Annotated in this window: 52 protein-coding genes and 2 pseudogenes (1 of these 54 cut by a window edge); 30 read left to right on the top strand and 24 right to left on the bottom strand. The window is 62.7% G+C overall.

The window, feature by feature from the left end; translation table 11 throughout:
- Positions 1 to 1538, top strand: the 3' portion of a protein-coding gene (gene glgX, locus ACW5W7_RS20175; protein WP_456502860.1) for a glycogen debranching protein GlgX. The gene continues 604 nt to the left of window position 1, outside the view; only the last 1538 of its 2142 coding nucleotides appear in the window; the start codon falls outside the window, past its left edge; the stop codon is at positions 1536 to 1538.
- Between the two features lie 56 nt (positions 1539 to 1594).
- Complete coding sequence (gene msrB / locus ACW5W7_RS20170) at positions 1595 to 1981, top strand: peptide-methionine (R)-S-oxide reductase MsrB (protein ID WP_456502859.1); 387 nt, start codon at positions 1595 to 1597, stop codon at positions 1979 to 1981.
- A gap of 78 nt (positions 1982 to 2059) precedes the next feature.
- Here msrB and chrA read toward each other — a convergent pair whose 3' ends face one another.
- The 3 genes from chrA to ACW5W7_RS20155 all read right to left on the bottom strand — a co-directional run bounded on the left by chrA (position 2060) and on the right by ACW5W7_RS20155 (position 5170).
- Positions 2060 to 3223: a chromate efflux transporter gene (chrA, locus tag ACW5W7_RS20165; protein WP_456502858.1), complete on the bottom strand. Its 1164-nt coding sequence runs from the start codon at positions 3221 to 3223 to the stop codon at positions 2060 to 2062.
- A 166-nt stretch (positions 3224 to 3389) separates the two neighbouring features.
- A complete protein-coding gene (locus ACW5W7_RS20160) occupies positions 3390 to 3830 on the bottom strand; it encodes a nucleotide triphosphate diphosphatase NUDT15 (RefSeq protein ID WP_456502857.1) in 441 nt (146 codons plus the stop codon).
- Positions 3831 to 4165: 335 nt separating this feature from the next.
- On the bottom strand, positions 4166 to 5170 hold the full coding sequence (locus ACW5W7_RS20155) for an NADP-dependent oxidoreductase (protein ID WP_456502856.1): 1005 nt from the start codon (positions 5168 to 5170) through the stop codon (positions 4166 to 4168).
- A gap of 219 nt (positions 5171 to 5389) precedes the next feature.
- Here ACW5W7_RS20155 and ACW5W7_RS20150 point away from each other — a divergent pair, with 219 nt between their 5' ends.
- From ACW5W7_RS20150 to ACW5W7_RS20140, 3 genes and pseudogenes are all read left to right on the top strand, one after another.
- A complete protein-coding gene (locus ACW5W7_RS20150; RefSeq protein ID WP_349919509.1) occupies positions 5390 to 5815 on the top strand; it encodes a MarR family winged helix-turn-helix transcriptional regulator in 426 nt (141 codons plus the stop codon).
- A 29-nt stretch (positions 5816 to 5844) separates the two neighbouring features.
- Positions 5845 to 6076 (top strand): annotated as a pseudogene (locus tag ACW5W7_RS20145) (hypothetical protein).
- Positions 6077 to 6221: 145 nt separating this feature from the next.
- The gene (locus tag ACW5W7_RS20140) at positions 6222 to 6539 is read left to right on the top strand and encodes a hypothetical protein (protein WP_349919506.1); all 318 of its coding nucleotides are present in this window, start codon (positions 6222 to 6224) and stop codon (positions 6537 to 6539) included.
- Between the two features lie 80 nt (positions 6540 to 6619).
- Here ACW5W7_RS20140 and ACW5W7_RS20135 read toward each other — a convergent pair whose 3' ends face one another.
- Positions 6620 to 7096, bottom strand: coding sequence for an Lrp/AsnC family transcriptional regulator (locus ACW5W7_RS20135; RefSeq protein WP_349919504.1), 477 nt, complete (start codon positions 7094 to 7096; stop codon positions 6620 to 6622).
- 307 nt (positions 7097 to 7403) lie between these two features.
- Positions 7404 to 8018, bottom strand: a complete 615-nt coding sequence (locus ACW5W7_RS20130; RefSeq protein WP_349919502.1) for a helix-turn-helix transcriptional regulator — start codon at positions 8016 to 8018, stop codon at positions 7404 to 7406.
- 158 nt (positions 8019 to 8176) lie between these two features.
- On the opposite strand from ACW5W7_RS20130, the gene ACW5W7_RS20125 reads away from it, so the two are divergent.
- Entirely contained in the window at positions 8177 to 9415 is a 1239-nt protein-coding gene (locus tag ACW5W7_RS20125) for an MFS transporter (RefSeq protein ID WP_456502855.1), read from the top strand.
- 161 nt (positions 9416 to 9576) lie between these two features.
- Positions 9577 to 10395 (top strand): Cof-type HAD-IIB family hydrolase, encoded by an 819-nt coding sequence (locus tag ACW5W7_RS20120; RefSeq protein ID WP_349919500.1) that lies wholly within the window; start codon positions 9577 to 9579, stop codon positions 10393 to 10395.
- A 58-nt stretch (positions 10396 to 10453) separates the two neighbouring features.
- Here the strand turns inward: ACW5W7_RS20120 and ACW5W7_RS20115 are convergent, their stop codons facing one another.
- The gene (locus ACW5W7_RS20115) at positions 10454 to 11017 is read right to left on the bottom strand and encodes a DUF2799 domain-containing protein (protein WP_349919498.1); all 564 of its coding nucleotides are present in this window, start codon (positions 11015 to 11017) and stop codon (positions 10454 to 10456) included.
- Positions 11018 to 11223: 206 nt separating this feature from the next.
- Between ACW5W7_RS20115 and ACW5W7_RS20110 the strand changes: the two genes are divergently transcribed.
- The 3 genes from ACW5W7_RS20110 (at position 11224) to ACW5W7_RS20100 (ending at position 15338) form a co-directional block, all read left to right on the top strand.
- On the top strand, positions 11224 to 12063 hold the full coding sequence (locus ACW5W7_RS20110) for an isopenicillin N synthase family dioxygenase (RefSeq protein ID WP_456502854.1): 840 nt from the start codon (positions 11224 to 11226) through the stop codon (positions 12061 to 12063).
- Positions 12064 to 12273: 210 nt separating this feature from the next.
- Complete coding sequence (locus ACW5W7_RS20105) at positions 12274 to 13587, top strand: sodium-dependent transporter (RefSeq protein ID WP_456502853.1); 1314 nt, start codon at positions 12274 to 12276, stop codon at positions 13585 to 13587.
- Between the two features lie 437 nt (positions 13588 to 14024).
- Positions 14025 to 15338, top strand: coding sequence for a sodium-dependent transporter (locus tag ACW5W7_RS20100; RefSeq protein ID WP_456502852.1), 1314 nt, complete (start codon positions 14025 to 14027; stop codon positions 15336 to 15338).
- Between the two features lie 66 nt (positions 15339 to 15404).
- Here the strand turns inward: ACW5W7_RS20100 and ACW5W7_RS20095 are convergent, their stop codons facing one another.
- Positions 15405 to 15869, bottom strand: coding sequence for a hypothetical protein (locus ACW5W7_RS20095; protein ID WP_456502851.1), 465 nt, complete (start codon positions 15867 to 15869; stop codon positions 15405 to 15407).
- A gap of 30 nt (positions 15870 to 15899) precedes the next feature.
- Positions 15900 to 17273 (bottom strand): aminotransferase-like domain-containing protein, encoded by a 1374-nt coding sequence (locus tag ACW5W7_RS20090; RefSeq protein WP_456502850.1) that lies wholly within the window; start codon positions 17271 to 17273, stop codon positions 15900 to 15902.
- Between the two features lie 115 nt (positions 17274 to 17388).
- Between ACW5W7_RS20090 and ACW5W7_RS20085 the strand changes: the two genes are divergently transcribed.
- From ACW5W7_RS20085 to ACW5W7_RS20075, 3 genes are all read left to right on the top strand, one after another.
- Positions 17389 to 17985 carry a LysE family translocator gene (locus ACW5W7_RS20085; protein WP_456502849.1) on the top strand — a complete coding sequence of 199 codons (597 nt, stop codon included), beginning with the start codon at positions 17389 to 17391 and terminating at the stop codon, positions 17983 to 17985.
- Between the two features lie 102 nt (positions 17986 to 18087).
- Positions 18088 to 18678, top strand: a complete 591-nt coding sequence (locus ACW5W7_RS20080) for a LysE family transporter (RefSeq protein WP_434664045.1) — start codon at positions 18088 to 18090, stop codon at positions 18676 to 18678.
- Positions 18679 to 18770: 92 nt separating this feature from the next.
- Complete coding sequence (locus ACW5W7_RS20075; protein ID WP_456502848.1) at positions 18771 to 19463, top strand: aspartate/glutamate racemase family protein; 693 nt, start codon at positions 18771 to 18773, stop codon at positions 19461 to 19463.
- Positions 19464 to 19579: 116 nt separating this feature from the next.
- Here ACW5W7_RS20075 and ACW5W7_RS20070 read toward each other — a convergent pair whose 3' ends face one another.
- Positions 19580 to 21370 carry an AMP-dependent synthetase/ligase gene (locus ACW5W7_RS20070; RefSeq protein WP_456502847.1) on the bottom strand — a complete coding sequence of 597 codons (1791 nt, stop codon included), beginning with the start codon at positions 21368 to 21370 and terminating at the stop codon, positions 19580 to 19582.
- 182 nt (positions 21371 to 21552) lie between these two features.
- Between ACW5W7_RS20070 and ACW5W7_RS20065 the strand changes: the two genes are divergently transcribed.
- Entirely contained in the window at positions 21553 to 22095 is a 543-nt protein-coding gene (locus ACW5W7_RS20065; RefSeq protein ID WP_456502846.1) for a hypothetical protein, read from the top strand.
- Between the two features lie 68 nt (positions 22096 to 22163).
- On the opposite strand, the gene rimI is transcribed toward ACW5W7_RS20065, so the two are convergent.
- Both rimI and ACW5W7_RS20055 read right to left on the bottom strand, forming a co-directional pair.
- On the bottom strand, positions 22164 to 22625 hold the full coding sequence (gene rimI, locus ACW5W7_RS20060) for a ribosomal protein S18-alanine N-acetyltransferase (protein ID WP_456502845.1): 462 nt from the start codon (positions 22623 to 22625) through the stop codon (positions 22164 to 22166).
- 81 nt (positions 22626 to 22706) lie between these two features.
- The gene (locus tag ACW5W7_RS20055; protein ID WP_456502844.1) at positions 22707 to 23126 is read right to left on the bottom strand and encodes a DNA polymerase III subunit psi; all 420 of its coding nucleotides are present in this window, start codon (positions 23124 to 23126) and stop codon (positions 22707 to 22709) included.
- 236 nt (positions 23127 to 23362) lie between these two features.
- Here ACW5W7_RS20055 and ACW5W7_RS20050 point away from each other — a divergent pair, with 236 nt between their 5' ends.
- Positions 23363 to 24970: an ATPase RavA domain-containing protein gene (locus ACW5W7_RS20050; RefSeq protein WP_349919480.1), complete on the top strand. Its 1608-nt coding sequence runs from the start codon at positions 23363 to 23365 to the stop codon at positions 24968 to 24970.
- A 103-nt stretch (positions 24971 to 25073) separates the two neighbouring features.
- Positions 25074 to 26528 carry an ATPase RavA stimulator ViaA gene (viaA, locus tag ACW5W7_RS20045; protein WP_349919478.1) on the top strand — a complete coding sequence of 485 codons (1455 nt, stop codon included), beginning with the start codon at positions 25074 to 25076 and terminating at the stop codon, positions 26526 to 26528.
- Between the two features lie 22 nt (positions 26529 to 26550).
- On the opposite strand, the gene ACW5W7_RS20040 is transcribed toward viaA, so the two are convergent.
- Positions 26551 to 27558 (bottom strand): sensor domain-containing diguanylate cyclase, encoded by a 1008-nt coding sequence (locus ACW5W7_RS20040; protein WP_349922549.1) that lies wholly within the window; start codon positions 27556 to 27558, stop codon positions 26551 to 26553.
- 196 nt (positions 27559 to 27754) lie between these two features.
- Here ACW5W7_RS20040 and ACW5W7_RS20035 point away from each other — a divergent pair, with 196 nt between their 5' ends.
- The 4 genes from ACW5W7_RS20035 to ACW5W7_RS20020 all read left to right on the top strand — a co-directional run bounded on the left by ACW5W7_RS20035 (position 27755) and on the right by ACW5W7_RS20020 (position 33016).
- Entirely contained in the window at positions 27755 to 29638 is a 1884-nt protein-coding gene (locus ACW5W7_RS20035; protein WP_456502843.1) for a diguanylate cyclase, read from the top strand.
- Between the two features lie 251 nt (positions 29639 to 29889).
- Positions 29890 to 31479 (top strand): peptide chain release factor 3, encoded by a 1590-nt coding sequence (gene prfC, locus ACW5W7_RS20030; protein WP_349922547.1) that lies wholly within the window; start codon positions 29890 to 29892, stop codon positions 31477 to 31479.
- Positions 31480 to 31639: 160 nt separating this feature from the next.
- A complete protein-coding gene (locus ACW5W7_RS20025) occupies positions 31640 to 31978 on the top strand; it encodes a nuclear transport factor 2 family protein (RefSeq protein ID WP_456502842.1) in 339 nt (112 codons plus the stop codon).
- A 96-nt stretch (positions 31979 to 32074) separates the two neighbouring features.
- Positions 32075 to 33016, top strand: coding sequence for a bile acid:sodium symporter family protein (locus ACW5W7_RS20020; protein WP_349919473.1), 942 nt, complete (start codon positions 32075 to 32077; stop codon positions 33014 to 33016).
- A 118-nt stretch (positions 33017 to 33134) separates the two neighbouring features.
- Here the strand turns inward: ACW5W7_RS20020 and ACW5W7_RS20015 are convergent, their stop codons facing one another.
- From ACW5W7_RS20015 to ACW5W7_RS20005, 3 genes are all read right to left on the bottom strand, one after another.
- Positions 33135 to 33644: an N-acetyltransferase gene (locus ACW5W7_RS20015; RefSeq protein WP_456502841.1), complete on the bottom strand. Its 510-nt coding sequence runs from the start codon at positions 33642 to 33644 to the stop codon at positions 33135 to 33137.
- Positions 33637 to 34566, bottom strand: coding sequence for a bifunctional helix-turn-helix transcriptional regulator/GNAT family N-acetyltransferase (locus ACW5W7_RS20010; protein ID WP_349919471.1), 930 nt, complete (start codon positions 34564 to 34566; stop codon positions 33637 to 33639). Before ACW5W7_RS20010 ends, ACW5W7_RS20015 begins: the two co-directional genes overlap by 8 nt.
- A gap of 307 nt (positions 34567 to 34873) precedes the next feature.
- Positions 34874 to 35911 (bottom strand): alkene reductase, encoded by a 1038-nt coding sequence (locus ACW5W7_RS20005; RefSeq protein WP_456502840.1) that lies wholly within the window; start codon positions 35909 to 35911, stop codon positions 34874 to 34876.
- A 171-nt stretch (positions 35912 to 36082) separates the two neighbouring features.
- Between ACW5W7_RS20005 and ACW5W7_RS20000 the strand changes: the two genes are divergently transcribed.
- A complete protein-coding gene (locus tag ACW5W7_RS20000) occupies positions 36083 to 36652 on the top strand; it encodes a TetR/AcrR family transcriptional regulator (RefSeq protein WP_456502839.1) in 570 nt (189 codons plus the stop codon).
- A gap of 110 nt (positions 36653 to 36762) precedes the next feature.
- Positions 36763 to 38175: a DUF2252 domain-containing protein gene (locus ACW5W7_RS19995; RefSeq protein WP_456502838.1), complete on the top strand. Its 1413-nt coding sequence runs from the start codon at positions 36763 to 36765 to the stop codon at positions 38173 to 38175.
- 202 nt (positions 38176 to 38377) lie between these two features.
- Here the strand turns inward: ACW5W7_RS19995 and ACW5W7_RS19990 are convergent, their stop codons facing one another.
- Positions 38378 to 38713 (bottom strand): endonuclease domain-containing protein, encoded by a 336-nt coding sequence (locus ACW5W7_RS19990; protein ID WP_456502837.1) that lies wholly within the window; start codon positions 38711 to 38713, stop codon positions 38378 to 38380.
- Between the two features lie 523 nt (positions 38714 to 39236).
- Complete coding sequence (locus tag ACW5W7_RS19985) at positions 39237 to 40154, bottom strand: LysR family transcriptional regulator (protein ID WP_456502836.1); 918 nt, start codon at positions 40152 to 40154, stop codon at positions 39237 to 39239.
- 247 nt (positions 40155 to 40401) lie between these two features.
- On the opposite strand from ACW5W7_RS19985, the gene aguA reads away from it, so the two are divergent.
- The gene (aguA, locus tag ACW5W7_RS19980; RefSeq protein ID WP_456502835.1) at positions 40402 to 41499 is read left to right on the top strand and encodes an agmatine deiminase; all 1098 of its coding nucleotides are present in this window, start codon (positions 40402 to 40404) and stop codon (positions 41497 to 41499) included.
- Positions 41500 to 41638: 139 nt separating this feature from the next.
- Complete coding sequence (locus tag ACW5W7_RS19975; protein WP_456502863.1) at positions 41639 to 43342, top strand: amidase; 1704 nt, start codon at positions 41639 to 41641, stop codon at positions 43340 to 43342.
- Between the two features lie 176 nt (positions 43343 to 43518).
- On the opposite strand, the gene ACW5W7_RS19970 is transcribed toward ACW5W7_RS19975, so the two are convergent.
- Together ACW5W7_RS19970 and ACW5W7_RS19965 are read right to left on the bottom strand one after the other, a co-directional pair.
- The gene (locus tag ACW5W7_RS19970; protein WP_456502834.1) at positions 43519 to 43908 is read right to left on the bottom strand and encodes a hypothetical protein; all 390 of its coding nucleotides are present in this window, start codon (positions 43906 to 43908) and stop codon (positions 43519 to 43521) included.
- Between the two features lie 344 nt (positions 43909 to 44252).
- Positions 44253 to 44708 (bottom strand): GNAT family N-acetyltransferase, encoded by a 456-nt coding sequence (locus ACW5W7_RS19965; protein ID WP_456502833.1) that lies wholly within the window; start codon positions 44706 to 44708, stop codon positions 44253 to 44255.
- 488 nt (positions 44709 to 45196) lie between these two features.
- On the opposite strand from ACW5W7_RS19965, the gene ACW5W7_RS19960 reads away from it, so the two are divergent.
- Complete coding sequence (locus ACW5W7_RS19960; protein ID WP_456502832.1) at positions 45197 to 45418, top strand: hypothetical protein; 222 nt, start codon at positions 45197 to 45199, stop codon at positions 45416 to 45418.
- A gap of 136 nt (positions 45419 to 45554) precedes the next feature.
- On the opposite strand, the gene ACW5W7_RS19955 is transcribed toward ACW5W7_RS19960, so the two are convergent.
- Positions 45555 to 45950 (bottom strand): hypothetical protein, encoded by a 396-nt coding sequence (locus tag ACW5W7_RS19955; protein WP_434664003.1) that lies wholly within the window; start codon positions 45948 to 45950, stop codon positions 45555 to 45557.
- A gap of 439 nt (positions 45951 to 46389) precedes the next feature.
- Between ACW5W7_RS19955 and ACW5W7_RS19950 the strand changes: the two genes are divergently transcribed.
- Entirely contained in the window at positions 46390 to 47685 is a 1296-nt protein-coding gene (locus ACW5W7_RS19950) for a hypothetical protein (RefSeq protein WP_456502831.1), read from the top strand.
- A 123-nt stretch (positions 47686 to 47808) separates the two neighbouring features.
- Here the strand turns inward: ACW5W7_RS19950 and ACW5W7_RS19945 are convergent, their stop codons facing one another.
- The 3 genes and pseudogenes from ACW5W7_RS19945 to ACW5W7_RS19935 all read right to left on the bottom strand — a co-directional run bounded on the left by ACW5W7_RS19945 (position 47809) and on the right by ACW5W7_RS19935 (position 51382).
- On the bottom strand, positions 47809 to 49059 hold the full coding sequence (locus ACW5W7_RS19945) for a DEAD/DEAH box helicase (RefSeq protein ID WP_456502830.1): 1251 nt from the start codon (positions 49057 to 49059) through the stop codon (positions 47809 to 47811).
- Positions 49060 to 49180: 121 nt separating this feature from the next.
- Positions 49181 to 50653 (bottom strand): GGDEF domain-containing protein, encoded by a 1473-nt coding sequence (locus tag ACW5W7_RS19940; protein ID WP_456502829.1) that lies wholly within the window; start codon positions 50651 to 50653, stop codon positions 49181 to 49183.
- Between the two features lie 265 nt (positions 50654 to 50918).
- A pseudogene (locus ACW5W7_RS19935) lies at positions 50919 to 51382 on the bottom strand (hypothetical protein).
- Between the two features lie 171 nt (positions 51383 to 51553).
- On the opposite strand from ACW5W7_RS19935, the gene ACW5W7_RS19930 reads away from it, so the two are divergent.
- Positions 51554 to 52462, top strand: a complete 909-nt coding sequence (locus ACW5W7_RS19930; RefSeq protein ID WP_456502828.1) for an SAM hydrolase/SAM-dependent halogenase family protein — start codon at positions 51554 to 51556, stop codon at positions 52460 to 52462.
- 80 nt (positions 52463 to 52542) lie between these two features.
- On the opposite strand, the gene ACW5W7_RS19925 is transcribed toward ACW5W7_RS19930, so the two are convergent.
- A complete protein-coding gene (locus tag ACW5W7_RS19925; protein WP_042641619.1) occupies positions 52543 to 53103 on the bottom strand; it encodes a gamma carbonic anhydrase family protein in 561 nt (186 codons plus the stop codon).
- 225 nt (positions 53104 to 53328) lie between these two features.
- Between ACW5W7_RS19925 and ACW5W7_RS19920 the strand changes: the two genes are divergently transcribed.
- The 3 genes from ACW5W7_RS19920 to ACW5W7_RS19910 all read left to right on the top strand — a co-directional run bounded on the left by ACW5W7_RS19920 (position 53329) and on the right by ACW5W7_RS19910 (position 55379).
- Positions 53329 to 53970 carry a ribonuclease T2 family protein gene (locus tag ACW5W7_RS19920; RefSeq protein WP_456502827.1) on the top strand — a complete coding sequence of 214 codons (642 nt, stop codon included), beginning with the start codon at positions 53329 to 53331 and terminating at the stop codon, positions 53968 to 53970.
- Between the two features lie 72 nt (positions 53971 to 54042).
- The gene (locus ACW5W7_RS19915; RefSeq protein WP_456502826.1) at positions 54043 to 54324 is read left to right on the top strand and encodes a helix-hairpin-helix domain-containing protein; all 282 of its coding nucleotides are present in this window, start codon (positions 54043 to 54045) and stop codon (positions 54322 to 54324) included.
- Positions 54321 to 55379, top strand: a complete 1059-nt coding sequence (locus ACW5W7_RS19910; protein WP_456502825.1) for an NAD(P)H-dependent flavin oxidoreductase — start codon at positions 54321 to 54323, stop codon at positions 55377 to 55379. Before ACW5W7_RS19915 ends, ACW5W7_RS19910 begins: the two co-directional genes overlap by 4 nt.
- Positions 55380 to 55681: the final 302 nt, after the last annotated feature.

The following is a 55681-nucleotide window of genomic DNA, read 5'->3' as shown; positions in this document are numbered from 1 at the left end:
TTGCCCAGCTTGGCCTCACCAATTACTGGGGCTACAACCCCATCGCCTTCTTCGCCCCCGAACCGCGCTACGGCTCGGGAGAGGCGGTGACCGAGTTCAAGACCATGGTGCGCGAGCTGCACCGGGCCGGGATCGAGGTGATCCTGGATGTGGTCTACAACCACACCGCCGAGTCGGGCTTTGACGGCCCCATGCTGTCGCTGAAGGGGTTCGACAACGCGGGCTACTATGCCTTCGAGAGCGGGGCCCATGGCCCGGACTACAGCCGTCACGCCAATGTCACCGGCTGTGGCAACAGCGTCAATCTGGATCACCCCAACAGCCTGCGGCTGGTGCTGGATGCCCTGCGCTACTGGGTGACCGAGATGCAGGTTGACGGTTTCCGCTTCGATCTGGCCGTGACCCTGGCCCGGGAAGCGGGGGAGTTCGACCCCATGAGCGCCTTCTTCAAGGCCATGATGGCGGATCCCGTGCTGGCGCGGGTCAGGCTCATCGCCGAGCCCTGGGACATCGGTCCCTTCGGCTATCGTCTCGGTCAGTTCCCGAGCCGCTGGCTGGAGGTCAACGACCGCTATCGCGATACCGTGCGCGCCTTCTGGCGCGGGGACGGGGGCAAGATGGGGGATCTGGCCACCCGGCTGGTGGGGTCGCGGGATCTCTTCCCCAAGAACTGGCGAGCCCCCCACACCAGCGTCAACTACCTCTGCTACCACGACGGCTTCACCCTGGAGGATCTGGTCTCCTACAACCAGCGTCACAACCAGGCCAATGGTGAAGACAACCGGGATGGTCATGGCAACAACCTCTCCTACAACCACGGGGTGGAGGGGCCGACGCTGGATCCGCGGGTCAACAACCTGCGCCAGCAGCAGAAACGCAACCTGATAGCGACCCTGCTGCTCTCCCAGGGCACGCCGCACTTCCTGGCCGGGGACGAGATGGGCCGCAGCCAGCTTGGCAACAACAACGCCTACTGTCAGGACAACAGGATCAGCTGGGTCAACTGGCAGTGGCGGCCGGAGGATGAGCGGCTGCTCGCCTTCACCCGCCAGATGATGGCCCTGCGCGCCGAATCCAACGTCTTCTCCAACCTGCAACTGGTCGATGACAGCTGGAATGGCAAGGCGACCAGCTGCCACAAGGTCAACTGGTACCATCCAGACGGCCACCAGCTGACCGAGCAGGAGTGGCATGCGCCCATGGGACAGGCGTTTGCCATGGACATCGGCATGCTCGACTGCGGTGGGGAGCGCTGGTACGTGTTGTTCAACGCCAGCGACTACGACATCCAGTTCCACCTGCCGACGGCGGGAGAGGGGATGGAGTGGGTCCAGCTCATCGATACCGCCACCAACGATGGCATGCCCTTCCTGCCCGATGACGTCAAGCGTCAGGTGGCGGTGGGTCATGCCCGCTCCCTCAAGCTGCTGGAGCGGGTCGCTCTGTCGGCGGTGGCGCTGGCGGCGGACGGGGTCACGACGACGGCGGATGTTGCCGCGGTGTTGCCAACGGGATCACAGTTCCCGCTGGCGGGCTAGAGTCAGGGCCCCCGAGTGGGTATGCTGGGCATCGGTTTGAGAGGCAAGGAGTCAGTATGAGCGGCAACAATCCCGAGCAATGGCGCACCAGGTTGAGCCCTGAGCAGTTCCACGTCTGCTGGGAGAAAGGCACAGAGCGCCCCTACAGTGGCGCCCTGCTCCACAATCGCAAGAGTGGGGACTACCAGTGTGTCTGCTGCAAGAGCGTGCTGTTTCACTCAGGAGCCAAGTTTGACTCGGGCTGCGGCTGGCCCTCGTTCGATCGGGCCATCGAGGGACGGGTGAACTACACGGAAGACCGCAGTCACGGCATGACCCGGGTGGAGATCACCTGCAGCCAGTGCGGTTCCCACCTGGGACACGTCTTCCCGGACGGGCCGACCGAGACCGGCCAGCGTTACTGCGTCAACAGCCTGAGTCTGGATTTCGATCCCGACGCGTGAAGCCTTGCGTGCAACGAGATGACAAGCGGCGTCCCTTAACAGGGGCGCCGTTTTTTTATGGGCGTCAGGCCGTGGGCGTCAGTGCAGCAGCAGGCTGGCCGTCACCAGCAGGGCGGCCAGAGGCAGGATGGGCAGCGTCAGGACTCGCAGCAGATAGAAGCCCAGAGCTGCCAGCGCCAGATCGGTGGGGGCCTGCACGGCGCTCTGCCACACCGGCTGATAGAGGGCCGCCAGCAGCAACCCGACCACGGCGGCGTTGATGCCCCCCACGGCGCCTGCGAGGGCGGGGTGGGCGAGCCAGCGCTGCCAGCAGGGGCCGACGGCCCACAGCAGCAGAAAGCCCGGCAAAAATAGCGCGAGCGTTGCCAGCAGGGCTCCCGCCAGGGGGGCGGCCGGCAGCAGCAGGGCGCCGAGATAACTCGCCAGGGTGAACAGCGGGCCGGGCACCAGTTGGGCCAGGCCATAACCGGTCATGAGCTGTGGTTGGCTCAGGGTCTGCCCCAGCCCCTCGCTCAGCAGGGGCAGCACCACGTGACCGCCGCCAAACACCAGGCTGCCCGCCCGATAGAAGTCGGCAAACAGCTGGCTGGCGGGCCCCTGGGCCAGCAGGGGCAGGCCGATCAGCAAGAGGACGAACAGCAGCAGGGTCGGCCAGTGAGGCTGGCGAGCCCGGATGTCGGGAGCGAGAGAGGCGGGCGGTTCAGTGCCTTCCCCCCGGCCAAGGCGGGCACAGAGCAGGGCGGCCCCGCCCAGCAACAGGAGCTGGGTCAGGAGTCCGGGTTGCCACCAGAGGGCGGCGGCGCTCACCACCATGATCCCCTGGTGCAACCGGCTCTGGCAGAACTGGCGGCTCATGGTGAACACCGCATCGGCCACCACGATGAGCGCCAGCAGCTTGAGGCCGTGCAGGACGGCATCCAGCCAGAGGTTTTCCCCCAGTTGCGCGAGGCCGATGGCGGCGGCAAACAGCAGCAGGAAGGAGGGAAGGGTGAAGCCAATGAAGGCGGCCAGGGCGCCATAGAGCCCCGCATGCTGGCGCCCGATGGCGAAACCGAGCTGGCTGGAGGCCGGCCCCGGCAGCAGCTGGCACAGGGCCAGCTGGCGGGCAAATTCGGCCTGGTTGAGCCACCCCAGGCGCTGGACGAAGGTGCGCTGGAAATAGCCGATATGGGCGGCAGGGCCGCCAAAACTGATGCACCCCAGCCACAGAAATTGCAGAAAAACCGCCGTTACCCTCGTCACCCTCACCTCACACTCCGAATTCGCCCCAGGAGCATATGACAGTTTTGTGATGATTTGATGACGGGTGGCCAGCCCCGGCGACGCGGGCCTGGATTGGCTGGCCTGAGCGGGAAAAACCGCCATCTCCGGCCAGCGGGCAGAGCATGATCATCGCGCTATCGCGTGATCAGGCTGGCTGGTCGGCCTGAGGCAGATAGCAACGACCTGCCAGCCAGCAGGCGATGGACTGACGGCTGGCATCGAAGTGGGGCTCGGGCAGGGCGCGGGGATCGCACCAGACCCAGCCTTCGCATTTTTCGGGTTCCAGCAGTTGGGGTTCCCCTTCCACCTCTGCCAGCAGGGTGACGGAGACATAGTGCAGCCCGCTCTCGCGCCAGGTCTCCAGATTGTTGGTGACGGCGATGACGCGGGGAGTCGTGATGGCGAAGCCCGTCTCCTCGGCCACCTCGCGGATGGCGGCGGATTCGAAACTCTCCCCCAGCTCCAGATGACCGCCGGCGATGGACCAGTAGGGGGCATGGCTGCCCTTGCGTTTGCCAAGCAGTACCTGGCCTGCCGCATTGGTCAGGATGACGCCGACACCGACGCGGGGATAGGGAGTGGGCATGGGCGCTCCTTGCTGGGATTGAGACATCGGGCACGCTGCCCATCCGTCGGTGTGCGGGGAGAGACGACACCTCACCCGCTGGGCGGACAGCATAAAAAAACGGGCCCACCTTAGGACGGATGGGCCCGTTTCGCAAGCACCCCGGACGGCAGTGCTGACGCTTCTATCTCAAAATCGGATGGATGTGGATGCAATACATCTGTTTAAACGATAGTTATCATCCCGGTTTGGCCCGGTTTGGCCCGGTTTGGCCCGGTTTGGCGATGGGTTACGCCCGCTGTTCGCCATCTGGCGCCGATCCCGGAGCTTCCCGGCTCAGCGGCCAGCACCGATCATCAGCCCAGCTTGACCAGCATCTTGCCGGTGTTGCGGCCCTCGAACAATCCGATGAAGGCTTGCGGCATGCTGGCCAGCCCCTCATAGACGGTCTCCTCGCTCTGCAGGGCTCCGGCTTCGAAGGCGGGGATGGCCTCGGCCAGGAAGTCGCCGTAGTGCTGCCAGTGATCGGACACCAGCAGCCCCTGCAGCAGGATGCGTTTACGGATGATTTGAGAGAGGTTGCGCGGGCCGCTGGCGCCCCCCTGGCTGTTGTACTGCTCGATGAGGCCGCACAATACGATGCGTCCGTGCAGCGCCATGTGGTTGAGGGCCGCTTCCAGCAGGGCGCCGCCGACATTCTCGAAGTAGACCTGAATGCCGTCCGGCGCGAGGCGGGCCAGCTCGGCATCGAGATCCGGCGTCTCCTTGTAGTTGATCACCGCATCGGCCCCCAGGGTCTTGAGATAGGCCACCTTGTCGGCGGAACCGGTGGAGCCGATGACCCGGGCCCCGGCTCGCTTGGCGAGCTGGACCACCATGGTGCCGACCGCGCCGGAGGCGGCCGAGACCAGCACAGTCTCACCCGCCTGCAACTGGGCGACCTTGTGCAGCCCCGCCCAGGCGGTCATGCCCGGCATGCCGAGAGCGCCGAGGAAGCGCTGGGGGGGCAGGTCGGTGGCGGGCAGCCGGGTCAGCTGCGCCGGCTTGGCGATGAAGGCATCGCGCCAGCCTTGCATGCTGCTGACCTTGTCCCCCACCGCGAAGTCCGGGTGACGAGAGGCCTGCACCGTGCCGATGGCACCGCCCTCCAGGGGGGCGTTGAGGGCGAAGGGGGGTACATAGCTCTTGACCTCGCTCATGCGGCCGCGCATGTAGGGATCCACCGACAGCCACTGGTTGGCGACCAACACCTCTCCCTCCTGCAAGGGGGGCAGGGAAACGGCCTGCAGGCTGAAGTCATCCTGGGTCGGCAGGCCGCTTGGGCGGCGCAGCAGCTGGATCTGGTGGCTGAGCTGATTCATGGTGTCTCTCCAAAGGGTTGGGGGTGGCATGGCTCGTTTAGCCTGCGCCTGCCCGGACCTGGCGTCCAGTCATTGAGTGGGCCCGGGGTGATTTATCTTGCGTGCAAGTTAAAAGCAGCCTAAACCTGAATAGACGGCCTGGTAACTGCTTTGTGTGCAAATTATTCAGCCCTCCCTCTTCCTGGGGTATACTGGCCCCCAATGTCTGCGAGGTGTCCCATGAGTGAACTGAAAAAACAGGTCTGTTTCGCCCTCTACAGCGCCTCCAATGCGGTGATGCGCGCCTATCGACCACTGCTGGACAAGCTGGATCTCACCTACACCCAATATCTGGTGATGCTGTCGCTCTGGGCGCGGGACGAGGTCAGCCTCAAGGAGATAGGTCAGGAGACCGGGCTGGATGCAGGCACCCTGACCCCCATCGTCAAGCGGCTGGAGAGCAAGGGCTGGCTGACTCGGACCATCTCCAGCGAAGACGAGCGGCAGAAGTGCATCCGGCTCACCGAGGCAGGGCGCCAGTTGCAACAAGGGGTCAAGGAGTGCTGCCTGGTGGACAACTTGCGCAGCCAGCTGGATCTGGACGATGCTGAGCTGTCCCAGTTGAAGCAGCTTTGCGATCGCCTTGCCGCCCAGCTGGGGCGCTGAGTCAGACCACCTTGCTGGGGAGCCATCCGATGAAAGCCATGTTACCCCTGTTTGCCTTGCTGCTCGGTGCCTGCACCGGCGGCACCCCCCCCCGCGTCTGAGCTGCAGATCGATGATGCTGACGCCTGGCAGGCCATCTGCAAGGATGGGGTGCGGGTGCGGGCCATCAGTGATGAGAAGATCTGCGACGCCCATCGCGGCGTGGCCATGTGGACGAATAAGCCAAGGTCTGTGCGGATGGCAGAGGAAGCCACCAAGTAGTGTGATCAAGACGCCATAAAATGACACAACCGGCCCCTTGGCCGGTTTTTTTCGCGATCCCGTCTGCACTTTGCCATCTTGTTCATGGTGCACTCATTTTTCTCTTCCCATACTGGCTCCATAGTGCCAAAGGAGGAGAGAAGAGATGCAATCATCCATCGTCGGGCTCTCCATTCTGTGGGGGCTGGCCAGTTTTGGGGTTCAGGGGGATTTCATCGAGAGCCGTGATTCCGTTGCGCCGTCCTGGCAGGCCGAGTCCAGAGTGGAGATGGAAGGGTATTTGATAGAGTCATTGGGTGAGGATCGCTGGTTGTTCGACAACGGCAGCGAGAGCCTGCTGGTCTCCTTGCCGCAAGGGCAGTGGGTACCGGAGGGGGAGCGTCTGCGACTGAGCGGCGAGCCCCAGCATGAGCAGGCCGGCTGGCTGCTGCAGGTGCAGGCGGTGAGCCCGGTGAGCGTCTGAATGTCAGTCCGTCAATGACACCTTGAATGACGAAGAGGAGGCCTTGGCCTCCTCTCTTGTTTTTCTCCCCGCAGAGATGCTCACCCCAGGTGATTGAGGGGCAGCGCCGTCTTGTGCTTGATCCGGCGCAGCACGAAGCTGGATCGCACCCCGGTCACGCCGGGGATATGGGTCAGCTTGTCCAGCAGGAAGTGCTGGTAGTGTTCCATGTCCCGCACCACGACCTTGAGCTGATAGTCGGCATCATTGCCGGTGATGAGGTCACACTCCAGCACCTCGGGCAGATCCTGGATGGCCTTGTCGAAGCTCTCGAACCGCTCCGGCGTGTGCCTGTCCATGGAGATGTGGATGTAGGCGGTGAGGGTCAGCCCCAGTTGGCGGGCGTTGAGCAGGGTGACATGGGTATCGATGAGACCGGCATCCTCCAGCGCCTTGACCCGGCGGGAGCAGGGGGAGGGAGAGAGGCCGACCAGTTCGGCCAGCTCCAGATTGCTGATGCGACCATTTTCCTGCATCAGCTCCAGAATATGCCTGTCTATACGATCAAGTTTCAGCATTCTCCGTACCTCGTTGCAATTACTAATTCACTTTTCCTAGATTAAGGGTGAACTATTGCAAAAACAACCGAAAAAGCCTGCTACTTCACAACCACTCACCGCCACAGCGGGGATATGATAATTCCATCTTCCGGTGGCAAAGCAGATACCCGACCAGGTCTCTGCGGTGAAGGACCTTACCGGGTCATCAACCCCATCAGCCGTCCAACCTTATCGGGAACAGGCGGGCTGGACCGAGAGCATCCCCTCCCCGAAGGCAACAAAGCAGGCATCCCGGCGCCTGCTTTGTTGTTTTTGGGCGTCGGCCTCAGGGCCGGATGCGATAGAGGCAGCGCGCATCCCCCTCCAGCAGGTATTGCTCCCGCTCCACCTCGGCCGGGGCCAGCAACTGGCGAAACATCGCCAGCTCGCTTCGGCAAAATCCCCGGCAGGCCCGCGCCGCGGCGCAGATGGGGCAGTGATTCTCCCACCACAACCAGCTGCCATCCTCCTCCTGGCGCATGTCCGCCATGTAACCTTCCCGGCTGCGCAGGGTCTTGAGGCTCGCCAGCTTGTCCGCCAGCGCGGGCTGGGTCAGCGCCGCCTGATAGCGACCCATCATCTGCTGCTCCCGCCGGACGATGAGTTGATCCATCCCTTCCTCACCAAAGAGCTGCCGCACGTCGTCGATGAGCTGCAGGGTCAGCTCGCTGTGGGTATCGGGGAAGCGCTGCCAGGCCTGATCGGTCAGCTGCCACAGCCGCACCGGCCGACCCCGGCCACGGGCCTCGTCGCGAAAGTCCACCAGTCCCTCGGCCTCCAGGGAGAGCAGATGCTGGCGGGCCCCCATGGAGGTCATCTGCAACTGCTCGCCGAGGGCGGCGGCACTCTGGGGGCCCTGGCTTTTGAGCAGGTAGAGGATCTTGTCGGTGCTGGCGTTCATGAAGGGTCCTCGTCAGTGGCGGGGAGCGGCGCGGTCGGGCACTGGCTTGATGGGGCCATTATGGGGAGGGGGCTCATTTAAATCAATTATTCGCTTTACTTAATAGAGCCACTCACCTCAGTATAAATAAACAAATAGCTTTATTTAATGAGGCAAACATGGAAGGAATCAAGACGCAGGCCACCCTCTGGGTACTGGTGATGACGGTGACCCTGGCGGTGGCGGGCTTCAGTCTACCCTCCCCGGTGCTGGCGCCCCTGATGCTGGATCCGGCCCAGGGCATGCTGGATCCGGAGGCGTCGGACTGGAGTCGCAAGGTGTGGCTCGGCGTCATCATGGGGCTCTACCCCCTGTTCCAGCTGCTGGGCGCCCCCTGGCTCGGCAAGCTGTCAGATCGTTATGGCCGCAAGCCGGTGCTGACCCTCTGCCTCATCGGGGTGCTGGCGGGCTACGCCCTGATGGCGCTTGGCATCGCCTGGCGCTCCCTGCCGCTGCTCCTGCTGAGCCGGGTACTCGAAGGCTTCTTCAACGGCGACATCGCCATCGTCCAGGCCATGGCGGCGGATCTGAGCACTCCCAAGACCAAGGCGCGCAACTTCGCCAGGATCAACATCGGCATGAACCTCGGCTGGGTGCTGGGTCCCATGATCGGGGGCTATGCCGCGGTGATCTCCGGGGATTACAGCCTGGCGGCCTGGCTGGCGGTGGCCATGACGGCGGTCAACCTGCTGCTGATCCTCTGGCTCATCCCCAACCGGCCACCAGTAGCGACCACGGAGGCACTGGCGCCGCTCTCGACCCGCCAGCTGCTGTTGCAACCCCGGCTGCTGCCCTACTTCGTGCTGACCCTGCTGAGCTATGGTGCGGTGCAGCTCTACTTCACCTACTTCAACGTCTGGCTGGTGGAGCGGCTGGCCTGGGATCCGGCGCAACTGGCCCAGGCGGCCGTGCTGGTGAGCGTACCCATGATGCTGGGCTCCTGGCTCGGGGAGTTGCTGGCCCGTCACTGGCGCGGCAGCACGCTGGGGATCGTCGGTCATCTGGTGATGGCGGCGGGCATGCTGATGTTCGTGCTGCCGAGCCAGTGGTGGGGGCTGGCGCTCACCTTCATCCCGGCCGGCATCGGCATGAGTCTGGGGGAGCTGGCGACCTCGGTCGCCGTCTCCAACCGCAGCCATGCCAGCCAGCAGGGGCAGGCGATGGGGCTCTATCGCGGGCTGGCGGTGGGCAGCGAGATCCTGGCGGTGGTGGTGGGCAGCGTCGTGCTGCTGGCGGGGACCCAGTGGCCCTTCTATCTGGCGACCCTGTGCGGGGTGATCTGTGCCCTCGGCTTCTACGGGTTACGCCGGGCGGCTGACCGGGGAGCGTTGGCGGACACGGCGGTCGAGCCCGGTTGATCCCGGGCCCGGGTGGATCACAAATTGGCGCAGACGGGGCAGGGGAGGCTTGCATCGGGGCGCCGACTCTGGGACGGTATGGCTCTTTGACCCCTTACCCCTGTCGCCCGGCCACTCTGCTCTCACCTTGCGCCTCGCGATACTCAGACTCTGGAGGTGATATGAGCGAGTTCAAAGCGATTGCGTTGGACATGGACGGTACTTTGTTGACCCGGGATCATCAGGTCTCGCCCGCGACCCGGGCCGCCCTGAGCGAGGCCCGTGCGAGGGGCATCAAGGTGCTGCTGGTGACGGGGCGCCACTTCATGACGGCGCGCCCCTTCCACCACGAGCTGGCCCTCGACACCCCCATCATCTGCAGCAACGGCGCCTACCTCTATGATCCGGTGCAAGACCGCATCCTGGCGGGGGATCCTCTGGCGGTCGGGCCGCTGCGGGCCCTGCTGGCCGAGGTCGAGAGTCAGCAGATGGAGGCGCAGTTTCACCTGAGCGATGGCATCGGCTACATCGGCTGCGAGGATTATGTGGCCAGGATCCAGCGCAGATCCGACAACCTGCCCGATCACCTCAAGATCTCCCTGCTGCCGGCGGACGATCTCGAACCCTGGCTGCAGGCCCCCATCTGGAAGCTGGAGTTGTTCAACCAGGATCCGGGCCGCCTGCACCGCTTCGTGGGGGAAGTGGTGCAGGGCATGCCCTTTACCCAGGACTGGGCGGCCCCCTACGCGGTGGAGCTGGTGCAACCCGGTTGCAGCAAGGGCAACCGGTTGGCCCAGTGGGCGGCGAGCGAGGGCATCGCCATGGAAAACGTGGTGGCCTTTGGGGACAACAACAACGACATCAGCATGTTCGAGCAGGTGGGGCTGGCGGTGGCCATGGGCAATGCGGCGCCCCAGATCCAGGCCCACGCCCACAAGGTCACTGCGGATCACAACGAAGACGGCATCGCCCTGGCGCTGCAGCGCTGGGTTCTGGCCTGAGCGGGTTTTTGCCCTGAACAGGGGGTGAGCCCCGCCGGATGGCGGGGCTCCGAGGGGATCAACTGCCGAAGGAGAACTGGATCACCCGATCCGGGAAGCGGATACGGTTGTACTCCCGTCGCACTCCCTCGTAGTGGCGGATGGCCCGCTCGCGCTGGGCACGATAGTAGTCCCGCTGCTTGGCGTCGTTCTCGGCGCGGATCTGCTGATCCAGCTGGTAGATATTTCGCTCGGTGCGCTCCAGCTCCTGCTGCAGATCGCCGAGGCGCTCGGCCAGCAGGAACTCCTTGCGACCCCGTTCGAACTGGGTGAGGAAGGTCGTATCGTTGGGGCAGACGCCCAGGTACTCGTTCCCCTCCTTGCCCTTGCTGTAGGCAAGTTCGGGGATGCAGTAGAGCTCCAGCCCCTTGGTGTAGCCCCGCAGCCATTCCGCCTCGTCCACCTTGAGGCCATACTCCCCGCAGGTCTTGCTGTAGCCGGCGCTGGCCGCCCGGGTCTTGCCCTCGGTGCCATCCTGATAGCCCTGGTTGTACCAGCTCATGGCACGGCACTCCTCTTCTGAGAACGAACTGCAACCGGCGAGCAGCAGGGTCAGGATTGGCAACAACATCCTTGGGGACATGGCAGGGCTCCGAATGTAAAAGTGCAGGCATTCTAGAGAGGAAGCCTGAGCGGGACAAGGGGCCGTCATCATCCCGGGCAAGCCTGGATGTCATGATATTTTTGTCAGTATTTTCAGTCTGTTATCAACCCATGTCGGGCAACCTTTCCTTGCCGGGGGAGGCAGGGTAAACTGCGCCTACTTTTAACTGGCGCGTAACAAAAATAATGAAAGTCCTGACCGTTGATTACCGTTCCCCCGATGCGGCCGAGCGTTTCACCGAATCCCTGCGTACCACCGGCTTCGGGGTGCTGACCAACCACCCCATCCCCAAGGAGCTGGTGCAGTCCATCTATGACAACTGGTATCGCTTCTTCATGAGCGAGCAGAAGCACGACTTCCTGTTCAACCGCGAGACCCAGGACGGCTACTTCCCGCCCTCCGTCTCCGAGGTGGCCAAGGGCAACAGCCAGAAGGACATCAAGGAGTACTTCCACCTCTATCCCTGGGGCCAGATGCCGGCCGCGCTGAAGGATCAGGCGATGGAGTACTACGCCCTCGCCAACAACCTGGCCGCCGAGCTGCTGGGCTGGGTGGAGCAGTACACCCCGAGCGATATCGCTGCCCACTACAGCGCCCCCCTCTCCTCCATGATCGAAGAGAGCCACAAGACCCTGCTGCGGGTGCTGCACTATCCGCCGTTCGACGGCACCGAGGCGCCGGGGGCCATCCGCGCCGCCGCCCACGAGGACATCAACCTGCTCACCATACTGCCCGCGTCCAACGAGCCGGGCCTGCAGGTGAAGGGCTCCGACGGGGAGTGGATGGATGTGCCCTGCGACTTTGGCACCCTGATCATCAACATCGGTGACATGTTGCAGGAGGCCTCCCACGGCTACTACCCCTCCACCACCCATAGGGTGATCAACCCGACCGGTGGCAGCGTCGCTAAGTCCCGCATCTCCCTGCCGCTGTTCCTGCACCCGCGCCTGGACGTGGTGCTCTCCGAGCGCCACACCGCCCACAGTTATCTGATGGAGCGGCTGCGGGAGCTGGGGGTCATCTAGTCCCGCGCCGTTCCCAGATAATGCAAAACCGGAGCAAACAGGCTCCGGTTTTTGTTTTATGGCACGAATGGATGCTAAACCGAAGATTATTAGTCATTGCTGCTAATAAGTCGGTTTTAAGCCAGAGATACGACGAGTGATTGCGAAGGGGGCGGCGTAATCTGTGCGCCATGACGGGTCCAACTGGCGGGCCCTTAGATTGGAGTTCTTATGAAGCAGTCCCAATGGTCATCCCGGCTCGGTTACATCCTGGCCGCCGCGGGTTCCGCGGTCGGTCTCGGCGCCATCTGGAAGTTCCCCTATGTCACCGCCGCCAACGGCGGTGGCGCCTTCCTGCTGGTGTTTCTCGTGTTCAGTTTCACCCTGGGGGTGGCGGTGCTGATGGGGGAGACCCTGCTCGGCAGCCTGACCCGGCGCGGCGCCGTGGGGGCTTTCGGTATGCTTCTGGGCAAGCGCTGGCGCTGGGTCGGCGCCATGGGGCTCTTGTGCAGCCTGCTCATCTACTGCTTCTACAGCGTGGTGGGGGGCTGGACCCTGGGTTACACCGGCATGGCCCTGGCGGGGGATCTGCAACAGGGTGATGGCGCTGCCCTCACCGCCCGTTTCAACGACTACGTCGGCGATCCCCTCTGGCCCGTGCTGACCCACCTGCTGTTCGCGGGCCTCACCTGGTGGTTCGTGCAGGGCGGGGTACAAAAAGGGGTGGAGCGCACCCTGCGCTGGATGATGCCGGCCCTCTTCATCATGATGCTGCTGCTGGTGGCCTTCGGCCTGAGCCTGCCCAACGCCATGGCCGGGGTGCGCCACTTCCTGATGCCGGACTTCAGCAAGCTCGGCATGTCCGGGGTGCTGGACGCCCTGGGGCTGGCCTTCTTCTCCCTCTCCATCGGCCTTGGCATCCACACCACCTATGGCGCCTACCTGCCGAGCAGCGAGGGGGTGGGACGCTCCAGCCTCTGGGTGGTGCTCTTGGCGAGCCTCATCGCCGTGCTGGCGGGGCTGATGATCTTCCCGGTGCTGGCGGCGACCGGCATCGATCCCGCCTCGGGTCCAGGACTCACCTTCATGACCATGCCAGCGGTGTTCCAGCAACTGCCGTTCGGCCAGGGGCTGGCGGTGATCTTCTTCGCCCTGCTGGTGGTGGCGGCGCTCTCCTCGTCCATCTCCTTGCTGGAGCATCTGCAGTGCTTCCTGGTGGAGAGCTTCGGCTGGTCGCGCCGCGCGTCCTGCAACCTCATCACCGGGGTGGTGATGGCGGGGGGGATCCCGGTCAGCCTGTCGTTCGGCCCCTGGGCGAGCATCACCCTGTTTGGCAAGAACATCTTCGAGCTGCTGGATTTCGTCACCTCCAATCTGCTGATGCCCCTGTTCGGGCTGGCCCTCACCCTGCTGCTCGGCTGGAAGCTGGGCCGCCGTGCCTTGCCCGAGGGGCTGGCTCCCCACTGGCGTCGGCTGGTGATGGGTTGCTGGCGCTGGGTCGCCCCCCTGCTTATCGGCGGCATCCTGGTACGCGGCCTGATCTGAGGACGCAGGCCGGGGGGCAGGAGATCGTGCTCCTCGGCCAGCCGTCATTCCCCGGTGACCACTCGGTGCCGGGGTCTCTTTATCGACAGAATTGACTCTATATAAAGCACCATTAAATTTTAATTTTGTGACTTTTTATTCTGATATTTTTTGTTTTTATTGTCTGATTGGCTGTATTGTGAGCCCGGATGGAGGATTAACTGTCAACATCTCTTGCCATGGTTTAGGCTGTGGCTCCGTTTCGTCGTGCAGGCCCTGTCCTTGATGTCACCCTCCAATCTTCCCTTTGGTCGATTTTCCCACTCTTCGGAGAGGTGACCTTGCACGCGCAGTTTGTCTGAATGTTCATTGCAAAGGTCGCCAGAGGCGGCCTTTTTGTTGTCCCGCATCGTGCGGCTACCCATGGAGTATCGAATGTTGTCTTGCCAGGAGGTTGTATGAGCCAGGTTCAATGGTCTTCCCGTCTTGGGCACGTGCTGGCGGCGGCCGGCACCGCCATCGGCCTCGGTGCCATCTGGAAGTTTCCCTATGTGACCGCCACCAACGGTGGTGGTGCCTTCCTGCTGGTGTTCCTGCTGTTCAGCTTCACCCTGGGAGTGGCGGTGCTGGTGGGGGAGACCCTGCTCGGCAGCCGCAGCCAGCGCGGGGTACTCGGTGCCTTCAACAAGCTCATGGGGCCTAACTGGCGCTGGATGGGGTACATGGGGATACTGTGCGGCTTCTTCATCTACAGCTTCTACAGCGTGGTGGGGGGCTGGACCGTGGGCTATGCGGCGCTGGCGGTAGCGGGCAAGCTGAACCTGAGCGAGGGGGCGGCGCTGACCGCCCTGTTCAACGGTTACGTGAGTCACCCCTGGTGGCCGGCGCTGACCCATCTGGTGTTCGCCGGGCTCACCTGGTGGTTCGTGCAGGGCGGCATCCAGAAAGGGGTGGAGCGGGCCCTGCGCTGGATGATGCCGGCGCTCTTCATCATGATGCTGCTGCTGGTGGCGGTGGGCCTCTCCATGCCGGGTTCCCTGGCCGGGGTACGCCAGCTGTTGCTGCCGGACTTCTCCATGCTCACCGGCCAGAGCGTGCTGGATGCCCTGGGACTCGCCTTCTTCTCCCTCTCCATCGGCCTGGGGGTGCATACCACCTATGGCGCCTATTTGCCCAATAGCGACGGTGTGCTGCGTTCCGGCGTCTGGGTGGTGACCCTGGCGAGCCTCATCTCGGTGCTGGCAGGGCTGATGATCTTCCCGGCGCTGGCCTCCACCGGCATAGACCCCACCGCGGGCCCCGGCCTCACCTTCATGACCATGCCCGCCGTGTTCAATCACCTGCCGTTCGGCCAGGGGCTGGCGGTGGTCTTCTTCCTGCTGCTGCTGGTGGCGGCGCTCTCCTCCTCCATCTCCATGCTGGAGCACCTGGTGCGCTTCACCACCGAGGAGTGGGGCTGGTCACGGCGCGGCGCCTGCCGGGTGCTGACCCTGCTTATCATGGTATCCGGCATTCCGGTCAGCCTGTCGTTCGGCCCCTGGAGCGAGCTGACCCTGTTTGGCAAGACCATCTTCGATCTGCTGGACTACCTCACCTCCAACCTGATGATGCCGCTGTTCGGCCTGGTGCTGACCCTGCTGCTGGGCTGGCGCCTCGGGGACAGCATCTTGCCCACCGATTTGTCCCCTGTGCTGCGTTCCTGCCTGCTCTGGTGCTGGCGACTGGTGGCGCCGCTGCTCATCACCGGCATCCTGGTGCGAGGCATCCTCTAATAAGCGAGGAGTGATAAAACGAGAGGGGTTGGCCATGGGCCAACCCCTCTTTGCATCGGGCGCGGTTTATTGCAGCCCCGGCCCCTTGGCGGAGAAGGGGCAATCGGCCTGCTGGATGAGGCGTTGGCCCTGATGGCCTTCCCGCTGCCAGTGCAGATCGAGCTGACCGAGGCGGCCGAGATGGCGCAGTTCGAACTCGTAGCGCAGGCAGGGATTGTCCATGGGGAGTTCCTTCATGCTCGCCGGCAGCTGGTAGCGGTAGCGCAGCAGGGGGCCATCTTGCAGCGCGATCTCTGCAGGTACCAGCCCCTCTGCCGTAGCAGCGGGGGCCTTGAGATAGTCCCGCAGGGCAGCAGGGGCGTCGATGGCCTTCTGGTAATGCAAGCCGTTCATGGCCGCCAGCTCCTCTTCCAGCCGCTCCAGTTCCCCTTCCAGGCCGGTAACGGCCCGGCTCAGCTGTTGATGGGCCGGGGAGGCGCAGCCTCCCAGCAGCAGGGCGGTGAGCAGCAAGGTGGTGCGGGAGGGGGACATGGGGGCTCCTTGGGCTGAAACGGCCACTGACTATAGCAGGGGATTGGTCGGCGGCGTGCCCCGCAGCAGACCGGCCAGCCGCTCAAGACCCTCGGCGACGCGGGCCTCGGTGGCCGGTTGGCTGAGGCTCAGGCGTACCCCTTGCGGCGCGGCAAACTGGCCCGCGGCGAAGTGCTCGCCGCTGGCAACCCCGACGTCAAGGGCGTTGGCGGCCTCCACGAACTCCTGGCTGCGCCAGGGCTCGGGCAGGGGCAGCCAGGCGTGCATGGAGCCAGGATGCCAACGGGCGCCCGGCAACAGGTGGCGAAGCAGCTCGCCCCGGCGCGCCAGGATCCGTCTCTGCTGCTCGATCAGCGGCATGATCTGGTGCTGGCTCACCAGCTTGCAGGCCAGCTCGATGAGCAGCGGGCTCACCATCCAGCTCGACAATCGCATGGCCTGGGCGAAGGCGTTTCGCAGGGGAGGGGGCGTCAGCACGAAGCCGACCCGCAGGCCGCCGCAGGCGATCTTGGCCAGGCTGCCGAGGTAGATGACCCGCTCCGGCGCCAGATTGACCAGCGGCGGGAGGCTGGTCTCCGGCAGCAGGCCGTTCACGTCATCTTCGATGATCAGCAGATCGTGGCGGCGGGCGATGGCGACGATGGCCTCGCGCCTGGCCAGGCTCATCACCGCCGTGGTGGGGTTTTGCAAGGTGGGGGTGAGATAGAGCAACTTGGCCCGGCGCTGGCGGCAGGCCGCGTCGAGGGCGGCCGGGATCAGCCCCTCCTCGTCGAGCGGCAGGCCCACCACCTGGTTCTTCAACTGGCGGGCATTGCCCAGCATGCCCGGGTAGCTGAGCCCCTCGCACAAGATGGTCTCCCCCACGCAACCTGTGGCCATGAGGGAGAGCATGATGCCGTGCTGGGCGCCGTGGCTGAACAGCAGGTGATCCTCCCGGCACTGGACTCCCAGAGTCGTGAGCCAGTCGACGAACAGCTGGCGCTGCTCCTGACGGCCCGCCTCCTTGTCATAGCCGAGCAGGGCGTTGAGGTCCCCGTTCGCCAACTCCAGCAGCATGGGCTTGATGATGGCGGCCCTGTCCAGCGGGATCGGCAGGTTCTGCCACAGCTCGATGCGCTGATTGTCTTCGTTGCGGATCACCCACTCGTTGACCGGATCCACCAGCCCCCTGACCCAGGTGCCGTGGCCGACCCTTGCCGCCAGCAGGCCACGGCGCTCGGCTTCCGAGTAGGCTCGGGTGATGGTACCGACCGTCACCCCGAGTTGGTCAGCCAGGGCCCTGTGGGTCGGCAGCCGGGTCTCGGGGGCCAGGGTGCCATCGTGGATGGCCTGCTCTATGGCCTTGACCAGTTTCAGATAGAGGGGGCCCTCGAAGCTGTCGAGGTGGGGTGTCCAGATTGTCATGGTGACAATAAATCCATTGATCGGCGAATTGTCTCAATATAGCGTGATTGTTACCCACCATACAACGCTGAATGACACATTGTATCGATACAATGTGGTTCAAGGAGAGAAGACAATGACCATCGAATGGTATGCCACCCTGTTTGGCTTTGCCCTGCTGACCTGCGGGACGCCGGGGCCCAACAACCTGATGCTGACCGCAGCCGGGGCCAACTTCGGCGTGCGCCGCACCCTGCCTCATCTGATCGGGGTCGTGATCGGCCAGCCGGTGCTGCAACTGGTGCTGGCCCTTGGCTTCTACCCGCTGTTCGAGCGCTGGCCCCTGCTCAAGCTGAGCCTGCAGGTGCTCGGCAGCCTCTATCTGCTGTGGCTGGCCTGGCGCATCGCCGTGGCCGGTGCTCCCGGCGATCCCGTCAGACGCTCCCGGCCCCTGACCATGCTGGAAGGGTTGGGCTTCCAGTTTCTCAATCCCAAGGCCTGGATGATGGGGATCTCCGCCATCAGCCTGTTCGGCCTGCAGGGCAGCGATTACTGGCCGAGTATGTGGGGCATCATGTCTGTCTTCCCCATGGCGGGACTGCCGGTCTGTTTCGCCTGGGTGCTGTTTGGCCATCAACTCAGCCGCTGGATCAATTCGGACAAGGGCTGGCGCCGCCTCAACGGCAGCCTGGGGGCTCTCACGGCGCTCTGCGTGGTGATGCTCTGGTATTAATGATTGTTTGGTTTTTTATGCGAAGAAAATGCATCGGTGAGCTTGTGGTCGGGGGGCGGCCTCTGCATATTAAGAGGCTTGCCGTAACACATCGAGGTTGAGATGGATCTGAACTGGTTGCTTCCCCTGGCGGGCTTTGCCCTGATCACCTGTGGTACCCCGGGGCCGAACAACATGCTGCTCACCAGCGCCGGTGCCGCCCAGGGTTTTCGCCGCTCCCTGCCCCTGCTGGTGGGGGTGGTGGGAGGCATCAACCTGATGATCCTGGCCATGGCGCTGGGGCTCGGTGTGGTGTTCGAGAAGCTGCCGCTATTGCACGATGGCTTGAAGGTCGTCGGTTCGGCCTATCTGCTCTGGCTGGCCTGGAAGGTGGCCACCGCCAACGGGCCGGCGGAAGGCAACCGGCCGCTCATCCCGGCCCATCAGGGGGCCATGCTGCAACTGCTCAACCCCAAGGCCTGGATGATGGCGCTCTCCGCCATCAGCGGTTTCACCCTGGCGGGGGAGGCCTACTGGCCGTCCGCCAGCTGGGTGCTCGCCATCTTCTTCATGACCGGCCTCTATACCGGTGCCTTCTGGGTATTGTTTGGTGCCCAGGTACGCCGCCTCATCCGCACCGCCCAAGGCTGGCGTCGTTTCAACCTCGGCATGGGGATCGCCACGGCGGCCTGCGTGCTGATGATCTGGATTTAGGTCCTCGGACCTACCCCTCTGTCTTGTTGGCCCTTCGGGGCCTTTTTTATCGACGGGTGGTGCATGGTCACCATTCCCTCGCAGGAGCAAGGATGAAATGTATCGGTCTGCTGGGTGGCATGAGCTGGGAGTCCACCGTCAGTTACTATCAGGCGCTCAATCGGGGTGTGCGGGCGCGCCTCGGGGGCTTGCACTCCGCCAGGGTGCTGCTCAATAGCGTCGACTTTGCCGAGATAGAACGGTTGCAGCACGCCGGTGACTGGCCGGCCACCGCCCGCCTGCTGAGTGCCGCCGCTCGGGACCTGCAGGCGGGAGGTGCGGATTGTCTGCTGATCGGCACCAATACCATGCACAAGGTGGCTCCCGAGATAGCCGCCGCCATCGGGATCCCGCTGCTGCATATCGCCGATGCCACCGCCAAACGGCTGGTGGCGGACGGGGTGACGCGAGTGGGCCTGCTCGGTACCCGCTTCACCATGGAGCAGGATTTCTACAAGGGGCGGCTGACCGAGTCGTTCGGGTTGGAAGTGTTGGTCCCGCCCGAGGCCGAGCAAGAGCGGGTACACCGCATCATCTATGACGAGCTTTGCCTGGGTCAGGTGCTTGACGCATCGCGGGCCGAGTACCTGGCGATCATCGCCGGATTGGCGCAGGCGGGGGCCCAGGCGGTGATCCTGGGCTGCACCGAGATTGCCTTGCTGGTGGGAGATGCCAAGGCCGCTGTGCCCCTCTACGACACCACCGCCATTCACGCAGAGGCGGCGGTGGAGTGGGCGCTGGGCTGAAGTTTTTTACCGCAACACATGGCGAGAAGAGCATAAAAAAGAGGCGCTGATGCGCCTCTTTTTGCTGTCGGGACAAGCCTTTGCTTAAACGTGGCCCTGCTTGTACATGACTGTACTTAGACGTGGCTGTACATCGCCTCGATCTCGCTCTGGTACTTGGCCTCGATGATCTTGCGGCGCAGCTTCATGGTGGGGGTGATCTCCCCCAGCTCCATGGAGAAGGCGCTCGGCAGCAGGGTGAATTTCTTCACCTGCTCGAACTTGGCCAGCTCCTGCTGCAGTTCGTGAATGCGTGACTCGAAGAACTCCACCACACGGGAGTGGCGCAGCAGCTCGGTCTTGCACTGGTATTGCAGGTTGATGGAGCGGGCGTACTCTTCCAGCGACTCGAAGCAGGGCACGATCAGCGCCGACACGAAGTGGCGGGCATCGGCGACGATGGCGATCTGCTCGATGAAGCGATCCTTGCCCAGCGTCCCTTCCACCAGCTGGGGTGCCACGTACTTGCCGTTGGAGGTCTTCATCAACTCTTTCAGGCGCTCGGTGAAGTAGATGTTGCCGTTGGCATCCAGCTCCCCCGCATCGCCGGTACGCAGGAAGCCATCTTCGGTCATCACCTCGGCCGTGGCCTCCGGCTTGTTGTAGTAGCCGCGCATCACGGTGGGGGAGCGCACCAGCAGCTCGTTGTTCTCACCGAGTTTCACCTCGATGCCGCGCAGGGCGGTGCCGATGGAGCCGAGCTGGAACTGGCTATCCTCGTAGCAGCAGACGGTGGCCGTGGTCTCGGTCATGCCGTAGCCATATTTCAGGTTGAGCCCCATGGCCTGGAAGAAGAGGTTCACGTCGTCGGCGAGACGGGCACCGGCCACCGGCAGGAAGCGGGTTCGGCCGCCAAAGCGGGCCCGCAGCTTGCGAAACACCAGCCGCTCCGCCAGGGCGAGCTGGAGATAGAGCAGGGGGGAGGCGGACTTGCCCGCCTGGCGGGTGGCGACCATCTGCTTGCCGACCCGGGTGGCCCAGCCAAACAGGGCGCGGCGCAGGCGCGGCGCCTGGGCGACCTTGGCCTGGATCATGGCGTAGGCCTTCTCGTAGAGGCGCGGCACGGCGCACATCACGGTCGGTTTCACCTCGCCGATGACATCCATCACCTTCTGGGGGTCGCGGATGTAGACGTTCTCGGCACCGCAATAGAGCACGTAGTAGGTCCAGGCACGCTCGAATACGTGGCTGAGCGGCAGCATGCACAGGGAGACGTCCTGCTCGCCGAGATCCAGCCGGCTGTCGTGCATCTCGAAACAGGCGGCGATGTTGGCAAAATCGAGCATGACCCCCTTGGGTTCGCCCGTGGTGCCCGAGGTGTAGATGAGGGTCAGCAGGTCATCCATGCGGTACTGCTGCTCGCGTATCCGCAGCTCCTGCTCGCTGGGCTGATGGTTGCCCGATGAGAGGAAGGTCTGGAAGTGGCTGGCCTGCTCGCAGCCGCGCAGATCGACGCTGCCGTCCAGGGAGACTATCTGGCTGATCTCACCCGCGTTCAGCAGGTGGAGGGCCTGATCGAACTGGGGCTGCTCGCCGACGAACAGCAGCTTGATGCCGGCATCTTTGACGATGTAGCGCAGCTGATCCAGGGTGCTGGTGGGGTAGATGGGCACGCTGACGCCACGGGCGGCCAGGATGCCGAGATCGGCCTGGGTCCACTCCGGCATGTTGCGGGCATAGATGCCGACCATCTCGGTGGGCTGGTGGCCGGCGCGGATCAGGGCCTGGGCACAATAGTCCATGGCCTGACCCAGAGTTCGCCAGCCGATGGCACGCCATTGTCCATCCTGCTGGACGCGCAGGGCGGCCTTGTTGCCAAGGCGGGCAATGCGTTCACGCATCAGTCGAACCAGATGAAACTGCGACATCGTCAATCATCCTCACATAACAGTTGTACGCCCGCAGGGGGCTTTCAAAACCGGGCTGGAGTTTAAACTCTACTATTACAGCTTACAAGTGTTCGCCGTTTGTCCTGGATCACAAAGTCGTCAAGTCGATAGGACTCAGGCATGATGGGATCTGGGTCCGGATACGGTCAGGGAGGGGAGCTATGGGTATCAATATCAAGAGCCTCATCACGGGCACCTTGCTGGTTCTGGCGGGGGCGGGCGGCCTCTGGTATGCCCTGGGCGGGCCGGCCGGGGAGGACAATCCCTGGCTGAGTGGCGCCGAGGGGTATGAGCAGGGTCAGACGCGGGCGCTGCAAACCGGTTATCCCCTGCTCTATGTGATAGAGAGCGCCAAGTGCCGACGTTGCACCCGGCTGGATGCCCGCCTGTGGCAGGATCCCGGGATGCAATCCACCCTGGCCGAGCTGGTGAAGGTGCGCCTCAATCCGGATGCGGGGGATGGCAGCGCCCACATACTGCGCCGCTTCCCCAAGGTGGCGACGCCCCCCGGTGTCTACCTCCAGCGCCCTGGCGAGTCCCTGCGACCCGTCAACATAGACGTGAAGGAGCAGCTGATCTGGATGCCCGGCGTCACCTATGCGCGGGGCTTCTTCATGCCGCTCTCCGCCGAAGGTTTCGACGCAGTGGTGCGGGTGACCTTGAGCCTCGAGGACAGTGCCATCGACAATGCGTCCCTGCCCTGAGGGACGCCGGACGGGGGAGGGTGAGTGTGAGTGGCCGATGGGGAAGGGTGGCCGAGGGTGTCCGGGCCTTAGCCGAAGTCGAACAGACGGGACATCAGCACGGCATCTTCCCGGTCAGGGCCGGTGCCATAGTAGTCGGCGCGCCGGCAATACTCGGCAAAGCCCTCGCTCTCGTAGAGACCGATAGCGGTGGTGTTGCCGGCCCTCACCTCCAGAAACCAGGCTTCCGCCTGCCGGGACTTGCTGCGGGCGAGGTACTCCCTGAGCAGTGCCCGTCCCAGCCCCTTGCCCTGAAAGTCAGGGTGCACGCAGATGTTCATCAACGAACTGTCTCCTGCCACCAGATCCGAGATGTAGAAACCCGCCGGACGATCATTTACCAGCATCAGGCCGTTGAGGTAGCGGGGCCCGAAGCAGGAGAGCAGGTTGGCCTGGCTCCATGGCTCCTTGTGGGCGGCCTGCTCGATGGGATAGATGAGCGCAAAGTCGCTCTCCAGCAGGGGGCGAAAGCGGGGGCTGAGATCAGACATGATGACTCCGGACAGAACCCGGGCTTGCGCGGGAATGCAGGCCGGGGTGAAGAGGAAAAGGGTGGGGCCGCTGCGGGCCGGTCAGCCAGGCAGATGCTGGCGGCACTGTTGCCAGAGGGCGCGCTTGTGGGCCGCATCGGGCTTTATCGGGCAGACCAGGGCATCGGGCCAGCGGGCGTCCGGCGCCGTCAGCCAGAGCAGGGGCGGGGTGATCCCGTCCGGCAGCGCAGCGATGAGCGAGACGTCATTTGCATCGAGGCCGAGCAGTTGGCAGAGATCTCCCAAGAGGGCCGGGGCGGGCAGGGTGTCGCCCAGCAGCCAGAGCTTGCCGCTCGGGACGGGGACGGCCACCGTGTCGAGAACGATGTCGTCCGGCTGATGGGGCGTATCCTCCGGGCCCTTCGTCTCACCCAGCAGGGCTGGGGCTCTGAGTTGCCAGCTCTGTATGCCCATCCGGGTCAGGATGCGCTGACGCAGCGGGTCCAGCAGGGGATCTTGCATGGGGAAGGCTCGCTCTTGATCTGCATTGGGGTAATTTCTGATGCGCAGAGTACACTCTCGCGGCCCCTGCTGCACCCATTTGCAACTAGATGTGCGCCGCCAGGATCGCTATGTTAATCAGGTATCCCGGCCAGATGCGGCGGGGATGCACAACCAGACAGACCAACAGCGTGGGGCGGGGCCAGAGGCCGGCCGACGTCACCACGGATGATGAGCCAGCTTCGGAAGCCCTGCCTATGTCCTCTCTCGCCCAGAATACAGTTCGTACCGCCCCCATCCATGAGCGCCTGCCCAGGTTGCTGGCCGCCCTCGGGGAAGGGCTGTACGAGCGGCAGGATGCCTTGCGGCTCGGGTTGCTGGCGGCGCTGTCCGGTGAGAGCGTCTTCCTGCTGGGCCCCCCCGGCATCGCCAAGAGCCTGATCGCCCGGCGCCTCAAGCTGGCCTTTCACGATGCCCGCCATTTCGAATACCTGATGACCCGTTTCAGCACCCCGGAGGAGGTGTTCGGCCCCCTCTCCATCCAGGCGCTGAAGGAAGATGGCAAGTACCTGCGCCTGACCCAGGGCTACCTGCCGGAGGCCGAGGTGGTGTTCCTCGACGAGATCTGGAAGGCGGGCCCGGCCATCCTCAACACCCTGCTCACCGCCATCAACGAACGGCAGTTTCGCAACGGCGACAGCCAGCACCCCATTCCCATGCGCCTGCTGGTGACCGCTTCCAACGAGCTGCCCGCGCCGGACAGCGGTCTGGAGGCGCTCTATGACCGCATGCTGGTGCGGATCTGGATGGACAGGGTGCAGGAGAAATCCAACTTCCAGGCCATGCTGGCGAGCGATGGCCACTCGGGGCAGAACCTCCCCCCCTCGGTGCAGATCCACGGTGAGGAGTACCAGGCCTGGCAAGGGCAGATCGAGCAGGTGCGCCTGCCGGATGCCTGCTTCGAGCTCATCTATCAGCTGCGCCAGCAGCTCGACAGCCAGCTTGGCCACGGCTGCTATGTGTCGGATCGGCGCTGGAAGAAGGCTGTCAGGCTCATCAAGGCGAGCGCCTTCTTCAACGGCCGCGACGAGGTGGCCCCGCTGGATCTGCTGCTGTTCAAGGATTGCCTCTGGCACGACGAGGCTTCCCGCACCGCCCTGCTGGAGATGATCGGCGAGTTTTCCCGCCTCTACGGCTATCAGCAGCTCGCCATGACCCGCCAGCTGCTGACCCTGCGCGAGCAGTTCAAACAGCTGAGGGGGGCCGTGGCCCAGCGCCTCGGCTGCAAGGCGGTCAAGCGCAAACAGTGGTTCGGTCGCCGCGCCCGCGGCACCCAGCTGCCCCTGCTCAACGCCAAGCCGTTCGGCAAGCAGGTGCATTTCCACCTGCTCACCCCGGCACCGCTCGATGGCGGGGATCCGGAACGGCTGACCGAGACCCTCACCTTCGATCGCACCCTGCTCTCCCACTGGCATCCCACCGGTGAGGCCCTGGTAGGCTGGCAGCTCGGCAACCCCAAGGAGGGTCACTACGAGCTGGTGCTCGATGATTCGCTGCGACTCCATGTGCTGGATATCCAGCGCCAACCCGTGGCCCTGGTGCTGGTGGAGCGCACCCCCATCCCGGCGCTGGTGGTCGAGCCCTGGCAGGGGGAGCTCGATGAGCTGGTCAATCAGGTGGGCCGGGTGCAGCAGAGCCTCAAGGGGCAGCGGGCCCTGTTCGATCGCCACCAGCAGCATCTGTTTATCGGGCCCCACTGGTTGCAGCAGGTGGAAGACAGCTTCTTCGTGCTGAACCGGGATCTGGATGTGCTGCGCGGCGAGCTGCTGCAGTGGCGCGAGCGCCTGCCCGGGCTGGATAGCTGATGGCTGGTCGTGCTGAAAAGACAACATTTGACGAACAAAACATGATGTCAATTATCATGTGGCAGCATGATGTTTACCCATCACCCCGGGTGGAGAGCGCCTTATGCTAGAGATCGGCATGATGGATCTCGGGCTCCTCATCGGGGAGGGGGAGCTGGCGGGGGAGATGGCGCTCCTGCTGGCCTCTGCCCCCAAGATCTCCGAGTTTCTCAAGCGCTCCCCCCTGCAGGGCAAGCTGCTCAAGAAACGCATCCAGCACTGGAGCGAGCAGCTCGGCGAGGAGATGCGCCACAAGCAGGTGCCGGTCGCGCTGGAGCGCGAGTACCTCCTCTATCAGGCTCATCGCCAACTCCCGCTGCCCGAGCTGGTGGGCAGGCTGCCCGCCCTGCTGGAGGCGCTGGATCAACACAGCCCCTTCGCTGGCGATGCCCGCAGCCTGGCTCGCCAGATAGTGGCGCAGCCAACCGAGGGGCTGCGCCAGCTGTTCGTGGAAAAATGGCGCTCCAGCCTGGTGGGCAGCCTGTTGCAGCTGCAGCAGCAGATCGCCGAGGCGGAACGGGAGAAACAGCGTCAGGAGATAGAGGATCAGCTGCTGGCGAACCGCACCCTGGCCGATGCACTGGATCCGCACCAGATCTCGGCAGGGGGGCTCTGGGATCTGGCCCAGGGCAGCTGGCACAAGCGCAGCCTGGTGTTGGTCAAGCAGTATGCCCGCATGTTGCAGCGCGAGCCCCTGCTGACCGAGATCGCCGCCCTGCTCGGGCGCAGCGAGCGGGACAGGCGCACCGACGCCCAGGCCTTGCCGCCGGTACCCGTGCACGAACTCGAAGAGGTGCAGACCGACGATGTGCCGGACGATCTGGTGGGGGTGCATCCGGCCAGCGACCTGATGCGCTTGCTGCCGAGCGAGGCGGTGATGCTGGCGCTGCCGGAGCTGGAGCTGGAATTCTATCGCCGCTACCTGGAGCGGCGGCTGCTGAGTTATCAGTCGCGGGGCACCTTGCCGCGCCAGCGGCTGATGCTGCGAACCCCGCAGCAGGGTGGACAGGAGGTGCAACCACGAGGCCCCTTCATCGTCTGCGTGGATACCTCGGGCTCCATGGGGGGCTACCCCGAGGAGTGCGCCAAGGCGCTGTTCCTGGCGCTGCTCAAGCTGGCCATGGACGAAAAGCGGGGCTGCTATCTCATGTTATTTTCTACCGAGGTGGCGACCCTGGAGATCACCGCCGATACCGGGCTGGACAAGGCGGAGCGCTTCCTCTCCATGAGTTTTCACGGCGGCACCGATCTGGTGCCCTGTCTCGAGCAGGCCTTGGCCCAGCTGGATCAGCCGGATTTTGCCAAGGCGGATGTGCTGGTGATTTCCGACTTCATCGCCCAGAACCTGCCTCACACTCTGCTGGACAAGATGAACGTGAGACGCAGGCAGGAGACCCGCTTCCACGCCGTCGCCATGTCCCGCCACGCCAAGCAGGCGATCCTGCGGGTGTTCGACAACAGCTGGCTGCTCGACTGCGGCCTGCGCGGCCGTCTGCTCAGGCGCTGGCAGCGCAACTGAGGCTCATGCCGGTTTGCGCCCGTCAGCGAGACAAGGGGTGGTGGTGCAGCCCCCGTTCGTTGACCTGCTCCTGATCCAGCAGGGGCTGGCCGCTCGGCTGGGCGATGTGAAAGCCGTGCTTGCCCCCACGCTTGACCTGATACATGGCCTGATCCGCCCGGGCCAGGGCGCTGCTGAAATCATCCTGTGGCCGGATGGCCGCTATCCCCATGCTGAGCCCCACGCTCGCCTCCCCGTTGGACAGCTCGAACGGGGTGGCGATGGCGTTGACGCACTGGCGGGCCAGGTGGCTGGTGCGGGGATCCTCGCTCGGCCAGGGCAGCAGCAGCACGAACTCGTCCCCACCGATCCGGCCAAGGGTCACCGTCTCATCGCAGCACTGTTTCAGGCGCTGGCTGAGGGCGATCAGCAGCTCGTCACCGGCGCGGTGTCCCAGGTTGTCGTTCACCTGTTTGAAGTCGTCGAGATCGATGAAGCAGATGGTCTGATGGCTCTGGGGGAAGTGGCGCTGCAGGGCGGTGCGATTGAGCAGACCGGTGAGGGGATCCCGATGGGCGAGGCGGGCGAGCTGGTGCTCGTACTCCTTCTCGTGGGTAATGTCGATGTGGGTGCCCATCACCCGGATGGGGTTGCCAGCGTCATCCCGCTCCACCACCCGGCCCCTGTCCAGCACCCAGGTGACCTTGCCATCCTTGGCCAGCATCCGATGCATCACCTGATAGAAGGGGCTCTTGCCCGCCAGGTGATCGAAGAAGGCTTGCAGCACCCGCTCCCGGTCTTCCGGGTGCAGGTGGTCGCGCCAGACGTCGAAGTGGGCGGAGAGCTCCTTGGGCTGGTAGCCCAGCATGGATCCCCAGCGCCGGTTGAAGATGACGAGCTTGCCGCTCGGCACATGGTTCTGCCAGATGCACAGACCGGTGCCGTCCATGGCGGCATCCAGCTTCTCCCTGGCATCGTCGGCAATCCGCTTCAGGCGCTCGTTTTCCAGCAACAACTTGTCATAGGCCGCCTGCAGCTCCTCGTGGCTCATCATCCTTTCATCCCTCATCTGAACCCGCCTATAGTCGATGCAGAATTTTCTTCTGTAAAGAATGAGATAATGCCATTTTCTGGAATATGCGCTGGGCATCTCGCCCGCACCCGTGCTGGGCGTGGGCGGTGAGGATGGATATGATTGGGGCAATGGGCGCACTGTCCGCGCCATCGAATGGGGAGACTGGGACGGCATGAAGATCCTGGTGAGCTGGAGTCTGTGGTTAGGGTTGGGGCTGGTCCCGCTTTCGCTCTGGGCGGCGCTTCCCCCTCTTGGTGCATCCGAATTGTCCCAGACCTTGCAACAGCTGGAAGACGACAGGCCACCCCAGCAGGTGTTTCGCACCCAGGTGGCCGCCCTTGCCGAGCAGCGGGACGGATATCCGGCGGAGGCCCAGGGGCGGATCGCCCGTCTGCAGTGCTGGGCCCAGCCCGCCGAGCGGGACGAGGATTTTCGGCGGGCGGTGCGCTTTGCCGACGAGGCGCTGAAATGGGCACGGGCCCGCAAGGACAGGGTCAGCGAGAGCGGCCTGCTCGCCTGCCGGGGCTATCATCAGCAACTGCTCGGCAACATGGAGGCTGCCGGCCAGGACTATGACGAGGCGCTGACCCTGGCGCGCCGGCTCGGGGACGAGCGGCAGCGGGCCGACATCCTCAGCCTGCGGGGGGAGATGTACTCCTATCAGGGAGAGCTGGCGGAAGGATTGATGGAGCTGATGGATGCCCATCGGCGCTACGAGGCGCTCGGGCTGGAGGGCAAGGGGCGGGAGGTGCTCGCCAAGATCGCCAACGCTTACCGCCGGATGGGGCTCTACGAACGGGCCCAGAACTATTTCCAGGAGCTGGAGCACGACTACCGGGTGGAGGGGGACGAGGAGCATCTGGTGGATATCCATACCCAGCAGGGGCTGCTCTATGTGGAGACCGGGGACTATGAGCGGGCCCTGCCCCTGATGGCCGAGGCCGAGCTCTACTATCTCGGCCAACAGCAGGAGGGAATGCTGGCCTGGACCCGGATCGAGATGGCTACCGTCCTGCTCAATCAGGGCAAGACGGAGCAGGCCATGACCAAGCTGGAACAGGCATCGGCCCTGTTGCATCAGCAGGGCAAGGGGGCGGACAGCGTGACCCGGGGCCACTGGTACATCGTCATGGCCCAGGCCCTGGATGTCATGGGCAAGCCGACCGAGGCCCTGCGCTATCTGGATCAGGCCGAGCCGATTTTTGCCAAGGAGCAGAACCTGCGCTTCCTGGCCTGGGTGCACGAGGTGCGGGCCAAGGTGCTGGAGCGCCAGGGGCGGATCAAGGAGGCCCTGACCCACCTCAAGCAATATGTGCAGATCAAGCAGGATCTCGAGAAGATGCTGCGGGAACAGCGCTCCTTGCAGATGCGCTTCGAGTTCGATCTGGCCCGCAAGGAGCTGGAGAACCAGACCTTGAGAGCCGGTCAGCAGTTGCAGGCCGAGAAGCTCAAGCAACTGCAGGAGCGACGTCACTGGCAATATCTGGTAGTGGCGCTGCTGGTGCTGGTGATGGGGATCCTGGTCATTCACCAGCGCAGTCGCACTCGCAAGATGCATCGCCTCGCCATGACCGACGAGCTGACGGGCATCCACAACCGGCGCCAGATCCAGGCCAAGGGGCGCAAGTGGTTCAATCAGGCGCGGGAGGGGGGCTCCCCGCTTAGCGTCTTGCTACTGGACATCGATCACTTCAAGAAGGTCAACGACCGGCTCGGTCACCACGTGGGGGATTTGGTGCTCACCGCCGTGGCCCAGTGCATCGAGGAGCAGTTGCGCAGCCTGGATCGGGTGGGGCGTAACGGCGGCGAGGAGTTTCTGGCCTTGCTGCCGGATACCCGGCTCGATGAAGCGGCCGAGGTGGCGGAGCGGATCCGCCAGCAGGTCGCCCTGCTGCGTATCGAGGGGGTGCCGGCGGATCATCCCATTCACGTCAGCATCGGTTGCGCGGAGTACAACCCGGAGGATGACAACCTCGGCGAGCTGGTGCGCCGCGCCGACGAAGCCATGTATGAGGCCAAGCTCGCTGGGCGCAACCGGGTGGTGAAGGCGGCCTGAGCCCGGCCTGCGTCATTGCGTTCCCGGTGACGCTGGGCTGGGTATTTTTCACTCGCGCAGGTATAATGCCGCGCAATTTTGCTTTGACTCAGGTGAGAAGACCCATGTAACACAACGCCTCTCTTTCCCCACCGATTGGCCATATGCCAGCTCGCGTGGCGCCGTTGTGTCTCTCCGGGCCTTGAGTCGAAGGCGTATCCCGGAATTATTCCCACGGTGGCCGAGGCCGCCGCTCAATAGAAGAACGCTGAATTATGTCTGCTGAATTTCTGAGTGAAGTCTCCAAGAGACGCACTTTTGCGATCATCTCGCACCCGGATGCGGGTAAAACCACCATCACCGAGAAAGTCCTGCTGTTCGGACAGGCCATTCAACGGGCCGGGACCGTCAAGGGTCGTGGATCGGGCCAGCATGCCAAGTCGGACTGGATGGAGATGGAGAAGCAGCGCGGCATCTCCATCACCACCTCGGTGATGCAGTTCCCCTACGCCGATTGCCTGGTCAACCTGCTGGATACCCCGGGTCACGAGGACTTCTCCGAAGATACCTACCGTACCCTGACGGCGGTGGACTGCTGCCTGATGGTCATCGATGCCGCCAAGGGTGTCGAAGACCGGACCCGCAAGCTGATGGAAGTCACCCGTCTGCGGGACACCCCCATCCTCACCTTCATGAACAAGATGGACCGCGAAGTGCGCGATCCCATGGAGGTCATGGACGAGGTGGAGCGGGAGCTCAAGATCATGTGTGCCCCCATCACCTGGCCCATCAGCTGCGGCAAGTCCTTCAAGGGGGTCTACCACCTCTACAAGGACGAGACCTATCTGTACCAGAGCGGTCAGGGCCACACCATCCAGGAGAAGCGGGTGGTGAAGGGGCTGAACAACCCCGAACTGGATGCCGCCATCGGCGAAGATCTGGCGGCGCAGCTGCGCGGCGAGCTGGAGCTGGTGCAAGGCGCCTCCCCGGAGTTCGACCACGAGGCCTTCATCGCCGGCGAGATGACCCCGGTCTTCTTCGGTACCGCCCTTGGCAACTTCGGTGTCGACCACATGCTCGATGGCCTCACCGACTGGGCACCGGCGCCCATGCCGCGCAAGGCCGAGAGCCGTGAAGTCGAGGCCACCGAGGAGAAGTTCTCCGGCTTCGTGTTCAAGATCCAGGCGAACATGGACCCGAAACACCGTGACCGCATCGCCTTCATGCGCGTGGTGTCAGGCACCTACTCCAAGGGCATGAAGATGCGCCACGTGCGCATCGGCAAGGATGTGAACATCTCCGACGCCGTTACCTTCATGGCCGGTGATCGTGAGCAGGCGATCGAGGCCGTGGCGGGCGACATCATCGGCCTGCACAACCACGGCACCATCCAGATCGGCGACACCTTCACCCAGGGTGAGGATCTCAAGTTCACCGGCATCCCGAACTTCGCCCCCGAGCTGTTCCGCCGCATCCGCCTGCGCGATCCCCTCAAGCAGAAGCAGCTGCTCAAGGGGCTGGTACAGCTCTCCGAAGAGGGCGCCGTGCAGGTGTTCCGCCCGCTCATCAGTAACGACCTCATCGTCGGTGCGGTCGGTGTGCTGCAGTTCGACGTGGTGGTTTCGCGCCTCAAGAGCGAGTACAACGTCGAGGCCCTGTACGAGGCGGTCAACGTCTCTACCGCCCGCTGGGTGGAAGGGACTGACGTCAAGAAGTTCGAGGAGTTCAAGCGCAAGAACGAGGTCAACCTGGCCCTCGATGGTGGTGACAACCTCACCTACATCGCGCCGACCATGGTCAACCTGCGCCTGGCCCAGGAGCGTCACCCCGACGTCCTGTTCCGCCAGACCCGCGAGCACTGATAGCCGTTCGCAAGTCTCGAAGGCTGACGATAGACAAGACCCCGCTTCGGCGGGGTCTTTTGCTATGGGTGCTTTTTGGGAGAAGACGCTCCCCGCACGGGGTTGATTGATGAATAAAAACAAAGGATAAGTGATTTAAATTTCAATCATGGAGAGAGATATGTCCGTCACCCTGCCCGTCGAGGCACAGTTCGCTGCCTACAATGCCCACGATCTAGAGGCCTTTCTGGCCTGCTTTGCCGAGGATTTCAAAGGCTACCGCATGCCGACGGAAAGCCCGACCACCGTCGGCAAGGGGGCGCTCAGCACCTTCTACGCCGAGCATCGCTTCAACAACCCGGCCCTCAAAGCCGAGCTGTTGTCGCGTACCGTCATGGGCAACAAGGTGTTCGATCACGAGAAGATCCACGGCCTCTCCCCCGAGCCTATCGAGAGCGTGGCGGTGTTCGAGGTGAAAGACGGCCTGATCAAGACCGCCTGGTTCTATTTCCCCGCCTGAGGATGGCTCGGCGGGCCTCTTGGCGACAAAGCTGATATAAGGGGAATTCATGGGCGGTTTGCTTGCCCATCACTATGACAACAAGGAGTTTTTTTCATGCTTGGACGCATCACCAACCTCTTCCCGCTCTGGGCCCTGTTATTTTCCCTGCTGGCCTATTGGCAGCCGGGACTGTTCGTCGGTCTCAAAGGGGAGATAGTCACCCTGCTGACCATCATCATGCTGGCCATGGGGCTGACCCTCAGCCCCCAGAATTTCCTCGACGTGGCGCGCAACAAGAAGGCCATCGGCCTCGGTCTGGTGCTGCAATTCAGCGTGATGCCGCTGGCGGCCCTGCTGGTCAGCCTGCTGCTGGGCTTTGATGGGGAACTGACCGTGGGCATGGTGCTGGTGGGCAGCGTCGCCGGGGGCACCTCCTCGAACGTCATGTGCTATCTCGCCAAGGGGGATGTGGCCCTCTCCATCACCATGACCGCCCTCTCTACCTTGCTGGGGGTGGTGATCACCCCTCTGCTGGTACAGCTGCTGGCGGGCAAGAGCGTCGATGTACCCGTGCTGGACATGTTGCTGAGCCTGGTCAAGATAGTGCTGATCCCCGTGGTGTTCGGGGTGCTTGCCAATGTCTTCCTCTCCTCCCTGACCGCGCGGATCGAACCCGTGCTGCCCCTGGTCTCCATGGTGGCCATCGTCATGATCATCGCCATCGTGGTGGCGCTCAATGCGGGCCAATTCGCCACCATAGGGCCGATCGTGGCGCTGGCGGTGATCCTGCACAACGGCATCGGCATCACCGCCGGTTACTGGATCAGCCGCTGGCTCGGGTTCGAGGAGCGGATCTGCCGCACCGTCGCCTTCGAGGTGGGTTTGCAGAATTCGGGACTGGCCACGGCGCTGGCGATGAAGTTTTTCACCCCTGCATCGGCTATGGCTGGCACATTGTTCTCTGTTTGGCACAACTTGTCCGGTTCCCTGCTGGCCGGATTCTGGGCCAAACGCCCCCTCGCGGCGGACAAGGGATTGAAAGAGACGACGGCCTGATCTGGGCCCGGGATTGTGAAGCGGGAGGGCTGAAGCCCCTGGCATCCCCTGCGCGCCTTTGCTGCAAAATGACAAGACCCCGCCACGGCGGGGTCTTTTTGTGGTGGGCTCCCCCTTTCTAGACTTGAGGGAAACCGGGCTTGGGATGCGGGCGCCTGCGGCGGGCTAGAAGGCGCGCAGCAGCCTGGCCGGATTGCCGGCATAGGTGCCGGGGATGGTGATGTCGCGGGTCACCACGGCGCCAGCCCCGATGACGGTGCCCTTGCAGATCCGCACCGGCAATTATGGTGGCGTTCGAGCCGATGGAGACCTCATCGTCGATCACGGTGTGACCCCAGTTCGCAGAGTCCGGATCCGGGACACCGCCCTGAAACAGGTCATTGGCGAACATGACCCCGTGGCCGATAAAGCAGCGCTCGCCTATGGTCACCTGCTCACAGATAAAGCTGTGAGACTGGATCCGGGTCCCGCGCCCTATGCTGACGTTGGCCTGGATCTCCACGAAGGGGCCGATGAACACCTCGTCGGCCAAGGTGCAGCCGTAGAGGTTGACGGGTTCCACTATGGTCACCCGCTCGCCGAAGCGCACATCCTGCACGCCCACGCATCCCCGCGTCGGTTCATTCATGCAATGCCCCTGATTTCAACGTCAACACCATGCAAATCTCGCAGGCGTCGTGACCCGTGTTGCCAAGCGGCCCCGGCAGGTGATCGAAGCCGAGAGATTCATAGAGCGCGGTGGCTTCGCGCAGCACGGCGGTGGTCTCCAGATAGCAGCGCCGGTAGCCCAGGGCATTGGCCTCGGCGAGTGCCTGCAGCACCAGCCGCCGTCCCAGCCCCAGCCCGCGCAGGGCGGGCAGGAAGTACATCTTCTGCAGCTCGCACACATCCTCCATGCCCGCCAGGGGGGCGATGCCGCCGCCGCCGAGAATGGTACCGTCCGGCCCCTCGATGACCCAGTAACGGCTGCGCTCCCCCTGATAGGTCTCATGGAGAAAATCGAGATTGGGATCCGCGACGCCGTAACCCTTGTCGGCGGTGAGACCGTATTCGGCGGAGACGGCGCGCACCACGGCGGCGATATGGGGATTATCGGCCTCTGTGATGGGACGAATGCGATAACCCTGCTGGCGGCGGGCCCGGGAGAGGGCGCTGCGATAGAGGCGCAGTCCTTCCCAGAGTTGCTCACGCTCCACCGGGCTGAGCTGGGCCAGGGCCTCGGCGGTGGCGCTGTCCATCTCCTGATGCAGGGCCAGCAACTGGGACTGGCCGGCGATGGTGAGGCGCGCCTCCTTGCTGCGTCCGTCAGAGGGGTGGGGGTGCCAGCCGATGAGGTCGCGATCGGCCAGGCGGGCAAGGGGGCGGCTGGCGTTGGACTTGTCGATGCGCAGCCGCTCCGCCAGTTGCTGGTTGGTGGCGGGGCCGTTTTCCAGCTCGATCAGCAGGTGAGCCTCCAGCGGGGAGAGGGCCAGGGCGCCGCATTGTTGGGAGAGCATGCCGAGTTCGCGGACGAGATCGCGGGAGAGGGCGCGCAGGGGTCGGGGATCCATCGGTGATTGTCCTTGTTTGGTTGTCATCAGCAACCAATATAACCATGTGGTTGTCGATGACAACTTCTTTTTTATGGCGGAGCGATGGCGCAAGGAGAGCCTCAGGGAAGGGCGGACACAAAAAAGGGCCCGGGAGTGGGGCCCAAACATTGGAAACCTGCGCCAGGGCGCAGATCCCATCCTTGGTCAGGAAGATGGCCTGACACTTGCGCATCGGCAGAGTGCAGACCAGTGAGTTTGTTGGCGCTTCACCGCCGCTCCGTTAGCCCGGGGATCAGCCCGGCCCGCGTGGTGTCGGCCGCCTGGGTCAGACCAGCTCGGCCAGCATGGTGTCGGCGTAGGGCACCAGGGGTTCGGCCTTCTTCACTTTCTCCAGATAGTCCGGGTTGGCGATGAGGGGGCGACCGATGGCGACGAGATCGAAGCGGTCTGCCTTGATGGCGTCGGCCGCGCTCTCGGCGCTGTAGTTGCCGACCCCGACCAGGTGGCCGCCGTAGTGGGCCCGCAGATAGTCGGAGGCGCGGCCATCCAGGTAGTCGAAGGTGAGGCTGTCATCGAAGATGCCGAGGTGCACATAGGCCAGGGTGCGGCCATTGAGCTCGGCCAGCAGGTGATCGAACACGGCGCGGTCGCGAGCATCGCCATCCAGGTGCACATAGGCACCGGGGGAGAGGCGAATCCCCACCCGCTCGCCGCCGATACGGGCCGAGATGGCATCCACCACCTCCAGGGCAAAGCGGCTCATGTTCTCCGGGGTGGCGCCGTAGGCATCGGTGCGCAGGTTGCTGGCGTGGTGCAGGAACTGATCGATGAGGTAGCCGTTGGCACCGTGGATCTCCACCCCGTCGAAGCCCGCCTCGATGGCGTTGGCGGCGGCCTGGGCGTAATCCTCGATGAGTTGCAGTATCTCGGCCACCGTCAGGGCGCGGGGCACCTGATAGACCAGCTCGCGCATGCGCGGCACAGTGCCGTCATGGGCGATGGCGGAGGGGGCCAGCACCTCGCCCTGATGGAAGAAGGGGTGGGAGAGGCGACCCACGTGCCACAGCTGGGCGAAGATCTTGCCACCCCTGGCATGTACGGCATCGGTGACCTGTTTCCAGCCAGCGATCTGCTCGGGGCTGTAGATCCCCGGCGTGTTGGGATAACCCTGGCCGTCCGGGCGAATGATGGTCGCCTCGGAGATGATGAGGCCGATATCGGCACGGCGCGCATAGTAGGCGGCCATCTGCGCGGTGGGAACCAGACCCGGTCCCGCCATGCAGCGGGTCAGGGGGGCCATCATGAAGCGGTTGGCCAGGGTCAAGGTGCCGTTGAGGCGATAGGGTTGAAACAGGGTATCCATGGTCAGCATCCTGGGAAGTATCATTCTTGAACGTGCATTCAAGACGCTTTTTGGTTTGCGTGCAAGTATTTTTTGAGCGAGCATTTAACGGCCATTGGTCTTGCATGCCCCCTCGGGGTAAACTTGCCGCCTTTTTTTGCCCCGGCCAGGGGCCCTCTCAATGGAGAACCCATGCGCATTGCCGAGTTCGACCGGGACCATGTCCTGCGAAGTGCCATGGCGGCGTTTCGTGCCAAAGGGTATGCCAAGACCACCATGCAGGAGCTGGTGGTGGCCACCGGTCTGCATCCGGGCAGCCTCTACGCCGCCTTTGGCAACAAACGCGGCCTGTTGCTGGCGACGGTCGATCACTATGTGCAGGAGAAAGGCGTTGAGCGCCGCCACCGCCTGGAGAACGCCAGCCCCCTTGCCGGCCTGCACACCTATCTCAACCAGCTGGTGGATGACGCCCTGCAGGGCTCCTGCCTGGTGACCCGCACCCTGATGGAGCTGGCGGAGCAGGATGAGGAGATCTACCTGCGCTGCAAGGTCATCTATGGGGAGCTGGAGCAGGATCTCGCGGCGCAGTTGCTGCGGGCCCGCGAGCAGGGGGAGCTTGCGGCCGGCTGCGACATTCCCACCCTGACCGCCTTCTTGCAGGTCAATATTCAGGGGATCATCACCTTCGCCCAGTGCCGTCCCGACCGGGCGCTGCTGGATGGCGTCATCAACCAGCTGATGGCGTCCCTGGCCTCTCGCTAAGCGCTGCTAATCTGTCGTCACCGGCCTCTTCGACGGATTTTTCCCCCATCCCTTGCTCTCGCTGCCAGCCTCTTCCATCTTGATGGGACTGTGTCAGGGAGCAAGCGAACATGGCCAAACCATCCAAGTCCAGGGCGATGCTGCAGCATTTCACCGCCCCCCGTCTCTCCATCGCGGAGCGTTTCGCCGCCGGCAAGGCCCTGCGCGAGCAGATCCCCCGCGAATCCCACGCCCTGCTGCCCGAACCCGCCCCCGGACGGGATCCCATTGCCGTGCTCAAGGCTCAGGCCCAAACCCGATTGCAGCGGCTGGTGCCGGTGCGCCATGCCCGCATGCAGGAGTCCCCCTTCGCCTTCCTGCGCGGGGCGGCCGCCATCATGGCGGGGGATCTGGCGGCGACCCCCAACACCGGGCTGATGGTGCAGGCCTGCGGTGACATGCACGTGGCCAATATCGGCCTCTATGCCAGCGCCGAGCGCAACCTGGTGCTAGCCATCAACGACTTCGACGAGACCCATCTCGGCCCCTGGGAGTGGGATCTCAAGCGCCTCGCCGCCAGCGCCCTGGTGGCGGCGCAGTACCTCGGCGCCGATCCCGCCCGTCAGCGGGAAGCCGCCAGCAGGGTGGTGGCCGGTTATCGCACCAAGCTGCGGGAGTACGGCAAGATGGGCTTTATGGGGGTCTGGTACGACAGGCTGGATCAGAGCTCGGTACTGGGGGCCTTCTCCGCCGATGCTCACAAGCGGGTGGAGGCCACCTTCGCCAAGGCCCGGGGGCGGGATCATCTGCAGGTGCTCGGCAAGATGACGGATCTGGTGGATGAGCAGCACAGGATCCGGGAGATCCACCCCTTCGTCATCCGCGAGACCCACACCGAGGACGGGGAGCCGGTCTACGAGGTGCTCGGGGAGCTGCTGGAGGCCTATCTCGCCTCCTTGCCGGCGGACAGACGCATCCTGCTGCAGCGCTACAGGATCCTGGACGTGGTGCGCAAGGTGGTAGGGGTGGGCAGCGTGGGCACCCGCTGCTGGGTGATCCTGCTGAGCGGGGCGGATGACGACGATCCCCTCTTCCTGCAGGTCAAGGAGGCACAGCCCTCGGTGTTGGCCCCCTATTTCGAATCGAAGGAGGAGAGCGGCAGCCAGGGGCAGCGGGTGGTGCGGGGCCAACGCCTGATCCAGGGCTCCCCCGACATCTTCCTCGGCTGGTGCGAATTGCGGGGGCGTCACTTCTACGTGCGCCAGCTGCGGGACATGAAGGGAGGCATCGACATCACCCCGGGTCAGGTCAAGCCCCGCCACTTCGTCGAATATTGCCAGCTCTGCGGCTGGGCCCTGGCGCTGGCCCACGCCAAGTCGGGGGATGCGGCGCGCATCGCCGGTTACCTCGGCAAATCGACCGTGATGGACGAGGCCATCGCCGATTTCGCCGTGGCCTATGGCGAGCGCACCCGGGAGGATCACGCCCGCCTGCTGGCCGCCATCGCCCGCGGCGACCTGCCGGTAGCCAGCGAGGCCCGCTGAGCGTCTTGTCCCCATCTAGATCAGCTCTCTCCCAAAGGGAGAGGAACAATTCGAGGAAGTATTGAGAGCGACCCCAAAGTGTGTCCAATAGGCTGACTGACGGGGTAGTTAGCACGTTGGCGATTCATGTTCTTTCAGCAAATCACCGTTCTGCTCCCTTCTCCCCTCGCGGGAGAAGGGCCGGGGATGAGGGGGGATCCGGTCACTGCAATGACAGCTTGATAAACGCCAGCACGGTATCCATCCGTCCCAGCACATCGTTGTTCCACACTCTGATCACCCTAAATCCCTCGTGAGCCAGATAGGCCGTTCTGGCTTTGTCATGGTATTGACCCTCAGGCCGGTTATGCTGCGAGCCATCGACCTCGATCACCAGTCGTCGCTCCAGACAGATAAAATCCACCGTGTAGAGCCCGACGGGAAACTGGCGGCGGAACTTGAGCCCCTCAAACCGGCGATCTCGCAGCTGGAACCAGAGCCTCTGTTCGGCCAGGGTTGCTTCGGCTCTCAGCCTTTTGGCAAAGGGATGGGTCTGCATGGGATTTATCCAGAGCGACTGACCCATTAGGTATAGCCATTACCCGATGGTGTACTGGGCTCTGCTCTTTGGGCGTGCACTCTTTTCCCTCACCCTAGCCCTCTCCCAGAGGGAGAGGGAACCGATCGGGGGGTCGTTGAGAGTGAGGATCACAGCGCGTCTCTAGTGCCAACATATTGAAAAGTTGGCTTTTGGGATTTTGTATTGAATGTCTGGGGTCTGGGGTCTGGGGTCTGGGGTTTTGAGTTTTGAGTTTTGAGTTTTGGGCTTTGGATCTTTGTTGTGTGAGAGTGCCGGTTGTCTCGGTGCTTTTTATTGCCCGCCGATCTGCTCCCTTCTCCCCTTGCGGGAGAAGGGCTGGGGATGAGGGGGCTGTATCAAGGTTTGTGCTACACAAACCAGACATGATTGGCGAGGTTAGCTCGGCTCCTGATTGACCAGCTCCCGCATCAGCTCCTTTAGCCAGATAAGGGCTGGTTGCTGGGCGGGGTAATAGGGAGTGTGCCAGACGCAGCCTGCTGCCCTAACCCGGCTCCTGATTGACCAGCTCCCGCATAAGCTCCTTTAGCCAGATAAGGGCCGGTTGCTGGGCGTGGACCGGATGCCAGACGCAGTTGAGGTGATAATCCGGCACGTCAGTCGGCAGTGGCAGGCTCTTGAGGGGCCAGTGGTCGGCCAGCAGTTCCGCCACCTTGCGGGGCAGCACCAGCAGGTGATCGCTCTGGCTCACGATGGCGGCGGCGGACATATAGCTCTGGCTGTTGACCGAGATGGTGCGCGCCAGTCCCAGGCTTTGCAGAAACTTGTCGAGGCTCGCCTCCGAGGTGCCGAGGGGTGAGTGGAACACATGGGGCATTTCGACCAACTGTGTGAGCGTGATGCACTCCTCCGGCAGCTCGCGGGTGGCGCGCACCAGCCCGGCCAGGGGCTCGGTGAGCCAGGTCTCCTTGCCCAGATATCCCGGCACCTGCATGTACTCGTCAAACCCCAGCACCAGATCGATTTCGCCGCTGGCGAGTTCCGCCTCCGGCAGGTTGTCGCGCAGGATGCGGATCTCGATGGTGACCCCGGGCGCCAGGGTTTTGAGGCGCGAGATGAGCGGCGGGATCAGCACGCACTCCACGTAATCCGTGGTGCAGAGCACGAAACGGCGTTTGGAGTGGCGGGGTTCGAACTCCTCCTCGTCGCTGAGCTGCTGCTCCAGCAGCCGCAATACTTGCTGCACCCCCAGGTGCAGGCGCTGGGCGCGGGGGGTGGGCAGCATCCCCTGGGGCGTGCGCACCAGCAGCGGATCGCCGAAGAAGGTGCGCAGCCGGCCGAGGGAGTGGCTCATGGCGGGCTGGCTGATAAACAGCGCCTCCGAGGCGCGGGTGACGCTGCCCTCTGTCATCAGGGCGTCAAAGGCGAGCAGCAGATTGAGGTCGAGCTGGTGCAGTTTCATGGGGGGATTATTCACGCCATTTATGGGATGATTAATCCTATTCATTTGATTGATGTGGATGCAACTTCTTACACTGCGACCACTCAGATTTTCTGCGGGTGCGCCAGGCGGTTGCGTAACCGACGACAAGCCGGTGGGCCAGGAAGCGGTGAGTGCGCTCGTCAGCGCATGAACCGCCTCCCCATCTGCCCGTTTCCCCATTCCCCGTGATGCGCGTGTCGCCATCAGGGCCTGCAAGGATATTGCGATGAGCATCAACACCTTCAACACCACCCCGGCCAGCGATGGCTTCACCATGCCCGCCGAGTGGGCGCACCAGCAGGCCGTCTGGATGATTTGGCCGTTCCGCCCGGACAACTGGCGTGAGGCGGGCCGCTTCGCCCAGAGCACCTTTGCCAAGGTGGCCGACGCCATCGGTGGCGCGACCCCGGTCTTTATGGGGGTGCCGGCCCAGTTTATGGCGCAGGCGCGTGCCATCATGCCCGCCCACGTCACCCTGGTGGAGATGAGCAGCGATGACTGCTGGGCCCGTGATTCTGGCCCGACCGTGGTCACCAACGCCGCCGGCGAGTGCCGCGGGGTGGATTGGGGCTTCAACGCCTGGGGCGGCTTCAAGGGCGGTCTCTACCACCCCTGGAACCAGGACGAGGAGGTGGCCGCCAAGATGCTGAGCCAGCACGGCATGAGCCGCTACGACGCGCCGCTTATCCTGGAAGGGGGCTCCATCCACGTGGATGGTGAGGGCACCTGCATGACCACCGCCGAGTGCCTGCTCAACGAAAACCGCAACCCGCATCTGAGCAAGGCGCAGATCGAAGGGTTGCTGCGTGACTACCTCGGCGTGAAGAGCTTCATCTGGCTGGACGAAGGCGTCTACCTGGATGAGACCGACGGTCACATCGACAACATGTGCTGCTTCGTGCGCCCGGGTGAAGTGGCCCTGCACTGGACCGACGACCAGACCGATCCCCAGTACGCCCGCTCCCTGGCGGCCTTGAAGGTGCTGGAAGCCGTGGTGGACGCCAAGGGTCGCAAGCTGAAAGTGTGGAAGCTGCCCCAGCCGGGCCCGCTGTTCTCTACCGCCGAGGAGTCCGACGGGGTGGAGCAGGGAAGCGGCGTGCCGCGCGAGGCCGAAGGTCGTCTGGCCGGTTCCTACGTGAACTTCCTCATCACCAACGATCGCATCGTCTACCCGCTGCTGGACGCCGCTACCGATGGCGAGGCCCAGCGCATCCTGGAAGAGATCTTCCCGGCGCACAAGGTCATCGGCGTACCGGCCCGCGAGATCCTGCTCGGCGGCGGCAATATCCACTGCATCACTCAGCAAATTCCTTCCGGTCAGTAAGCTGACCGAAGAGTGTAGAAATTCAAAACCCCACGCCGTGGGGTTTTATCTCTTGATGACATGATGGTCGCAGGCGCTGATGCGGCGATCATCATGACAAACCGTCACCCTTTTGCAGGAGATCCCCATGATCGCCAAAATGGTAGATGTCACCGAGGTTTCCATTGCCGAGCTGCGTGGTGCGCTCGAAGCAGGCCGCACCACGGCGGTCGAACTGGTCGAGGCTTATCTCGCCCGCATTGCCGCCTATAACGGCCCCGAGACCGACACCAAGCTGAACGCCCTGGTGGTAAGCAATCCCGATGCACTGAAAGAGGCGCAAGCCTCCGATGCGCGCCGCGCCCGTGGCGAGACCCTGGGGCCGCTCGACGGCATCCCCTATACCGCCAAGGACAGCTATCTGGTCAAGGGGCTGACCGCCGCCTCCGGCAGCCCGGCGTTCAAGGATCTGGTGGCCCAGCGCGATGCCTTCACCGTGGAGCGGCTGCGGGCCGCCGGTGCCATCTGCCTCGGCAAGACCAATATGCCGCCTATGGCCAATGGCGGCATGCAGCGCGGCGTCTATGGCCGCGCCGAGAGCCCCTACAACGCCGATTACCTGACCGCGCCCTTCGCCTCCGGCTCCTCCAACGGGGCGGGTACCGCCACCGCCGCCAGCTTCTCTGCCTTCGGTCTCGCCGAAGAGACCTGGTCGAGCGGTCGTGGCCCGGCCTCCAACAACGGTCTGTGCGCCTATACCCCGTCCCGTGGCGTCATTTCGGTGCGTGGCAACTGGCCGCTGACCCCGACCATGGACGTGGTGGTGCCCTACGCCCGCACCATGGCCGATTTGCTGGAAGTGCTCGATGTTGTGGTGGCCGACGATGCCGATACCCGTGGGGATCTGTGGCGTCTGCAGCCCTGGGTCAAGATCCCCAAGGCCTCCGAGGTGCGCCCGGCATCCTATCTGGAGCTCGCCGCCAAGGCCGATGCCCTCAAGGGCAAGCGCCTCGGCGTGCCGCGCATGTTTATCAACAAGGATGAACTGGCGGGCACCAGCGAGAATCCCGGCATCGGCGGCCCGACCGGTCAGCGCATCCATACCCGCGAGTCGGTAATTGCCTTGTGGGAACAGGCCCGTCAGGCGCTGGAAGCGGCTGGCGCCGAAGTTATCGAAGTGGACTTCCCGCTGGTCTCCAACTGCGAAGGGGACAGACCCGGCGCGCCGACCGTGTTCAACCGCGGCATCGTCTCGCCAGAGTTCCTCAACGACGAGCTGTGGGAGCTCTCCGGCTGGGCATTCGACGACTTCCTGCGCGCCAATGGCGATCCCAAGCTGAACAAACTTGAAGATGTGGATGGCCCCCAGATCTTCCCCCACGATCCGGGCACCTTGCCGAACCGCGAGGGCGATCTGGCGGCTGGCATGGACGAGTACGTCAAGATGGCCAAGCGCGGCCTCAAGCGCTTCGACGAGATAGCCTCGGTGCCGGACGGCCTGCGCGGTCTGGAGCAGACCCGCAAGCGGGATCTGGAGGAGTGGATGGACGGGCTCAAACTCGACGCCGTGCTCTTCCCGACGGTGGCCGACGTTGGCCCGGCCGATGCGGACATAAATCCGGCCTCCGCCGATATCGCCTGGAGCAACGGCATCTGGGTCGCCAACGGCAACCTCGCCATTCGCCATCTCGGCGTGCCGACCGTCACCGTCCCCATGGGGGTAATGGCCGATATCGGCATGCCGGTGGGCCTGACCTTCGCCGGCCGCGCCTATGACGACAACAAGCTGCTACGGGTCGCCTCGGCCTTCGAGTCCACCGGCAGCAAGCGCCAGGTGCCGCCGCGCACCCCGCCGTTGGGTTGATTGTCGGCTTGTACTAAATAGCTTTGGTTAGTCTGGTAACTTAATAAAACCACCTGTCGTACGGGTGGTTTTATTTTTTTCTGAAACTTTAAGTGTAAATAATATTATTTAATTTATAGGTTGTTTGGTGCTGTGTATTTGTCATTCTCACCATATCTGGCAAGTATTAAGTTTGCTTATGTTAATTCAACAAAAAAAGGACGACCTACTCGCCCTTTCCCATGGATTTTACTTGAGAGACCTAACCTCACCAAAATAAGCATTAAAAAGGTGCAATGACAGCTATGGCCAGCGGGTCTGGCTGCTGAATCGAAGATACTTGGCCATAAGTTTTTCAATTCACTGGAGAGTAGTTTTTTACCCTTGAAGGTTGAATATACCTCATAAAGATCAGAGTAGCGTATTGACATGGTTGAGTTCCCACGGCGATATGAGATCTTATCTTCCCCAATTTTAGTGACTGTCGATGTACCTCCACCTGGGTTGCTGAACACGGTTCCAACAGGAATAGCTGTTTGTATTAAGTTGGCTAACTGACTTGATGTTGTTGGCATTGTGTTGAACATTCTCATATCCTGTGTAGTTAATGTGGGGATGGCATTGTTAATTCGACTTGAATCTAAAAATTAAAAAATGCATATGCAATGGATGTAAAGCTAACAATATATGTTGGTGTTATATCATAGGGCCACAGGTTCGGATAGCGAAGCGAATTCAGACGGTCATGAAAGGGCTGATGAATATCAGTAGTATTAACGGTTTTGCACTTGGCTAAAACAATCTCGATTCAGAAGGAAAGCCCATGATCATAGCTCGCACTAGTGGCGTCCTACCGACACCAGCAATGGGTGGATGTCCAATATTGTCTGGAGCAGGCTCGGCACACCTTGTCTGTTTTCTTGACGCTTTGTTACCCGGGGCGCCGAGACTTGAGTGAAATTCTCATCACCTTATGATCCGGTTCACTTTTAATATCAACCTCAGACCAACCCAACGATTGATAAAGTGTCGGGACATTTGTATACGCATAGAGATAGTTTTGTGACGACCCTAACAACTGTGATGCACCGGCATTTATTAGTTGGCTGGCAATACCTTTACCCCGGTATTCGGCACTGACAAAAACGGCATTGATCCAGATGGCATCACCGTTATGATGGGGTTCCTTGAAGCTAGAGTAAGCTAGACCACCCATCACCACATCATTCATTACCGCAACGAGAACGGGCGGTAAGTTCGCATCTTTTGTGTAAGCATCACAAAGCCGAAAGTCTGGCCATTCGGATTGAAATAACTGTTCTAGTCGCGATAAATAGGGCGACTTTTCTCCACAAGGAATCGGTTCAATGTTATGTGGGTTTGTCATATCTCTCCAAAGGGCCGTAGGGTCAAATAGTTAATCCTATTCGGACGATCGCGATAAGGGATTATTGCTAGGAGCCCGTTGGTATCCAAGGTTTCCTGTTTGTCTTGCCATCACATCGTTCGCGGTAAACGAACGATTACTCTACGCTAATCATTCCCTTATGGCAGATGTTTCATTCACTGTATTTTGGTATTTACCTCCCCCTCGTCCCCAACCCTTCTCCCACGTGGGGGGAAGGGGTAAAAATGCTTCGCTGATCTGGTCTGGCAATCAAGCTTGGAAATGGCGCCCTCGATCTCGGGAGAGGAACCGGGTGAGACGCTGCTTTTCACCCACGGCCTTCCAACTTTCCCTTAATTGCTCCACGACTTCACCCAGACTTCACACAAGCTCATTTCTCCCTCACAAATCTCCCGTATCTTCTGCTCACTGCTTAAAGGGCCCGCGATGCCGCAAAGGGCCAGGGGCCGGATAGAAGGAGCAACAGCATGAAGAGCTGGATCAAGGTGGGATTGGCGGGCGGTCTGGTACTGGTGGCGGGCCTTTGGGGTGGCAGCGTGCGGGCGGCGGAAATGCCCTTTGGCACAGATGGCATCGCCCTGCCGGGGCAGATAGTCACCCGGGCTGCACTCATGACGGGCGCTTATGTTCAGACTCTGGAGGATCTGCCCTCGGTTGCTGCCGGGCGCAGCACCGCAGGGCATGGATAGCGGCCATTCTAATCCAGAATCATGGGGTAACTGCGTGGCATGAGGGCATCATGTCATGCAGGGTGGGATTGAGGTTCACCCTCAGACCGGATTGGTCACTGCGTTTGATACTGCGCATCACCCCAGTCCGGGCTTATTACTGCGCCTGATATTGGGCATCCAGCCAGGCGAGGGCCGCTTGATGGTCGTTGAATGCCTGAATATGGCCCGGGTGGCTGGGGGACATGCAGGAGAGGGCGATGTGATGGAAGACCTTGGCCGAATAGAGTGAGGCGATGGCGACCAGATTTTTCTGGCCAAGCCACTCATAGGTATCCTGCAAATGGTGCAGCGCGGACTGTATCACCCCCTGATGCTGGCGATGGTCCACCAGGGCGCAGAAACGCTGCCCGTCGAGACTGCTCACCACGCGCTTTATCTCCGTCACCCACGCCAGCATCCCCTCTTCATTGAAAGGGCCGATCAGCTCGCAGATGACCAGGTTTCCCTGCACATCGAAGATGAATTCACCGTGTTTTTTATCAAAGGACATACAACATTCTTATCCATGACCATGGGGCTGCGAGATGATAGGGAGTCATGCCCCTCGCATCAATATCCGGATGAGGGGCTCGGTCATGGGCTGTCATGTCGTGTTGACACCCGATGACGTAGGGGACTTGTTCGTGGTGCCGGCGGGCCCACGCACAAAGAGGCGCGTTCAGGAGGGGGCCGGACATGGTGGTTTACCGCCTATGCCTGATTGTCAGTGAAGACCTTGGCTCCCCCAGACAGCTGGCAAGGGGAACGAGAGTGCTGCACAGGTGAGGGGAACCCAGGCCCAACCCCAGCGTCTGGCCGCGTCTTGGCGCCGTGACGGGTCGGCTGCCGGTCCCTGATTAATAGCCTGGGGCATCAGTGCTGTTCAATCCGGGCTTCCCTTTTATAAGATGGGCCTCTCCCTTGCCTCGCAGCGACCCGGCCTTTCACCTATGCAAGTTACGCAAGACGCACAACCCGACTCCCTCACTCGCCTCAAGCAGGCCTTCGTCACCGGCATGTGGGCATCGCTCGCCAGCATCATCATCGGCTTCGCCTTCAAGGTGTGGCTGGCGCAGTGGGTGGCGAAGGGGGATCTGGCGCTGTTCAACAGCGTGGTGGATTTGATCTCCCTGTCGCTCATCCTGATGACCGGCTTTCGCTCCTCCATGGTGGTGAGCTACTCCCAGACCCGAAACGATCGGGACATCATCAACATCTTCCGCTACTTCCTCATCGGCATGGTGCTGCTCACCTGGGGCGTCGTGATCCCCTATATCAAGCACGGGCTCCATATCCGGGCCGAGTATCTGCAACTGGTGGGGATCATCTTCGGGCTGGGGCTCAAGATCTACTTCACCAATCTGGTGGCCATGTACCGGATGTACGAGATCTCGAACCGGGTCACCTGGCTGGAGCCGCTGGCCAACGCCCTGATGTTCGGGATCTGCTATTTCGGCCTGGGGCTGGATGCGCTCGGCTCGCTGTTCTACGGGCTGACCTTCTCGTCGCTCGGCATCGCGGGCTACATGTATCTGCACCGGCGCCGGGCCATCGCCACCCGGCCGCTGGCGAAAGTCGCGCTCGGCCCCGAGATGCGCAGCTATGTGAAGAAGAGCTTCACCGCGTCCCTCGAGGCGGGGGCCAGCATCCTGATGATCTACATCACTGTATTGCTCACCATTCGCCACTTCAGCCTCGACGAGCTGGGGGATTTTCAGGTGGTGGTGCGCCTCATCTTCACCTATATGACCCTGCTGTTCGTCTTCCCCATCTACCGCTTCGTGCTGCCGGAATTGGCGGTCAATCTGCACAGCGGCGACCATCGCCAGATCCGGCTGATCCGTAGCTGGATCTTCCGCCTGAGCGCCGTGGTCAGCATCATATTCTTCACCCTGATGCTGTTATGGAGTAAATCGCTGGTGTTGTTGCTGTTCCCCGCCGACTATGTGGGGGCCGTGCCCGTGCTGTTTCACTTCTCCATCTTCTTTATCTTCATGATGCTCAACGGCTATCAGCTCGCCTATATCAAGGCCCACGGCCACTTCACCCAGAGCCTGATCATCCGCCTGGTGGGCATCGTGGCCCTGGTGGCGGCCTACTACCTGGTGGCGGAGTTCACCGCCAACGTGGTGGCCATCATAGTGGCGCTGGGTCTGGGCTATCTGGCGATGTTTATCCTCTCCACCCTGGCGGAGCGACGGATCCTCAATGCCCTGCCGCCTGAGCAACTCCCTCAGCCCTCGTGATGACAGGATGAGAGCAATAAAAAACGCCCAAGTGGGCGTTTTTTATTGGTGATGGATGCTGAAGCTGAGGCTTTGCTCTTTCCCGGTCCTGCTCCCCTTGTCGATGACAAAGGGGCTCTGGGCCTAGCGCTTGCCTTTACCACCCTTGTTGCCAGAGAGCGCCTGCCTTCTGGCCTTCTGCTTCTGGGCTCCCTTGCTGCTGCGACGCGGTGCGGGATCGAAGCGGGTGAGATCGGGCTCGAAGCCCGGGAACCACTGCTGGGGCAGCCGGGTATCGAGCACGGCTTCCACTTTTTCGAGTTGCGGCGCGTCGTCCGGGCTCAGCAAGGTGATGGCGAGCCCCTTGTTGCCGGCGCGGCCGGTGCGCCCGATGCGGTGCACGTAATCCTCCGGCTGATAGGGGAACTCCAGGTTGATCACATAGTTGAGATCGCTGATATCCAGCCCGCGGGCCGCCACGTCGGTGGCGACCAGCGCCTGCAGGGTGCCGGCGCGAAACTCCAGCAGCACGTTTTCTCGCGCTACTTGAGAGAGATCCCCGTGCAGGGCCAGCGCATTGATGCCCCCCTTGCCGAGCCGCTGGGCGAGTTGATCCGCCCCCTGGCGAGTGCGGCTGAAGATGAGGGCAGGGGCATAGCCTTTTTCCTTCAGCAGATGCTCGACCAGCGCCAGCTTGCGATCCCCATCCACCGCATAGACCCGCTGCTCCACCTCGGCCGCCGTGGTGTTGCGCGGGGCGACTTCAATCAGTGCCGGGTCGCGCAGCAGGATTTTGCTCAAGGCGTAGAGGTTGTCGTCGCAGGTGGCGGAGAAGAGCAGGGTCTGGCGCTCGGCGGGTATCTGTTTGAGCAGGGCGGTGATCTCGTCCATAAAGCCCATGTCGAGCATCCTGTCCGCCTCGTCGAACACCAGATGAGTGAGGCTGGCGAGGCTGAGTGCCCCCTGGCGCAGATGGTCGAGCAGCCGTCCCGGGGTGGCGATCAGAAGGTCCACCCCGCTTTTCAGCGCCTCCACCTGGGCGGCGATGCTGACCCCGCCGTACACCAGGGCGCTGGTGAGCCCGGTCTCCTTGCCATAGCGCAGCACGCTCTCGTGCACCTGCACCGCCAGCTCCCGGGTCGGCACCAGCACCAGGGCGCGGATGGGACGGAAGGCGGCGGGTTCGGCCTGCTGCGCCATCAACAATTGCAAGATGGGCAGCACGAAGGCGGCGGTCTTGCCGGTGCCGGTCTGGGCCCCCGCCAGCAGATCCCGTCCCGCCAGCACCAGGGGAATGGCGGCGGACTGAATGGGGGTCGGTTGGTCATAACCGAGTTCGCGCAGGGTTTGCTGCAAGCGGGGGGAGAGGATCAGGTCGGCAAAGGAGGCTGGCATAGAGAGTCCGGTACAGGGCGAGGCCATGACGGTTGAATGTCAGGGCACAAGGGGCGCAAGAGAATGGCGCCATGGTAGCAGATGCTCCCCGTCAGGCAGAAGGCCAGCCTGGCGGGCGCGGTCAGGATTGGGGGGGCGTGTCTTCCCGCACCAGCCTGATCTGCTGCCCATGGTAGTAGGCGATATTGTGCTTGCCGTGCTGTTTGACGTGATAGAGCAGCTCGTCCGCCAGGGCGACGGCGTCCGTCACCTGCAGATAATCGCGGATGCGGATGATGCCGGCGGAGAAGGTGATGGGGGCCGGAACCTCGGCTATCCGGATGGGGTGGGTCAGCAAGCGGGCGGCTGCCTGCTGCATGGTGGCCTCGTCACCCAGCCCCTTGAACAGGATCACGAACTCCTCCCCTCCCCAGCGGATGGAGATATCCCCCTTGCGGGTATTGGTGCGCAACCCGAGGGCGAAGGCGGTCAGGGCGAGATCCCCCACGTTGTGACCATGGCGATCATTGATGGCCTTGAAGTTGTCGATGTCCAGCAGCATCAGGTAGTCGTGATCCTGCAACAGGGTCTCGTCCAGGATGTCCCGTCGCGGCAGCCGGGTGAGATTATCCGTGTGGGTCAGGGCCCGCAGACGAGCATAGACCTGGCGCCAGGTGAGCATGATGAACAGCAGGGCGATCAGGTAGATCTTGAATGCCGGGCTATAGAACACCAGCTGATGCAAGGCGTCCCCGTAGGAGTAGGACCACTTCAGATAGAGGGTGGAGCCCGCTTTGGTCTGCATCAGGGGCGTGTTGAGGCAGATATGGAAAGGGCGGCACGGCTCGACCTCATCGAAGGAGACGACGCTCCGGGTGGGATTGTGGGTCTCGTAGGGCAGCAGCACTTCCCGGAAGGCGGTGTCGACGGCGATGTCGATCCCCGTCAGACCATAACGATAGGTATTTTCGGCCCGGTCATAGAAGACGAAGGGGAAGTACATGGTGATGGTCTTCAACTGGGTGAAGGTATCGGTGTAGATGTCCGACACCTGGGCCTCATCTTTGCTGCAGGGGGCGTGGCTGATGGCAAACGCGGCGCAGCCGAAGTAGTGATGCCAGGGCTCGATATTGTTCAGGCTGGTGTTGGATTCGAACAGCTGGTCAGGCAGTTGGGTATTGTCTGCCATCAGGCCGAGTATGCGGTGATTGTCGAAGATTGCGTAAATATTGATGACGTCCGGGTAGGAGAGCACGTATTGATAGGTCGCCAGCAGATCTCTGGTGGCGGGCATGAGCGGGATCTGTGCCAGTCGAGCCCGGGTCTTGAAGTTATAGGCATAGACGTAGGCGAGGGCATCCCGGTTTTCACTGAAAATGGGGCTCTTGATGGCGTTGCTGTCGACGAACTGGATCAGCTGTTCGGGATCCAGGACGCGAGTGCGCTGATAGAACACCTCGAACACATTCGACTGCTTGTGGGCGATGAGCAGCATATCGTGCCGCACGTTGAGGTAGGCATAGTTGCCGACCACCACCAGCCCCGCCAGCGCCAGGCAGAAAAACCAGAACCTGTACCACCACTTGCGGGGGATGGGGGGGTGTTGAGATGACATGAGGATCCCTGAGCTGCCGTATGCCGTGTGCTGCCAAATGTGGCTCAAGGTAAGCCAGGTGCAGAGTTCAAGTGTGTGATTCTGAAGTCAATGCCAATGAACATCAACAAGACAGTCACTATGTATATCAACAGTTGCGCTCCTGTCCACCCTCATTGTCTGACAGACAATTGGCGAAAAATGAAAGCGCGCATAGTGAGGGATCAAAACTGATACGAGCTGAATATTGGTTGAATAAAGACCGGTTAATCGACAGGGAAGCACCTCAGACCTCGTCGGTCAGCAGCACCTGCCCGGCATCCAGATGGTGCATCCATTCCCGCAGGATCAGGAGGGTTGCGGCAAAGTGGCGCGTTCTGGGCAAGTTGGCCGACGCCATCGGATCTCCCTCCACCATGGCGGCAAACTGGCCAAACAACTGCTCTATGCGTTCCCGGCTGAGGTGTCGCCCCCCAGTTGACTGGCCAGGGGGTAGGGGCTTTGCAGGGTCAGAGAGTCGTGGGGAGGGATCCGCGTCGCCAGCGGCATCAGTTCATCCTCTACCACCATGATGGCCTGTTCCAGTTCGAGCGGTGTCGGCGGTTCGCGTCGAAACGGGCCAGGGATCATGGCATCGAGACCGAAGGCCAGCGGGTACGACTCGTGGGTGCCATCCTGATCAATCCATTCCAGCTGACTGCGCGTCTCTCCCAGGATCAGGGTCAGTCCACTGGCTTGTCGTTGTGTCATCATCACTCCTGCCGCACGCGATTAGATAACTCCATCCATACACCCGTTCTGGGGGGCAGGCGAGGGATTTCCCCCCATTCGGGCATGAGCGCTTGCAATGGGGATGTTTATTGGCACTCTGGATGGCTAAACGGCCAATCGACGTTGTCATCTATCCCAAGGAGTTTCGATATGGATATTCGCACTGCGCCCCGCGTGCTCGCGCTCACCCTCTCGCTGCTGGCTGGCAGCGCCCTTGCCAACGAGGCCCTGGTGTTCCAGACCGACTTTGGTCTCAAGGATGGGGCCGTGTCGGCCATGAAGGGGGTCGCCTTCGGGGTGGACAGAAGCCTGCCGCTCCATGATCTGACCCACGAGATCCCGGCCTACAACATCTGGGAGGCCGCCTATCGCCTCTACCAGACGATCAACTACTGGCCCAAGGGCACTGTCTTCGTGAGCGTGGTGGATCCCGGTGTCGGCACGGCGCGCCACTCCGTGGTGCTCAAGACCAAGAGCGGTCACTACATCGTCTCGCCGGACAACGGTACCCTGACCCTGGTGGCTGAACACTTCGGTATCGAGGCGGTGCGCCAGATCGACGAGAAACACAATCGTCTCAAGGGATCCGAGAAGTCCTACACCTTCCACGGCCGCGACGTGTACGCCTACACCGGTGCCCGTCTCGCCTCCGGCACCATCAGCTTCGAACAGGTGGGGCCCCTGCTGCCCGCCGAGGTGGTGACCATTCCCTATCAGGCCGCACTGGTCGAGCGCGACGGCACCGTCAAGGGCACCATCCCCATCCTGGATGTGCAGTATGGCAACGTCTGGAGCAACATCGACGAGTCTCTGCTGACCAAGGCGGGGATCAACAAGGGGGACAAGGCCTGCCTCAAGATCAGCGAAGGGGAGATGGTCAGGTTCGAGGGCAAGGCGCCCTACGTCAGCAGCTTCGGTGATGTGCCGGAAGGGCTGCCGCTCATCTACCTCAACAGCCTGCTGCAGGTGTCGGTGGCGCTCAACATGGACAGCTTCGCCGCCAAACATCAGGTGCAGTCCGGCGCCAACTGGCATATCAATCTGAAGAAGTGCGGTTAAAGCCGGGAATGGTCAGCAACTCCACGCAATAAAAACGGGCGCCCAGGCGCCCGTTTTTTCGTTCTTATATAAGGAGGAAATCAGAACTCGTTGGAGAGCGCCTTGTAACCCTTGACCAGGTCGATGTTGGTGTGGGCCACATCCTCGGAGAACTCGGTGGCATCCACCGTGACTCGCGGGATCTCGGCCAGATCGCTCTGCTGGTTGATGCGGGTGGTGGAGGGTACATAGAAACCGGCGGGCAGATCGCAACCGTCGACCACCGAGTTGTGGCGCACCACGCAGCCTTCGCCTATGTGGCAGTTGAACAGCACGCTGTTGAAGCCGATGAAGACCCGGTTACCGACCTCGCAGGGGCCGTGCACTATGCTGCGGTGGGCGATGGAGCTGAACTCGCCGATGGTCACGGCGGCGCCGGACTTGGAGTGGATCACTACGCCGTCCTGGATGTTGGAGTTGGCGCCGATGACGATGGGCTCCATGTCTCCGGTCTCGTCCACCTCATCGGCACGGATCACGGCGTAGGGGCCGACAAACACGTTCTCCTTGATGATCACCTTGCCGCAGATAATGGCGGTCTTGTCGATATAGGCGGATTCGTGGATGACGGGCAGGTGACCTGAGGGATTCTTGCGGATCATGTTACGTCCTGTGGTAGCTGAATTCGGGGATATGGTGGCGGGACGCGAAGGCTCGCCGGAGAGTCAGCTTACGCCTCTGATCCGGCAGGGGAAACCCCTTACTGGTCTGACCCAGGCTTGGTAGGGATATTTTGGATGGTTGTTCTTTGACTCCCTGATATGGGAGCATGAGGTTCGGCAGGGAGTTTGCTGCCGTCAGATTTCACCATGAAGAGAGAGTGCGAGATGAGAAAGACGATGGCATTGCTGGCCGCCGCCCTGCTGTGCGCCCCGGGCGTGCAGGCCAAGGGGGAGGCGGGTGAGTTCGACTATTACGCGCTGGCCCTCTCCTGGTCACCCCAGCACTGCGCCGTCAAGCCGACGGACAGGGAGCAATGCAGCCGCCAGCTCGGGTTCGTGCTGCACGGGCTCTGGCCCCAGTATCAGCGCGGCTACCCGAGCGATTGCAGTCGTGAGCGGCTGGATCCCGAGATGGAGCGCGAGTTTGCCGGGCTCTACCCCAGCCGTTTCCTCTATCGCCACGAATGGCAGAAGCACGGCACCTGCTCCGGCCTCGATCAGGCGCAGTTCCACCAACTGGCCAGCATCCTGCGTGAGAAGGTGGCAGTGCCTGCGGCCTATCAGTCGCCTGCCCAGCCCCTGCGCAAGAGCCGTGAACAACTCAAGCAGGATCTGGTCGATGCCAATGCCTGGCTGTCCAAGGGGAATATCACCCTGGCCTGCGCCGATGGGGGGCGCTTCCTGCGGGAGATCTACGTCTGCATCGACAAGGACGGGGAGAGCGCCGTGCCCTGCTCCGACGAGATGCGCAAACGGGAGGCTCGCTCCTGTGGTCAGCCAGATTTTTTGCTAAGAAATGTGCGTTGAATAGGGGTTATGATCACCCTCTTTGCCATGTGGCAGAGAAATCGAGAATGTCATGACACAGGGAGGCGATGAATGACCGAGGTAAAACAGTTCCCGGCGGATGAGCGGGCCTTGCTGCTCGGGGTGAAAGGGGTGGGGCCCACCGTCATCGGCCGACTCGAGCAATTGGGCTACCACAGTCTGGCGGAACTGGCCCACGCCGATATGCCTCATATCGTCCAGCTGGTGGCCAGCATGCTGGGATCGACCTGCTGGCAAAACAGCCCCCAGGCTCGGGGTGCCATCGAAGGCGCCATCTCCCTGGCCCGGACGCAGCAGGGAGAAGCAAGGTGTGAGCGAGAGGAGCAGTCATGAATCTGCTTGCCCGGCTGGGGGTGCGCTACCCCATCATCCAGGCCCCCATGGCGGGAGTACAGGACGGCAAGCTGGCGCTGGCGGTCAGCGCTGCCGGCGGGCTCGGTTCCCTGCCGGCTGCCATGCTCAGCCCGCCCGCATTGCAACAAGCCTTGCGTGAGCTTTCAGAGAGTGGACGCGGGCCCTTCAACATCAACTTCTTCTGCCACCATCAGCAGGATCTTGCTCCCGCCGAAGAGCGCCGCTGGCGGCAGGCGCTGGCGCCCTACTATGCCGAGCTGGGACTCGCGGCCGATGCCAGTCTGAGCGCCCCGAGCCGCGCCCCCTTCAATGCGGAACATGCCGCCATCCTGGCCGAGTTCAAGCCCGCCGTGGTGAGCTTTCACTTCGGCTTGCCTGACCCGGCCTTGCTCAAAAGTGTGAAAAGCTGGGGAGCCATTGTGCTGGCCAGTGCCACCACTGTGGCAGAGGCGCGCTGGCTGGCAGAGCATGGTGCCGATGCCATCATCGCCCAGGGGCTGGAGGCGGGGGGGCATCGCGGTCATTTCCTGTCGGACGATCTCAGCCTGCAGCAAGGCACCTTCACCCTGCTGCCGCAGATAGTGCAGGCGGTGGCCCTGCCCGTCATTGCGGCAGGGGGGATTGTCGATGGCAAAGGGATCCGGGCCGCCCTCGCACTCGGGGCCAGCGCCGTGCAGATGGGGACGGCTTTTCTGTGCTGCGATGAGGCGAGTACATCGCCCCTGCATCGCGCTGCCATCCAGTCACCGCAGAGCCATCATACCGCCCTCACCAACCTGTTCAGCGGCCGTCCCGCCCGGGGCATCGTCAACCGCCTGATGCGGGAGTTGGGGCCCATCAGCGAGCTGCCTCCCGCCTTCCCCCACGCGAGTGCGGCGCTGGCCCCGATGCGCAGTGCCGCCGAGAAGAATGGGAGTGTGGACTTCTCCCCGCTCTGGGCCGGGCAGAATGTGGCGGGTTGTCATAAAGGGCCTGCCGCCGAGCTGATGGCGGCCTGGGTGGCCGAGGCCGGCCTGATGCCATCTATACCCTGATGCCTTCTATATATAGGAACGCCATGAGGGTCAGATGCAGGGATGCCATCCAAGGTGGATGACCCTAGCGGGCCTATGCAGGGGCCTTTTATGGTCTCATTTCACGAGCATCTGTGGATAAGTTTGTATAAAAGCTGTGCGCTGGCATGAATAACTAACTAATTGCTATTTTTTGAAATTTTATTGCGATTGTCTCTTGCTAATGTGAGCAATGTCTCTATAATGCGCCTCCATCGACAGGGCAAGCGGCAACGCAAACAACCCCGGTCGGTGCCTCGAAAAGCCTCGTAAAATAAGGCTTG

The organism is Aeromonas intestinalis (genome assembly GCF_054052485.1).
This window is presented reverse-complemented; position numbering and strand designations above follow the sequence as displayed.

Coding starts and splice junctions, on each gene's coding strand:
- msrB (WP_456502859.1), top strand. CDS start 1,595: ATGAGCGGCAACAATCCCGAGCAATGGCGCACCAGGTTGAGCCCTGAG.
- ACW5W7_RS20160 (WP_456502857.1), bottom strand. CDS start 3,830: ATGCCCACTCCCTATCCCCGCGTCGGTGTCGGCGTCATCCTGACCAAT.
- ACW5W7_RS20155 (WP_456502856.1), bottom strand. CDS start 5,170: ATGAATCAGCTCAGCCACCAGATCCAGCTGCTGCGCCGCCCAAGCGGC.
- ACW5W7_RS20150 (WP_349919509.1), top strand. CDS start 5,390: ATGAGTGAACTGAAAAAACAGGTCTGTTTCGCCCTCTACAGCGCCTCC.
- ACW5W7_RS20140 (WP_349919506.1), top strand. CDS start 6,222: ATGCAATCATCCATCGTCGGGCTCTCCATTCTGTGGGGGCTGGCCAGT.
- ACW5W7_RS20135 (WP_349919504.1), bottom strand. CDS start 7,096: ATGCTGAAACTTGATCGTATAGACAGGCATATTCTGGAGCTGATGCAG.
- ACW5W7_RS20130 (WP_349919502.1), bottom strand. CDS start 8,018: ATGAACGCCAGCACCGACAAGATCCTCTACCTGCTCAAAAGCCAGGGC.
- ACW5W7_RS20125 (WP_456502855.1), top strand. CDS start 8,177: ATGGAAGGAATCAAGACGCAGGCCACCCTCTGGGTACTGGTGATGACG.
- ACW5W7_RS20120 (WP_349919500.1), top strand. CDS start 9,577: ATGAGCGAGTTCAAAGCGATTGCGTTGGACATGGACGGTACTTTGTTG.
- ACW5W7_RS20115 (WP_349919498.1), bottom strand. CDS start 11,017: ATGTCCCCAAGGATGTTGTTGCCAATCCTGACCCTGCTGCTCGCCGGT.
- ACW5W7_RS20110 (WP_456502854.1), top strand. CDS start 11,224: ATGAAAGTCCTGACCGTTGATTACCGTTCCCCCGATGCGGCCGAGCGT.
- ACW5W7_RS20105 (WP_456502853.1), top strand. CDS start 12,274: ATGAAGCAGTCCCAATGGTCATCCCGGCTCGGTTACATCCTGGCCGCC.
- ACW5W7_RS20100 (WP_456502852.1), top strand. CDS start 14,025: ATGAGCCAGGTTCAATGGTCTTCCCGTCTTGGGCACGTGCTGGCGGCG.
- ACW5W7_RS20095 (WP_456502851.1), bottom strand. CDS start 15,869: ATGTCCCCCTCCCGCACCACCTTGCTGCTCACCGCCCTGCTGCTGGGA.
- ACW5W7_RS20090 (WP_456502850.1), bottom strand. CDS start 17,273: ATGACAATCTGGACACCCCACCTCGACAGCTTCGAGGGCCCCCTCTAT.
- ACW5W7_RS20085 (WP_456502849.1), top strand. CDS start 17,389: ATGACCATCGAATGGTATGCCACCCTGTTTGGCTTTGCCCTGCTGACC.
- ACW5W7_RS20080 (WP_434664045.1), top strand. CDS start 18,088: ATGGATCTGAACTGGTTGCTTCCCCTGGCGGGCTTTGCCCTGATCACC.
- ACW5W7_RS20075 (WP_456502848.1), top strand. CDS start 18,771: ATGAAATGTATCGGTCTGCTGGGTGGCATGAGCTGGGAGTCCACCGTC.
- ACW5W7_RS20070 (WP_456502847.1), bottom strand. CDS start 21,370: ATGTCGCAGTTTCATCTGGTTCGACTGATGCGTGAACGCATTGCCCGC.
- ACW5W7_RS20065 (WP_456502846.1), top strand. CDS start 21,553: ATGGGTATCAATATCAAGAGCCTCATCACGGGCACCTTGCTGGTTCTG.
- rimI (WP_456502845.1), bottom strand. CDS start 22,625: ATGTCTGATCTCAGCCCCCGCTTTCGCCCCCTGCTGGAGAGCGACTTT.
- ACW5W7_RS20055 (WP_456502844.1), bottom strand. CDS start 23,126: ATGCAAGATCCCCTGCTGGACCCGCTGCGTCAGCGCATCCTGACCCGG.
- ACW5W7_RS20050 (WP_349919480.1), top strand. CDS start 23,363: ATGTCCTCTCTCGCCCAGAATACAGTTCGTACCGCCCCCATCCATGAG.
- viaA (WP_349919478.1), top strand. CDS start 25,074: ATGCTAGAGATCGGCATGATGGATCTCGGGCTCCTCATCGGGGAGGGG.
- ACW5W7_RS20040 (WP_349922549.1), bottom strand. CDS start 27,558: ATGAGCCACGAGGAGCTGCAGGCGGCCTATGACAAGTTGTTGCTGGAA.
- ACW5W7_RS20035 (WP_456502843.1), top strand. CDS start 27,755: ATGAAGATCCTGGTGAGCTGGAGTCTGTGGTTAGGGTTGGGGCTGGTC.
- ACW5W7_RS20025 (WP_456502842.1), top strand. CDS start 31,640: ATGTCCGTCACCCTGCCCGTCGAGGCACAGTTCGCTGCCTACAATGCC.
- ACW5W7_RS20020 (WP_349919473.1), top strand. CDS start 32,075: ATGCTTGGACGCATCACCAACCTCTTCCCGCTCTGGGCCCTGTTATTT.
- ACW5W7_RS20015 (WP_456502841.1), bottom strand. CDS start 33,644: ATGAATGAACCGACGCGGGGATGCGTGGGCGTGCAGGATGTGCGCTTC.
- ACW5W7_RS20010 (WP_349919471.1), bottom strand. CDS start 34,566: ATGGATCCCCGACCCCTGCGCGCCCTCTCCCGCGATCTCGTCCGCGAA.
- ACW5W7_RS20005 (WP_456502840.1), bottom strand. CDS start 35,911: ATGGATACCCTGTTTCAACCCTATCGCCTCAACGGCACCTTGACCCTG.
- ACW5W7_RS20000 (WP_456502839.1), top strand. CDS start 36,083: ATGCGCATTGCCGAGTTCGACCGGGACCATGTCCTGCGAAGTGCCATG.
- ACW5W7_RS19995 (WP_456502838.1), top strand. CDS start 36,763: ATGGCCAAACCATCCAAGTCCAGGGCGATGCTGCAGCATTTCACCGCC.
- ACW5W7_RS19990 (WP_456502837.1), bottom strand. CDS start 38,713: ATGCAGACCCATCCCTTTGCCAAAAGGCTGAGAGCCGAAGCAACCCTG.
- ACW5W7_RS19985 (WP_456502836.1), bottom strand. CDS start 40,154: ATGAAACTGCACCAGCTCGACCTCAATCTGCTGCTCGCCTTTGACGCC.
- aguA (WP_456502835.1), top strand. CDS start 40,402: ATGAGCATCAACACCTTCAACACCACCCCGGCCAGCGATGGCTTCACC.
- ACW5W7_RS19975 (WP_456502863.1), top strand. CDS start 41,639: ATGGTAGATGTCACCGAGGTTTCCATTGCCGAGCTGCGTGGTGCGCTC.
- ACW5W7_RS19970 (WP_456502834.1), bottom strand. CDS start 43,908: ATGTTCAACACAATGCCAACAACATCAAGTCAGTTAGCCAACTTAATA.
- ACW5W7_RS19965 (WP_456502833.1), bottom strand. CDS start 44,708: ATGACAAACCCACATAACATTGAACCGATTCCTTGTGGAGAAAAGTCG.
- ACW5W7_RS19960 (WP_456502832.1), top strand. CDS start 45,197: ATGAAGAGCTGGATCAAGGTGGGATTGGCGGGCGGTCTGGTACTGGTG.
- ACW5W7_RS19955 (WP_434664003.1), bottom strand. CDS start 45,950: ATGTCCTTTGATAAAAAACACGGTGAATTCATCTTCGATGTGCAGGGA.
- ACW5W7_RS19950 (WP_456502831.1), top strand. CDS start 46,390: ATGCAAGTTACGCAAGACGCACAACCCGACTCCCTCACTCGCCTCAAG.
- ACW5W7_RS19945 (WP_456502830.1), bottom strand. CDS start 49,059: ATGCCAGCCTCCTTTGCCGACCTGATCCTCTCCCCCCGCTTGCAGCAA.
- ACW5W7_RS19940 (WP_456502829.1), bottom strand. CDS start 50,653: ATGTCATCTCAACACCCCCCCATCCCCCGCAAGTGGTGGTACAGGTTC.
- ACW5W7_RS19930 (WP_456502828.1), top strand. CDS start 51,554: ATGGATATTCGCACTGCGCCCCGCGTGCTCGCGCTCACCCTCTCGCTG.
- ACW5W7_RS19925 (WP_042641619.1), bottom strand. CDS start 53,103: ATGATCCGCAAGAATCCCTCAGGTCACCTGCCCGTCATCCACGAATCC.
- ACW5W7_RS19920 (WP_456502827.1), top strand. CDS start 53,329: ATGAGAAAGACGATGGCATTGCTGGCCGCCGCCCTGCTGTGCGCCCCG.
- ACW5W7_RS19915 (WP_456502826.1), top strand. CDS start 54,043: ATGACCGAGGTAAAACAGTTCCCGGCGGATGAGCGGGCCTTGCTGCTC.
- ACW5W7_RS19910 (WP_456502825.1), top strand. CDS start 54,321: ATGAATCTGCTTGCCCGGCTGGGGGTGCGCTACCCCATCATCCAGGCC.